55 protein-coding genes, 2 pseudogenes and 1 riboswitch (1 of these 58 running past the window's edge) are annotated in these 57,671 nt (G+C 42.0%); of the genes and pseudogenes, 49 read left to right on the forward strand and 8 right to left on the reverse strand.

Annotated features, from left to right (window positions below; translation table 11 throughout):
• Nucleotides 1-40: 40 nt before the first annotated feature.
• From DEF30_RS06250 to DEF30_RS06260, 3 genes are all read right to left on the reverse strand, one after another.
• Nucleotides 41-616 carry a hypothetical protein gene (locus DEF30_RS06250; RefSeq protein WP_294097458.1) on the reverse strand — a complete coding sequence of 192 codons (576 nt, stop codon included), beginning with the start codon at nucleotides 614-616 and terminating at the stop codon, nucleotides 41-43.
• On the reverse strand, nucleotides 576-968 hold the full coding sequence (locus DEF30_RS06255; RefSeq protein ID WP_074909707.1) for a DUF4430 domain-containing protein: 393 nt from the start codon (nucleotides 966-968) through the stop codon (nucleotides 576-578). Before DEF30_RS06255 ends, DEF30_RS06250 begins: the two co-directional genes overlap by 41 nt.
• 165 nt (nucleotides 969-1,133) lie before the next feature.
• Nucleotides 1,134-1,315: riboswitch (cobalamin riboswitch) on the reverse strand.
• Between the two features lie 135 nt (nucleotides 1,316-1,450).
• Nucleotides 1,451-1,954, reverse strand: a complete 504-nt coding sequence (locus DEF30_RS06260; RefSeq protein ID WP_294097459.1) for a GNAT family N-acetyltransferase — start codon at nucleotides 1,952-1,954, stop codon at nucleotides 1,451-1,453.
• A gap of 263 nt (nucleotides 1,955-2,217) precedes the next feature.
• Here DEF30_RS06260 and DEF30_RS06265 point away from each other — a divergent pair, with 263 nt between their 5' ends.
• From DEF30_RS06265 to DEF30_RS06290, 6 genes are all read left to right on the forward strand, one after another.
• Nucleotides 2,218-3,369 (forward strand): exonuclease SbcCD subunit D, encoded by a 1,152-nt coding sequence (locus tag DEF30_RS06265; protein ID WP_294097460.1) that lies wholly within the window; start codon nucleotides 2,218-2,220, stop codon nucleotides 3,367-3,369.
• Nucleotides 3,366-6,407: an SbcC/MukB-like Walker B domain-containing protein gene (locus DEF30_RS06270; protein ID WP_294097461.1), complete on the forward strand. Its 3,042-nt coding sequence runs from the start codon at nucleotides 3,366-3,368 to the stop codon at nucleotides 6,405-6,407. The genes DEF30_RS06265 and DEF30_RS06270 overlap by 4 nt, the downstream gene beginning before the upstream one ends.
• Complete coding sequence (locus tag DEF30_RS06275; protein WP_294097462.1) at nucleotides 6,398-6,754, forward strand: Spx/MgsR family RNA polymerase-binding regulatory protein; 357 nt, start codon at nucleotides 6,398-6,400, stop codon at nucleotides 6,752-6,754. The genes DEF30_RS06270 and DEF30_RS06275 overlap by 10 nt, the downstream gene beginning before the upstream one ends.
• 251 nt (nucleotides 6,755-7,005) lie before the next feature.
• Nucleotides 7,006-7,743 carry a DUF3784 domain-containing protein gene (locus DEF30_RS06280; RefSeq protein WP_294097463.1) on the forward strand — a complete coding sequence of 246 codons (738 nt, stop codon included), beginning with the start codon at nucleotides 7,006-7,008 and terminating at the stop codon, nucleotides 7,741-7,743.
• 15 nt (nucleotides 7,744-7,758) lie between these two features.
• Complete coding sequence (locus tag DEF30_RS06285; RefSeq protein ID WP_294097464.1) at nucleotides 7,759-8,859, forward strand: M42 family metallopeptidase; 1,101 nt, start codon at nucleotides 7,759-7,761, stop codon at nucleotides 8,857-8,859.
• Nucleotides 8,856-9,224 (forward strand): SdpI family protein, encoded by a 369-nt coding sequence (locus DEF30_RS06290; RefSeq protein ID WP_294097465.1) that lies wholly within the window; start codon nucleotides 8,856-8,858, stop codon nucleotides 9,222-9,224. Before DEF30_RS06285 ends, DEF30_RS06290 begins: the two co-directional genes overlap by 4 nt.
• A 37-nt stretch (nucleotides 9,225-9,261) precedes the next feature.
• Here the strand turns inward: DEF30_RS06290 and DEF30_RS06295 are convergent, their stop codons facing one another.
• Both DEF30_RS06295 and DEF30_RS06300 read right to left on the reverse strand, forming a co-directional pair.
• Nucleotides 9,262-10,305 carry a PTS sugar transporter subunit IIC gene (locus DEF30_RS06295; RefSeq protein ID WP_366409470.1) on the reverse strand — a complete coding sequence of 348 codons (1,044 nt, stop codon included), beginning with the start codon at nucleotides 10,303-10,305 and terminating at the stop codon, nucleotides 9,262-9,264.
• Nucleotides 10,306-10,312: 7 nt separating this feature from the next.
• A complete protein-coding gene (locus DEF30_RS06300; RefSeq protein WP_294097467.1) occupies nucleotides 10,313-11,986 on the reverse strand; it encodes an NFACT RNA binding domain-containing protein in 1,674 nt (557 codons plus the stop codon).
• 186 nt (nucleotides 11,987-12,172) lie between these two features.
• On the opposite strand from DEF30_RS06300, the gene DEF30_RS06305 reads away from it, so the two are divergent.
• From DEF30_RS06305 to scpB, 29 genes and pseudogenes are all read left to right on the forward strand, one after another.
• On the forward strand, nucleotides 12,173-13,048 hold the full coding sequence (locus DEF30_RS06305; protein ID WP_294097570.1) for an ATPase, T2SS/T4P/T4SS family: 876 nt from the start codon (nucleotides 12,173-12,175) through the stop codon (nucleotides 13,046-13,048).
• Nucleotides 12,987-13,961, forward strand: a complete 975-nt coding sequence (locus tag DEF30_RS06310; protein WP_294097468.1) for a type II secretion system F family protein — start codon at nucleotides 12,987-12,989, stop codon at nucleotides 13,959-13,961. Before DEF30_RS06305 ends, DEF30_RS06310 begins: the two co-directional genes overlap by 62 nt.
• Nucleotides 13,948-14,397, forward strand: coding sequence for a type II secretion system protein (locus DEF30_RS06315; protein ID WP_294097469.1), 450 nt, complete (start codon nucleotides 13,948-13,950; stop codon nucleotides 14,395-14,397). Before DEF30_RS06310 ends, DEF30_RS06315 begins: the two co-directional genes overlap by 14 nt.
• Before the next feature lie 162 nt (nucleotides 14,398-14,559).
• Nucleotides 14,560-14,732: pseudogene (locus DEF30_RS06320) on the forward strand (transposase); the annotation flags it as partial.
• A 148-nt stretch (nucleotides 14,733-14,880) separates the two neighbouring features.
• The gene (locus tag DEF30_RS06325) at nucleotides 14,881-15,216 is read left to right on the forward strand and encodes a hypothetical protein (RefSeq protein ID WP_294097470.1); all 336 of its coding nucleotides are present in this window, start codon (nucleotides 14,881-14,883) and stop codon (nucleotides 15,214-15,216) included.
• Nucleotides 15,217-15,260: 44 nt separating this feature from the next.
• On the forward strand, nucleotides 15,261-15,650 hold the full coding sequence (locus DEF30_RS06330) for a hypothetical protein (RefSeq protein ID WP_294097471.1): 390 nt from the start codon (nucleotides 15,261-15,263) through the stop codon (nucleotides 15,648-15,650).
• Nucleotides 15,625-16,053: a hypothetical protein gene (locus tag DEF30_RS06335; RefSeq protein ID WP_294097472.1), complete on the forward strand. Its 429-nt coding sequence runs from the start codon at nucleotides 15,625-15,627 to the stop codon at nucleotides 16,051-16,053. Before DEF30_RS06330 ends, DEF30_RS06335 begins: the two co-directional genes overlap by 26 nt.
• Nucleotides 16,043-16,432 carry a hypothetical protein gene (locus tag DEF30_RS06340; protein WP_294097473.1) on the forward strand — a complete coding sequence of 130 codons (390 nt, stop codon included), beginning with the start codon at nucleotides 16,043-16,045 and terminating at the stop codon, nucleotides 16,430-16,432. The genes DEF30_RS06335 and DEF30_RS06340 overlap by 11 nt, the downstream gene beginning before the upstream one ends.
• Before the next feature lies 1 nt (nucleotide 16,433).
• On the forward strand, nucleotides 16,434-16,943 hold the full coding sequence (locus DEF30_RS06345; protein ID WP_294097474.1) for a shikimate kinase: 510 nt from the start codon (nucleotides 16,434-16,436) through the stop codon (nucleotides 16,941-16,943).
• Nucleotides 16,944-17,208: 265 nt separating this feature from the next.
• The gene (gene efp / locus DEF30_RS06350; RefSeq protein ID WP_294097475.1) at nucleotides 17,209-17,766 is read left to right on the forward strand and encodes an elongation factor P; all 558 of its coding nucleotides are present in this window, start codon (nucleotides 17,209-17,211) and stop codon (nucleotides 17,764-17,766) included.
• A gap of 183 nt (nucleotides 17,767-17,949) precedes the next feature.
• A complete protein-coding gene (locus DEF30_RS06355) occupies nucleotides 17,950-18,336 on the forward strand; it encodes an Asp23/Gls24 family envelope stress response protein (RefSeq protein ID WP_074909660.1) in 387 nt (128 codons plus the stop codon).
• A gap of 80 nt (nucleotides 18,337-18,416) precedes the next feature.
• Nucleotides 18,417-18,833 carry a transcription antitermination factor NusB gene (nusB, locus tag DEF30_RS06360; RefSeq protein ID WP_294097476.1) on the forward strand — a complete coding sequence of 139 codons (417 nt, stop codon included), beginning with the start codon at nucleotides 18,417-18,419 and terminating at the stop codon, nucleotides 18,831-18,833.
• Between the two features lie 47 nt (nucleotides 18,834-18,880).
• Nucleotides 18,881-19,732, forward strand: a complete 852-nt coding sequence (locus DEF30_RS06365; protein WP_294097477.1) for a bifunctional 5,10-methylenetetrahydrofolate dehydrogenase/5,10-methenyltetrahydrofolate cyclohydrolase — start codon at nucleotides 18,881-18,883, stop codon at nucleotides 19,730-19,732.
• Between the two features lie 21 nt (nucleotides 19,733-19,753).
• On the forward strand, nucleotides 19,754-20,971 hold the full coding sequence (gene xseA / locus DEF30_RS06370; RefSeq protein WP_294097478.1) for an exodeoxyribonuclease VII large subunit: 1,218 nt from the start codon (nucleotides 19,754-19,756) through the stop codon (nucleotides 20,969-20,971).
• Nucleotides 20,946-21,152 (forward strand): exodeoxyribonuclease VII small subunit, encoded by a 207-nt coding sequence (gene xseB, locus DEF30_RS06375; protein ID WP_074909651.1) that lies wholly within the window; start codon nucleotides 20,946-20,948, stop codon nucleotides 21,150-21,152. Before xseA ends, xseB begins: the two co-directional genes overlap by 26 nt.
• 2 nt (nucleotides 21,153-21,154) lie before the next feature.
• A complete protein-coding gene (locus DEF30_RS06380) occupies nucleotides 21,155-22,012 on the forward strand; it encodes a polyprenyl synthetase family protein (RefSeq protein ID WP_294097479.1) in 858 nt (285 codons plus the stop codon).
• Between the two features lie 13 nt (nucleotides 22,013-22,025).
• A complete protein-coding gene (gene dxs, locus DEF30_RS06385; protein ID WP_294097480.1) occupies nucleotides 22,026-23,900 on the forward strand; it encodes a 1-deoxy-D-xylulose-5-phosphate synthase in 1,875 nt (624 codons plus the stop codon).
• On the forward strand, nucleotides 23,893-24,696 hold the full coding sequence (locus DEF30_RS06390; RefSeq protein WP_294097481.1) for a TlyA family RNA methyltransferase: 804 nt from the start codon (nucleotides 23,893-23,895) through the stop codon (nucleotides 24,694-24,696). Before dxs ends, DEF30_RS06390 begins: the two co-directional genes overlap by 8 nt.
• Nucleotides 24,697-24,718: 22 nt before the next feature.
• Complete coding sequence (locus tag DEF30_RS06395; protein WP_294097482.1) at nucleotides 24,719-25,570, forward strand: NAD(+)/NADH kinase; 852 nt, start codon at nucleotides 24,719-24,721, stop codon at nucleotides 25,568-25,570.
• Entirely contained in the window at nucleotides 25,560-26,012 is a 453-nt protein-coding gene (locus tag DEF30_RS06400; RefSeq protein ID WP_294097483.1) for an arginine repressor, read from the forward strand. The genes DEF30_RS06395 and DEF30_RS06400 overlap by 11 nt, the downstream gene beginning before the upstream one ends.
• Before the next feature lies 1 nt (nucleotide 26,013).
• On the forward strand, nucleotides 26,014-27,693 hold the full coding sequence (gene recN, locus DEF30_RS06405) for a DNA repair protein RecN (protein WP_294097484.1): 1,680 nt from the start codon (nucleotides 26,014-26,016) through the stop codon (nucleotides 27,691-27,693).
• A gap of 66 nt (nucleotides 27,694-27,759) precedes the next feature.
• The gene (gene spo0A / locus DEF30_RS06410) at nucleotides 27,760-28,560 is read left to right on the forward strand and encodes a sporulation transcription factor Spo0A (RefSeq protein ID WP_294097485.1); all 801 of its coding nucleotides are present in this window, start codon (nucleotides 27,760-27,762) and stop codon (nucleotides 28,558-28,560) included.
• Between the two features lie 185 nt (nucleotides 28,561-28,745).
• On the forward strand, nucleotides 28,746-29,291 hold the full coding sequence (locus DEF30_RS06415) for an NUDIX hydrolase (RefSeq protein WP_074909630.1): 546 nt from the start codon (nucleotides 28,746-28,748) through the stop codon (nucleotides 29,289-29,291).
• Nucleotides 29,269-30,147, forward strand: coding sequence for a tyrosine-type recombinase/integrase (locus DEF30_RS06420; RefSeq protein WP_294097486.1), 879 nt, complete (start codon nucleotides 29,269-29,271; stop codon nucleotides 30,145-30,147). Before DEF30_RS06415 ends, DEF30_RS06420 begins: the two co-directional genes overlap by 23 nt.
• Before the next feature lie 13 nt (nucleotides 30,148-30,160).
• The gene (locus tag DEF30_RS06425) at nucleotides 30,161-31,330 is read left to right on the forward strand and encodes a phosphopentomutase (RefSeq protein ID WP_294097487.1); all 1,170 of its coding nucleotides are present in this window, start codon (nucleotides 30,161-30,163) and stop codon (nucleotides 31,328-31,330) included.
• A gap of 28 nt (nucleotides 31,331-31,358) precedes the next feature.
• Nucleotides 31,359-32,174 carry a purine-nucleoside phosphorylase gene (locus DEF30_RS06430; RefSeq protein WP_294097488.1) on the forward strand — a complete coding sequence of 272 codons (816 nt, stop codon included), beginning with the start codon at nucleotides 31,359-31,361 and terminating at the stop codon, nucleotides 32,172-32,174.
• A 5-nt stretch (nucleotides 32,175-32,179) separates the two neighbouring features.
• The gene (locus tag DEF30_RS06435; protein WP_294097489.1) at nucleotides 32,180-33,487 is read left to right on the forward strand and encodes a pyrimidine-nucleoside phosphorylase; all 1,308 of its coding nucleotides are present in this window, start codon (nucleotides 32,180-32,182) and stop codon (nucleotides 33,485-33,487) included.
• 113 nt (nucleotides 33,488-33,600) lie between these two features.
• Nucleotides 33,601-34,350: a segregation/condensation protein A gene (locus DEF30_RS06440; protein WP_294097490.1), complete on the forward strand. Its 750-nt coding sequence runs from the start codon at nucleotides 33,601-33,603 to the stop codon at nucleotides 34,348-34,350.
• Nucleotides 34,331-34,960, forward strand: coding sequence for an SMC-Scp complex subunit ScpB (gene scpB, locus DEF30_RS06445; protein ID WP_294097491.1), 630 nt, complete (start codon nucleotides 34,331-34,333; stop codon nucleotides 34,958-34,960). The genes DEF30_RS06440 and scpB overlap by 20 nt, the downstream gene beginning before the upstream one ends.
• Before the next feature lie 54 nt (nucleotides 34,961-35,014).
• Here scpB and DEF30_RS06450 read toward each other — a convergent pair whose 3' ends face one another.
• Nucleotides 35,015-36,229: a hypothetical protein gene (locus DEF30_RS06450; RefSeq protein WP_294097492.1), complete on the reverse strand. Its 1,215-nt coding sequence runs from the start codon at nucleotides 36,227-36,229 to the stop codon at nucleotides 35,015-35,017.
• A 201-nt stretch (nucleotides 36,230-36,430) separates the two neighbouring features.
• Between DEF30_RS06450 and DEF30_RS06455 the strand changes: the two genes are divergently transcribed.
• The 8 genes and pseudogenes from DEF30_RS06455 to DEF30_RS06490 all read left to right on the forward strand — a co-directional run bounded on the left by DEF30_RS06455 (nucleotide 36,431) and on the right by DEF30_RS06490 (nucleotide 46,542).
• The gene (locus tag DEF30_RS06455) at nucleotides 36,431-38,242 is read left to right on the forward strand and encodes a heme NO-binding domain-containing protein (protein ID WP_294097493.1); all 1,812 of its coding nucleotides are present in this window, start codon (nucleotides 36,431-36,433) and stop codon (nucleotides 38,240-38,242) included.
• Between the two features lie 346 nt (nucleotides 38,243-38,588).
• Nucleotides 38,589-39,446: a MurR/RpiR family transcriptional regulator gene (locus DEF30_RS06460; protein ID WP_031576322.1), complete on the forward strand. Its 858-nt coding sequence runs from the start codon at nucleotides 38,589-38,591 to the stop codon at nucleotides 39,444-39,446.
• Nucleotides 39,447-39,695: 249 nt separating this feature from the next.
• Nucleotides 39,696-41,063: an NADP-specific glutamate dehydrogenase gene (gene gdhA, locus DEF30_RS06465; protein ID WP_294097494.1), complete on the forward strand. Its 1,368-nt coding sequence runs from the start codon at nucleotides 39,696-39,698 to the stop codon at nucleotides 41,061-41,063.
• Nucleotides 41,064-41,161: 98 nt separating this feature from the next.
• On the forward strand, nucleotides 41,162-42,370 hold the full coding sequence (locus tag DEF30_RS06470; protein WP_294097495.1) for an NAD(P)/FAD-dependent oxidoreductase: 1,209 nt from the start codon (nucleotides 41,162-41,164) through the stop codon (nucleotides 42,368-42,370).
• Nucleotides 42,367-42,738 (forward strand): chorismate mutase, encoded by a 372-nt coding sequence (aroH, locus tag DEF30_RS06475; protein WP_294097496.1) that lies wholly within the window; start codon nucleotides 42,367-42,369, stop codon nucleotides 42,736-42,738. The genes DEF30_RS06470 and aroH overlap by 4 nt, the downstream gene beginning before the upstream one ends.
• 210 nt (nucleotides 42,739-42,948) lie before the next feature.
• Nucleotides 42,949-44,879: pseudogene (locus DEF30_RS06480) on the forward strand (bifunctional 4-hydroxy-3-methylbut-2-enyl diphosphate reductase/30S ribosomal protein S1).
• A gap of 106 nt (nucleotides 44,880-44,985) precedes the next feature.
• The gene (locus DEF30_RS06485) at nucleotides 44,986-45,525 is read left to right on the forward strand and encodes an ECF transporter S component (RefSeq protein WP_294097497.1); all 540 of its coding nucleotides are present in this window, start codon (nucleotides 44,986-44,988) and stop codon (nucleotides 45,523-45,525) included.
• A 132-nt stretch (nucleotides 45,526-45,657) separates the two neighbouring features.
• Entirely contained in the window at nucleotides 45,658-46,542 is an 885-nt protein-coding gene (locus DEF30_RS06490; RefSeq protein WP_294097498.1) for a GNAT family N-acetyltransferase, read from the forward strand.
• Nucleotides 46,543-46,574: 32 nt separating this feature from the next.
• Here the strand turns inward: DEF30_RS06490 and DEF30_RS06495 are convergent, their stop codons facing one another.
• Nucleotides 46,575-47,765 carry a pyridoxal phosphate-dependent aminotransferase gene (locus tag DEF30_RS06495; protein WP_294097499.1) on the reverse strand — a complete coding sequence of 397 codons (1,191 nt, stop codon included), beginning with the start codon at nucleotides 47,763-47,765 and terminating at the stop codon, nucleotides 46,575-46,577.
• 40 nt (nucleotides 47,766-47,805) lie between these two features.
• Nucleotides 47,806-48,990, reverse strand: coding sequence for a PLP-dependent aminotransferase family protein (locus DEF30_RS06500; RefSeq protein ID WP_294097500.1), 1,185 nt, complete (start codon nucleotides 48,988-48,990; stop codon nucleotides 47,806-47,808).
• Between the two features lie 258 nt (nucleotides 48,991-49,248).
• Here DEF30_RS06500 and miaB point away from each other — a divergent pair, with 258 nt between their 5' ends.
• The 6 genes from miaB to DEF30_RS06530 form a co-directional block, all read left to right on the forward strand.
• Nucleotides 49,249-50,598, forward strand: a complete 1,350-nt coding sequence (miaB, locus tag DEF30_RS06505) for a tRNA (N6-isopentenyl adenosine(37)-C2)-methylthiotransferase MiaB (protein ID WP_294097501.1) — start codon at nucleotides 49,249-49,251, stop codon at nucleotides 50,596-50,598.
• Nucleotides 50,599-50,765: 167 nt separating this feature from the next.
• Nucleotides 50,766-53,336, forward strand: coding sequence for a DNA mismatch repair protein MutS (gene mutS / locus DEF30_RS06510; protein ID WP_294097502.1), 2,571 nt, complete (start codon nucleotides 50,766-50,768; stop codon nucleotides 53,334-53,336).
• On the forward strand, nucleotides 53,336-55,180 hold the full coding sequence (gene mutL, locus DEF30_RS06515; protein ID WP_294097503.1) for a DNA mismatch repair endonuclease MutL: 1,845 nt from the start codon (nucleotides 53,336-53,338) through the stop codon (nucleotides 55,178-55,180). The genes mutS and mutL overlap by 1 nt, the downstream gene beginning before the upstream one ends.
• Nucleotides 55,177-56,097, forward strand: a complete 921-nt coding sequence (miaA, locus tag DEF30_RS06520; protein ID WP_294097504.1) for a tRNA (adenosine(37)-N6)-dimethylallyltransferase MiaA — start codon at nucleotides 55,177-55,179, stop codon at nucleotides 56,095-56,097. The genes mutL and miaA overlap by 4 nt, the downstream gene beginning before the upstream one ends.
• A 77-nt stretch (nucleotides 56,098-56,174) precedes the next feature.
• Nucleotides 56,175-56,408: an RNA chaperone Hfq gene (gene hfq / locus DEF30_RS06525; RefSeq protein ID WP_074909588.1), complete on the forward strand. Its 234-nt coding sequence runs from the start codon at nucleotides 56,175-56,177 to the stop codon at nucleotides 56,406-56,408.
• 132 nt (nucleotides 56,409-56,540) lie between these two features.
• A protein-coding gene (locus DEF30_RS06530) for a methionine gamma-lyase family protein (RefSeq protein WP_294097505.1) crosses the window boundary here: on the forward strand, nucleotides 56,541-57,671 show its 5' portion. Its footprint extends 156 nt past the window's final position; the window shows 1,131 of its 1,287 coding nt (coding positions 1-1,131); its start codon is at nucleotides 56,541-56,543; its stop codon lies beyond the right edge, outside the window.

The following is a 57,671-nucleotide window of genomic DNA, read 5'->3' on the forward strand; positions in this document are numbered from 1 at the left end:
TCTACTATAAGGGGAGCATATCATAGGACTTGGCGTTTTTTTATTGTGTTTTGCAGCTGTTCTGGATGGCATGCTGAAAAGCATACTTGTCCCGAAGATGGGAAAGCAGCTGTTCTAGTGGCCTGTAGAGAAAAATGCCAAGAACGAAGTTAGAGGCACCATGGACCACATCAAAGGGAATACCTCTCAGCCAATAGACAATACCATAGGAGAATCCATAAAAGATTGATTCAATCATGGCGAAGAAAAGACCAAAACAAAGTCCGAAAGTCAGAGCTAGAAAAGCGAACGGCCATTCAGACTGTGTTTTTTTGTAGAGCATTGCACTGAGAAAGATCAGCAGCGGCCACAGGATATAATATCCAATGAGCCATGTCTGGAGTCCATATAAGAAAATTTCGATGGTTGAGAAGATAATGGAAACCAGAAATGTCTTTTTAAAGCCGAAAACTGAAGCATAGACCATAAACAGCAGCGTCACGATCTCGACATTGGGGATAAAGGAAAGAGCCATCTTTCCTGCGGTCAGCGAAGCGCTGAGCAGGGGGATGAGAACAATGTCATGAACACTGAGATTAGAAACCTTGAACTTCAAAGGTGTATTCATCTCCATCATTTACTGGTATTTCCTTTATGCCAACCATGGCATCTTCCCCATTGATTTTAATGCTGTAGAACTCTTTCGTGGCATCCGCTTTGTAGTCAAGAAGTCCTACAAGCATTGGACCGTACTGTGTATCTTCTGTTTCAACTTTCAGTTCCTCTGTATTCTCGTTAAGAAGCTCTTCTACATAAAGGGCGTCAGTTTTGAAAGACTTTGTATAGTCAATATTTTCATTGGCAACAATAATGTTTATGGTGACTTCTTTTGTGCCTTCCTCTCCTTTAGGAAAGAGAAGCTTTGAAAGACCAAAACCACCAACTGCTAGAAGAATGATGACGAGAACGGCTACGAGTTTTTTGTTCATGTTTTCCTCCTTGTGTACGAAACCGTACATTATAATCTAAGAATCACTTTAAGAAAAACCTTAAAAGGTGTACAAGGGGAAAATAAAAAGCACCCTTGAAGGTGCGTAAAAGCATTTGCTGGAGATCAGCCAGCAAAGCAAAATGACACCTCATGACCCGTGAGGGGAGTCTAAAACAATATAGGCAGGTCTTCCGGCTTGACTATGTAAAAGAATTCACCTTCCCAGATCATCTCCAGTGGTGTAGGAATTCTTAAGAGTCTTACGGCGGCGGGACCGCACAGGCTTTTCCTGTTTCCCTCTTCGTGCAAAGCGCATACTTTGCAACCTATATCATTAAAATATTAAATTTTCTTAAAATGGATTCTTATAAGCTCATTATATCACATAACGTGAAAAGTTCTAGATGAAGAGGTGATTTCTTTTTCTACGGTGAACCTGTTGAAAAACCACGCTGAAAGGAGTCAATAAACGATAAAGTTTCAGTCGATATTGATCTCAGAAAGAGTGGTTAGAGGAACCTCTTGGAAGCCAAGGGATTCATAGAGTCGTAATGCATCCAGGTTTTCTGTGGTGACATACAGAAACAGAGAGTGATATCCAAGTTCATAGAGTCTTTGACAAGCAAAACCAATCAGCTGTGTAGCATAGCCCAGCCTCTGTCTGGACTTTCGCGTGAAGGTGTAGGTGATTGTAGGCTCTCCACGGTAAAGACAGGTCAGAAGTCCTGCATAGACCGTTTCATCCTCCAAGTATATAAAGGAGGCTTCCTTCATAAATGGCCCGTAGAATCCCTCATAAACACGCTGTACTTCTTCGATTGTTTGGTCCAGGTCTTCACCTTCGTAATCAATGGTGTCTTTGTAAGCATCCAGCGCGCAAGAAGCAATCTCTTTAAGATACTTCTGTTCTGCGGATAGGATCTCTTGAGGGAAATCATAATCTGTCTTTGAAAGCCGTAAACTCATACGAATTCGTTTTGGCATAGATAACACCTCCTAAGGTTATTTTACACCAAAACAAAGGAATGAACAGACTTATCAGATAATTTAAAGCTGTATTTTCATGAAAAACCGAATCAAATGTCTGAGACAGGAAGAACGTAGAAAAGTTCTGAAATCTTTAATAGAAGCCAGAAATTATGTTAAAATATTTCTAATAGAATCTGGCTAGTAAAAAAACATCTTTATATCAAAGTTGAGTTTTGAGAACCAGGAGAGTTCTGTAACGATGGAAGGAGTTGTATTTTATGAAAATACTTCACATAGCGGATTTACATATTGGCCGCTATTTCAATGGAGTATCTCTTCTTGAAGACCAGCGGGTAATGCTTCAGGATATTCTGAGAATCATCAAGGAACAAAATCCAGATGTTGTGATTATTGCTGGGGATTTATACGACAGGTCGATCCCAAGAGAAGACGCTGTGAAACTGAATGATTATTTTCTTACCGAACTAGTCAGGCTGGGGAAGAAAAATCTGGTGATCACAGGGAATCATGACTCTCATGAGCGGGTTGGGTTTTTAAGCAGCCTGTTGGAGGATAAAGGACTCATTGTCGAAAACACCGTCAGAAGACCTTTGCGATGCATCACACTGAAGGATGAGTTTGGCCCAGTAGAGTTTTACCTCTTTCCATACCGTGATACATCCATTCTGAAAAACATATACGAGCTGGAAAGCTTTAAAGATGACTCCATGGTATATGAGCGGATTTTCAAAGAGAGCAGAAAGGTGAACTCCAATAGAAAGGTCCTTGTCTATCACGGATTTGTGGCTGGAAGTGCTAAGGATGAGATGGAAGAGTCTGACTCGGAGAGGTTACTGTCTGTGGGTGGACATGACTACATAAAATCCAGTGTCTTTGAAGGGTTTCACTATGTTGCTCTTGGACATCTGCATAAAGCGCAATGGGTGGAAAGAGGGAGGATCCGTTATTCGGGATCTCCGATGAAATACTCTTTTTCTGAAGAAAATCATAATAAGAGTGTGAGTCTCATTACTCTTTCTGCGGAGGGAACCGTAGAAGTATCGGAAATTCCAATCTACACCCAAAGAGATGTCGTGACCTTGGAAGGTCATTTCACAGAACTTATGAACCTCCAGTATGAGGGGAATCCGGAGGATTACATCAGAGTATTTTTGAAAGATCAGGAAGAGATTCTTGATCCAATGATGCGTCTACGATCTAAATTCCCGAATATACTGGAACTGAGGAAAAAGAGAGAAGAAGAGAATTTATTTAATGAGCAGGCTGAATTTTCAATGATTCAGCAAAATGATGTGACAGCGTTGTTCCGGGATTTCTACAAACTCAAGAATGAACGGGAAATGGATGAAAACGCAGCAGCTCTCTTTAAGGAGATTCTCATTTCGCTGGAAAGAGGTGAGAAGGGATGAAACCACTGGAACTGAAAATGAAGAATTTCCTTGGTTTTAAAGAGGAGACCACGGTGAATTTCAAGCTTCTTTATGAAGATAAGATTTTCCTTATTACAGGGCCAACAGGGGCTGGGAAAACCTCTATTTTTGATGCGGTCTGTTACGCGCTATATGGAGAAGGCAGCGGAGAAGTTAGAACCAAAGCCAAGTGTTTCAGAAGTCAGCTCGCAGATGAGAAGGATGAAATGGAAGTTTCACTGCTTTTTGAAGTACGAGGAAGACAGTATTTTGTGAAGAGGATTGAGAATGCACGAAGTCTTAATAAGGCTTACTTTACGAAGATGGATGATGACACCGAAGCTTTGGTGAAAATCAAAGAAGTCAATCAGGAGATTGAAAGCATCATCGGGTTAAACCTGGATCAGTTCAAGAAAATTGTGATGATCCCTCAGGGGGAGTTTCGGGAGTTTCTAACAGCAGGAACAAAAGACAAGTCAGAAATACTAAAAAAGCTCTTTGCCACGGAAGAGTACGAAAAGATCCAGCTTCTCATCAAAGAGCGGTTTGATGAGAAAAAAGGGGTTGAAAAAGAACTGGTGATGAGATTTTCTGAGATTTTACGAGAAGCTCAAGTTGAAAATAGAGATATTGAGCTGGGAAAAGATGTCTTAAACGAGACGCTGGAAAAAGAACAGAAGGAACTGAACACCTTAAAAACAGAGAAAGCCAGTAAAGATCAGGAAGTGAAACTCATAGAACAGGAGCTTCTTTTAGGCCAAAAAGAGAACGAAGAGCTTGAGCATTATCTGGATGCAAAGAAGCACCATGCGGAGCTACGATCCCAGAAGAGAATCTATGAGAAAAAGGAGCAGGAACTGAAGCTGCTTCGGAAAATTTCAGGAATCACCCACATCGAAATTCAGATGGAGAGTTTGAGCAGAGAGATTCAAGGGAAGGAAGTGGAAAACCAAAGGCTTCTTCTGGAACTGAGAAAAATTTCAGAGCAGCTGGTTCGTCAGGAAAGGAACCTCCATGATGCCAATAGAAATGCAGAAGAAATTGATAACCTGAAGGAGACTCGTACCAGGATTTTAGATCTTGTGGATAAATCAAAAAGACTGAAAGAGATATCTCAGAAAATTTCAGCCTTTAATGCTGAATTGAATAAGCTTCAAGAGCAGATGAATCATCACAGCAAAAAAGAACAACAGCTGAAACAGTTGCTGGAAGAGGAAGAGCAAGTCAGAAAAGGACTTGCCGAGTCAAATCTCGAAGCTGAAAAACTGAAGAGCAGTCAAAAAGAACAGCAGAATTATCTGAAGGAACTGGGGAACCTTTTTAAGAAGATGGAGAAAATGGAGCAGCTTCAAAACAATCTCACCCAAGTAGACCGGGAGCTAAGTCTGGCTGAAAAAGAGCTGCAGCAAAAAGAATCAAAACTTGCGGAGGAAAGCAGGAAGAAAAGCGGACATTATGCACTGGTCCTCCGGCAGAGTTTACAAGACAATGTACCTTGTCCAGTCTGTGGTTCCTTGGAACATCCGCTGGGCTTAAAAGAAATCCAGGGTTTTGATGAAGAGAGATTTTTAAAAGCAGAAGAAGAGAAAAAACTGGTGGAGAGAAGACTATCAGAGCTTCATGCCACCATTAAAAATCTGAAAGCGAATATCAGTGATATTCATGAAGAGGTGGAGGAGCTTCGTCAAGAACTTAGGATTGAAGCAGAGAATGCTTCATTGACCTTTAAAATCGGACAGGAAGAGAAGCAGAAGTTTATGCTGGGAGAGAAAAAACTGGCAGAATGTCTAAACAAGGTGAAAGGGTTTTCGACAAAGGACTTAATGCTGAAAGATCTCATTAAGTCCCTTCAGCAGGAGCTTCAGGAAAAAGAGAAAGTAACAGAGCTGTTTGAAAAAAGCAGAAGTGTTCTTCTGGAACTTTCTGGTGAGCAAAGAGGTCTTCTGGAGAGTGGGGTGCCAAAGGAACCCTTGGGACTCATAAGTAAAGCAGAAGAGATAGAAAAGAGAGTTCAGACACTTTATAATATTGCACTTGAAGCAAAGAATGCGTACGATAAATCAAGGCAATATGAAGAAAACCTAAAAGGCAAGGAGAGCACACTTCGTGATACGCTTGAACAAAGCAGAGTCAAATACGCTGAACTGAAACAGCATCTTCTGGAAAGACTTCAACAGGAGGAGCTTTCCGTTGAGGTCTATAATGCTTATCGGGACAATGTATCTCAGATAGACACCATAGAACAGGAGATTCAGGATTTCTTTCAGGCGTACAATAAATCAAAAGGGGTATTTGATGTGCTGAAGGACCGGGGAGAAACCCTTCAGTTCAAGAGTCTTGAACCAATACAAAAGATCCTTCAGAATCTGCTGCAGGAACAGAAAGCTCTGCAGGAACAGGTGGAGGCGAAGTCCATTCTGCTTCATGGACTGAAGAGAGCCCATGAGCGATTGGGAAGGCTCTATGATGAGTATCAGGAGAATAAAAAGGTGTTGGCGCTGTATCAGGATCTTTATGATACAGCATACTTAGGAATGAATTTCGAGACCTTTGTTCAAAGCTACTACTTTGAAGGAATTCTGCTTAGAGCAAATGCACGTCTGAGAAAAATGTCTGAAGGAAGATATCAGCTGAAAAGACGAAATGAGACAGAAAGCAGACGGGAAAAAATTGGTCTTGGTCTGAATGTGTTTGATGAGTACACTGGAAGGGAAAGAGATGTGCAGTCCCTGTCTGGCGGTGAAAGTTTCAAGGCATCCTTATCTCTAGCGCTTGGACTTTCAGATTTCATTGAAAGCCACAAAGGATCTGTAAATCTAGAGACCATCTTTATCGATGAAGGATTTGGATCCTTAGACCAAGATTCTCTGGAGAATGCATTAAGCTGCCTGATGGAACTCAACGTCAGTGGAAGAATTGTGGGAATCATCTCCCATGTAACGGAACTGAAAGACAGAATACCTGGCAAGATTGAAGTGAAAACCACGCCAGGAAACGGAAGTACAATTAAAATAACTGGAGGCACCAAATGGAATTAGTATGTTATGCAAAATGCGGAACCTGTATGAAAGCAAAAAAGTTTCTCATGGCAAATAATCTGGACTACGAGTATCGGGAGATTGTCTCCATGCCTTTGAGCGTGGAAGAACTCCGTGATGTGTACCGAAAGTGTGGTCTGCCCATCAAAAAGCTGCTCAATACCAGTGGACTTGTCTACCGGGAACTGGAGATGAAGGAAAAAGTAAAAACCTATTCTGATGAAGAAATTCTAAAGATTCTCTCAGAACATCCTATGCTCGTGAAGAGGCCGGTGCTTCGTAAAGAGGATGTAGTGCTTATTGGTTTTGAAGAGCAGGAGTGGACGGAAAAGCTTCTGAAGGAATAAAAATTTATCTTGAAATGAAATGAATTAGGATCAAAGAAAGAACCTTTTTTAACCTAAAAATCGAAAAGTCTCCTTCTTCTTAGCCTTCCTCACTCACGTAGTGAGAGCGTAGGTGGGGGATTCATACCTCATCACGTTAAAGTGTATTTGAAGCAGAAAATCTGTGTAGAGTACACTTTTCTACTTGTGGAGATAAAGTGGTACAATGGACATAAACAAAAAGAAAATCAGGAGTACTGGGAGGAATTGAAATGTGGTTCTATTTTTTGCTGGGCACCATCATCATCGGTATGGGGCTTCTTGTCCATAAGGGCAAGGCTTATTTCTTAATATCAGGGTACAATACATACTCCAAGGAGAAAAAGAAGAATGTGAATGTGGAAGCCATTGCAAGATATATGGGATTATACAGTTATCTTAATGGTTTCATCGCTTATTTAGCAGGAATTCTTACTGCACTGGATGTTAAGAACCTTATGGCTCCCGTCATTGTTTTTTTCGTCGTCTCTACAGTCGTACTGCTTGTGAAGATTCAGAAATATGATGGCAATATGTTTGATGAAGATGGGAGATTGAAGAAAGATGGGAAAAAACAGCTGGTTATTGTAGGAATCATCACAGGGATTACTGTGATTTTTGTAGGAGCTGTGATGTTTTTTTCTACAAGACCCACCACTGTGGTTCTATATGAAGATTCGTTTGAGATCAAGGGAATGTATGGAGAAGAGGTTCCATACGAAGAAATAGTGACTGTGGAGCTCTTGGAGCATCTGCCCGCAATCACCATGAGAACCAATGGTTCTGCGGTGGGACCAAAACTGAGAGGGCATTTCAATACAAGAGAGTATGGCGCTGTGAAGCTTTTTCTAGACAAGTCCAGACCACCTTATATTTATATTGAAACTACCAAAAGAAGAATTGTGATGAATCTTCAGGATAAGGGTAAAACATCAGATTTTTATGAATTTTTAAAGAGTAAAGTAGAGTAAAAGGTGGGGATGAAAATGAAAAATATGGAAGTGCTTGAAAAGTTATCCAATGCGTTCGGTCCTGGTGGATTTGAGGAGGATGTGATTGTATCTGTACATGAAGAACTCTCTCAGTTCCAAGTGGAAGTTGATGCGATGAACAATGTATATATCAGAAGGTCAGCTCATGACGGAAATAAACCGGTGCTGATGCTGGACGCCCATCTGGATGAAGTTGGGTTTATGGTTCAGTTTGTCGATTCGAAAGGTCTTATCTCCATTGTTCCTTTAGGGGGATGGGTACCCAATAACTTGCCCGCCCACAGCATGGTCATCAAGAACAGCCGTGGAGAATACATCAAGGGAATTGTTGTATCCAAACCGCCTCATTTTATGTCCACAAAGGAGAAAGCGTCATCTGAACTGACCCTTGAGGGACTGCGCATTGATGTGGGCTGTACCAGCCGAGAGGAAGTGACGGAGCTGTTTGGGATTTCTGCGGGGGATCCGGTGGTCCCTGATGTACAGTTCCGCCGAGAAGAAAGAACAGGGATTCTCTTAGGGAAAGCTTTTGATAATCGAATCGGTTGCTATGCGGTCCTCGAGACGCTGCGCAGACTGGAAGGGCTGGATCTGCCAGTGGATGTGGTAGGTGCTTTGGCTTCACAGGAAGAAATCGGGACCCGGGGAGCCCAGGTCACATCTCAAGTGGTGAAACCTGATATGGCTTTTGTTTTTGAAGGTTCTCCTGCAGATGATATGTATTATGACGCTTTCGAAGCCCAGGGAGTCTTGAAGAAAGGTGTACAGATCAGGCATCTGGATCAGAGCTATATCAGTCATCGCGGATTCATTAACCTTGCCATAGAAAAGGCCGAAGAGAAAGACATTCCTTTTCAGAGCGCAGTAAGAAGAGGTGGAGGAACCAATGCAGGAAAGATTCATCTCTCCGAAAAGGCAGTTCCAGTTCTAGTGCTTGGGATACCTTCAAGATATGTGCATACACATTATTCATTTGCAGCGGAAGATGACATAGACGCAGCAGTAAATTTGGCTGTGGAAGTCATCAAGTCCTTACATCCGGAGAGGGTAAGAGAACTTTACAAATCTGACTTTCTAAAGAGAGAAAAATTATGATGGCATTCAGTTTGGGGATGACGGGTCTCCTCATGGGCACTATGCTGATTTTTGGGTGGATTTTCATCAAGCATCCACCTAAAAACATAAACTCTATATATGGGTATCGAACACCACGATCCATGAAAAATCAAGAAGTCTGGATGTTCGCTCATAAGACTGCAGGCGAGATTTGGCTGAAACTAGGTGCGGTAGGCACAGCAGCTTCTATTCTACTGATTTTTCTGTTTGAACGTTTTGGAGTTCTTGAACGATTTTCACTGTATCTTATTTATGCACAGCTGATACTTCTTTTAGGTGTGATTCCTTTGACAGAAAGGAGAATTGGCAGGAATTTCAATCAGGACGGATCGAGAAAAGAATAAAGACCATTAAAAAAGCTGGCCAATGGCCAGCTTTTTATCATACATTCAGTTTCATATCTCCAGGCTTGATATAGCCCTTTTTTCTCATAATCTCTGAAATAAGAAGGGTCAGAAGAGCGGGCAGGATGATGTGCATCAGGAGGATCAAAAAGAGTGTTCTCGAGTTAGAACCCATAACACTGATTGCATCAAACTGACCGACAAGTCCCGATGTTCCCATTCCTGCTCCTAGCTTAGAGCCCTCCATTTTAAAGACTGCACTGGCTATCGGACCCAATATGGCAGAAGCCAGTGTTGGAGGAATCCAAATTCTGGGGTTTCTGATGATATTGGGAATTTGAAGCATGGATGTGCCAAGCCCCTGGGATAGAAGCCCGCCAAATCCATTTTCCCGGAAAGATGCTACAGCGAATCCTACCATTTGGGTTGCGCATCCGACAGTAGATGCCCCTGCAGCGATGCCGGATAGGCCCAGTGAAACTGAGAGTGCAGCAGAGCTGATGGGGAGAGTAAGCACGACACCCATGACTGTGGAGACGATGATGCCCATGGGAACAGGCTGAAGTTCTGTGGCCTTATTGATGAAGTCGCCAACTAAGGTCATAAAGGCAGTAATGAAAGGAGCAATATAAGCTCCCGTAAGACCACCGACCACAATTGCTGCCAGAGGCAGGATGACGATATCCACTTTTGTTTTGCCTTTCAATAGCTTTGTGAGCTCAGCTGCAATGAGAGAAGCAACAAGAGCTCCAACCGGTTCACCGATCCGTGCGACGGTTTGTCCATCCACTAGGGTGAATGTGCCTGCTCCTATGGCGCCTACGGCAACTGAGGCAAAAATGCCAAGGGGCGGAGCACCAACGCTATAGGCTACAGCCGCACCTATGGCAGGTCCCATAAGAACCTGGGCGGCACTTCCGAAAGTCACCAGTATATCCAAACCAGTTAACGTGCCAATCTGCTTGATGATCAGTCCGATGAGCAAGGAAGCAAATAGTCCTTGTGCCATGCCATTCAATACTTTAATGGCATAGGCTGATATTTTGTTTTTTTCTTTACCTTTTTGTTTCAAATTAAACACCTCAAAGTTATTCTTGTCTCAGAATTCTTGGTGCCTCCGGATCCACATACAAGGTTTTGTTCGTTGCGTATATGACCATCCCTGGTTTTGCGCCAGACGGTTTTTTGATGTTTTTCACCAGGGTATAATCTACGGGCACCTTGGTGGATTTGGAGGCTTTACTGTAATAAGCTGCTAGATTTGCTGCCTCCAGCAATGTTTCTTCGTTAAAATGATCACTCCGGATGATGACATGGGAACCGGGAATATTTTTGGTGTGTAACCATGTATCATGCCTGCTTGCGAATTTTATGGTGAGATAGTCATTTTGTGCGTTGTTTTTCCCCACAAAGATATCAATACCTTCACTGGATTTGAAGTGAAGAGGCTTGGACTGCTTTTCTTTCTTGGATGAATTCTTTTTGAACCTGAGATAACCTGCAGCCATTAACTCCTTCCGGATGTCCTGGACTTCGTCTTCTGTTTCCAGATTTTCCAGAGACAAAAGGATAGACATTAAGTAGTCTTCTTCTTCCAGAGCGAGTATCTTCTGACCCTTTGCCATAACTTCTGCACGTTTTTTCTTGTTGTACTTGTTGTAATACTGCTCAATGTTCTGGCTGATGGTTTTTGAGGGATTCAGTTTGATGCTGATCTTTTCTCCTGTATAGTAATTATCCAGAACAGCTTCATCCATACCATCTTTCAATGCGTAAACATTGGCTGAAAGAATCTCACCTTTAATCTTGAAGTCCTCTTTGTCCAAGGAATCTTCCATGGATTTATCGAGTACTTCAATTTTTTTTCGTACGCGTGCGAGATTGTTCACAAGGATTTTTTGAAGATCGGATGTTTTTGAACGCATCCTGTCTTTCGTGTCTTTCTCTTGGACGAAGGTTTCCAAAGCCAGGGATGGAGAGCTGTATTCCAGATATGTTTCCTTAAAGGGATAGCTGGTTACATCTTCAAAACCTTTTTCCGATTTCAGGATATAGAACCGGTCACTAGAGAGGATCCTCTCTAAGATTTCCATAATAAAAGTGAGAGGTTCACCTTCCCGATAGAGATGGTAAAGATCATGAGAGGTCTTTTTGGACACTCCTGCAAACACAGTGCTGAAGAAGTTTTCTCCAAATGATACAAGTGATAGCTTCTCCCGAAGGTCCTCAATTTCATAACTTGAAGGATTCAGTTTTCCAGAGGAAGGCGGTGCCACGTATTTTTTTCCTGGCAGCAGAGTTCGATAGGAGTTTTTCATTGAGGATACATGCTTGATGCAGTCCACAATGGTTCCTTCCTGGTCTCTGATAAGGAGAATGTTGGAGTGTTTTCCCATCATTTCGATGGACAAGGTGAATGCCTGGTCTTCGCCAAACTCATCATACCCTAGAAAATGCAGGTTGATCAGTCTGTCTCCATCCACTTGTTCCACTTTTGTGAGCTTTGAGCCCACGAGATGTTTTCTCAGAACCATGAGAAAAAGCGGAGCTTGCATCGGATTTTCTCTTTGTATATCTGTAAAGTGTATTCTTGCATAGGAGCTGTTGGAAGTCAAAAGAAGCTTCTTTGTGCCTTCTTTCCCCCGCATCTGAAGAATTACTGTGTCCTGCTCAGGCTGGGATATTTTATTTACTTTCGCATCCTGAAGAGTATCTTGCAGTTCCTTTACAACTGATGAGAAATATAAACCGTCTAAAGCCATAGTACCATTCTCACGGAAGTGAGCTTCCGTGTTTCCTCCTTTTGCCTTTCCTAAGGCAGAGTGTTTGCAATCAACCTATATTATAACTTATTTTCAGACAGACACCAAATATGAATAATTTCTGTTTCGATGCTTATAATATAGTCTGATGAGAAGAAGAGGTTAGGGCTACTTGGAGGTGGTTTGATGAATCTGGAGGAGATTCTAGATAGCAGCAAAGACAGACAGATCAGTGATATTCATTTTCTGCCAAAGAAAGATCATGTTCTTTTGTGTTTCCGGGAAGAAGGAGGAATCGAAGTAATCCATAGGTACTCTTTGGAGATGTATGCACTGCTCATACAAAAAATAAAAGTCCTGGGACGTCTGAACATTTCAGAAAAAAGACTGCCACAGGATGGTGCTTTTGAGTATCAGGATCAAAGCTTTAGAGTCAGCTTTTTGAAGTCAGTCTATGGAGAATCCCTGGTTATCCGTAAATTTGACAGAAGCTTCAGAAGTTTGTTTGCCACTGGATTGTCTATACCTCTTTGTGAGAGACTGCTGAAGCGAATAGAGTGCGTCAGGGGAATCCATCTGATTGCAGGGGAAACGGGCATGGGGAAAACCACAACATTCTATGGGCTCTTGAAGGAACTCACAGATCTGAAGTACAAGGTGCTCACCATTGAAGACCCTGTAGAGAATTATGTGGAGGATCTTGTTCAATGCCAGATCAACTCCTTTTCTGGATTCACCTATGAACGGGCAGTTTTTGCTGCTCTCAGGCAGGATCCGGACTATATTGCCATCGGTGAGATCAGAAATGAGGAGACAGCGAGGATGGCTCTACGAGCAGCGCTCACAGGGCACCCGGTAATCTCTACCATTCATGCATTCAGTTATAAAAGTGCTTATGAGAAGTTGAAGGAGTTTGGTCTCCAGAAGGATGAGCTCACCATGCTCCTATCCACCGTATTTTATCAAAAACTTGTATTTGAGAGAGGAGGGAAAAAAGCTTATGGAAAACTGGAGACCAATCCGGAAGAAACCAAACTTCAACAAGGAGCTGTTTTTCTATGAGAAAAGTCATTATTTAAAGAACGGAATCAGTCTGACAGAGGTTCTGAAGCTCTCTGAAAATCCACAAGAAGCAGCACTTTCTGAGCAGCTTCTTGTGGGGTGGTCTCTTTCCGAGGCCATGGGGACATTGAATCTTTTTAAAACAAGAGAAATCCATCTTGTGAAATTGGCGGAAGAAACAGGAGACTTGGCAGGTGCTTTTGAACGGATAGCACAGTCCTTGAAAGAAGAACGGATGTTTAAAGAAAAAATCATTGGCATTCTGATCTATCCGGCACTGCTTCTTGTCGCAACAGTTGTATTTTTTATTGGTGCGCTCTATTATATTCTGCCTCCTCTGAAGGAAATGCTGAGTACCCTTGAAGTTGAAAATATGCTCCTATCGAGCCTCTATATGTTTCATTTAAGTGTTCCAATGCCGGTGCTTAGTGCTGCCTCCTTAATTCTCATCTATGTTGCTGTCAAAGTGCTTCAGAGAAAAAAGGTTCTTCGCTACCTTGTGTTTGGGAAGAAGTGGGTGGAACATGAAGAAATGACATTCATCAATGAGCTGTACCTGCTTCTTAAGGGAGGTATAGATCTCATGGAAGCGCTTCACCTTCTTGATGAGGGCGGGAGGTCTTGCCTGAAAATTAGAGAAGCCATCAAAGAAGGCAAGTCCCTTACTGAAAGTCTGCAGGAAGGAGGGTATTCGAAATTGCTGGTAAGATATGTTCAGATTTCTGAGGAAACTGGAAACTTGGAAGAGTCACTTCAAGCGTATCTTCTTGTAAGAAAAACTTTCTTTGAAGAATACTTAAGGAGAAGAACCGCATTATTGGAGCCTTTGTCTATCTTTGTTCTGGGGGCTTTGCTCTTTCTGTTGTCTATGGCTGTCATGATGCCCATGATGGATGCTTATGAGAATCTGTAGAGGCAGTACGCTATTTGAAATGCTCATTGTATTGGGACTTTTCTCCTCTATTTTACTCATTGGTGGTGCTCAAGTGCCAAAAGGAGTTACCGGAAGCCGGGAAGAATCCGCGGTGATATATATGGGGGCACTGAATGAAGAACTGAGAACTGCTCAAGAGACTATGAAATCCAGAAAGCTGGGAGCACGAAAAGGGTATCTGCTTCATATCAACCATTTGCAGCAGATCGAGAAGAGAACCTATATGGCACCAGGAAGTGAAGTGTTTTTTCACGGGTACTCCTATCCGGATGCCATGGCCAATACAAGCTTTACTTTCAAGTATTATGGAATTTCGGCCATCAGCGGAAAAGTGTCGTTCTATGAAAATGGGAAACAGCAGCAGTCTCTGATGATTCATCTTGGCACCATGACGCTAGATGTCAGAAATCCTTAGGAAATCAACAGTGCAAAAGAAAGACCATACATGATCATAAGAACTCGCTCAAAAGATTTCACATAGAATAGAGATTTTGAAGGCAGCAACAGTGAAGCGGATTTTACTAGAGGATAAAGAATCTTAAAAAAGGCTGCGCAGATGACAGTAATTGCGCCAGAAAGCCCATCAGACATAATAGCAAAATTGAAAGGAGTGACATCAAGAAGATTGGGACAGGAGTTTTTACACCTGAAGCATTTGCCAAGTCTATGGACACGGAGCTATTTATATCTGCCGCAGGAAATGTAACAAGTGAGATCGTAAAGCGGTATGGCGAAGAACAAAAAACAAGGCAAGGGATCGAAATTAAAAATGCTCCTGTGGCTTCAAAACACATCGTGATCGAGCCGGTGCAATGAATATCATGAAAGCACCTGTGGTAGATGGTAACAGTCTGCCAACCTAAGGTACTACATGTACTGTCTTAGGAGGAGCAATGGCATGCCCTTAGCTTGGGGTCATACTCGTCTGCTAGAAACAGACTGGCGTTTAATCACCCAAGAATCCCATTTATTTACCTGTGGGAGTGTTATAGCGCAGGGTATCTTGCAAATACCTAAAAATAAAGAAAGGAGTATGTTTGTCAAGACAGGTAATTTTATAAAACTCAAATATCAGATCCAATGGCCTCATAGAAAATCAGCCAATGGAAGAAGCAATCCTATTCGCCAGGCAACGAAAAGGACAGTGAAAAGAAATCCGTATAGAGCTGTATCGGAAGAGTTAGCCCTGGGAGTGTCACATCAAAAGAAAGCAGTATATTCTTTCGAATTATAAAATCAGACATGTTGAACAGGGAGTGTTATAGAGTTTTATAAGTTTTGGCAACGGTGAGGCGGATCAATACGAGTAAACATGGAAGAATCCATTTGGTGATGTTGGGTGGTGTATTTCTTTTGCTGCTGGTAGGACTGACATTCGCGGAAGAGCGCGCCCTTCTGAAGGTAAAGCAGATTGAAATGAAGGCTCTTCTTGATTTTGACTATAAACTGGAAGGGTATTATCTGCTTCTATTGAGTGGTGGACTGATGGTTGACGAGGGGGTTTCCTATGGGAGTCTTGAAGAATATGAAGTATCAGAAAAGCCGCAGGGAGAGTTTGTTATTGAATTTCAGAAAGACACTGAGAGAGTGGAGATTGTGGGCTACTATGCGGGGAAGGAAAGACAAAGGTATGTATTCAGGAATGAAACGGGGTACAGCGCTGAGTGACTTTTTAGCCTATATGATGTTCAGCCTCATGGCTGTAATTCTTGCTATGAGGGTGTACATTTTTTCAGTGGAAGACTATAAAGAGCTGCTTCAGTTTTTAAAGTATACAGATTATGCATACCATGCCTTTGAAGTTCTGAAAACTGGATTATACAACAATGTGGAAGCGACTGCATTGTCTGGCAATACTCTTCAGATTGAAAAAAGTGTCTATGTGCCTGGGAATAAAATAGTGCTGACAAAGCGGGATTCAAGGCTCCTTTTTGTGTTTGAAGGGGGGCAGGTTCAAGAAATATGTCATGGTGTCGTCGATGTCAGGATGAGAAAAATAGGGGATATCGTGTTTATCAGGCTTTATTTTCCAGGCGTTTCTTACGAACGGGGGTTTTATCTTGCAAAGTAAACGAGGGAGCATCATTTCTGCAGTACTTCTGCTGATCCTTGCTGGAGGGTTCTCCATCAGAAATCATAGACTGCTTCGAAGTCATATGTATATCGAAAAAGGCCTCTACAGTGTTGATGTCCGTGTCCAGAAGTTTCTTCAGGAACTGGAACTCATTGAGACCGCTCTTAATGAGAAATATGTGGGAAGTGAATTCCTCATTCATATGAAAAAAGGGAGGAAAGAAAAGGTTGGTATCTATTCTATTTATTATGAAGAAGGATATAATGAAGGTACGGTGCATGTGCTGATTGTAGAAGACACGGTACTGAGATATCTGAGAAGGGTAGAGTTGAGGGTGCAGGATGAAGAGATTCAGCTGATCAACAAGGGAGTGTAATATGAAACCAATATACTTGGTAGGTATGCCCGGGTGCGGTAAATCCACAATAGGGAAAGAACTTGCAAAAAAAATGGAATTGGACTTTCTTGATACTGACGAAGAAATTAAAAAAATTTACGGAAGAACTCCAGAGCAGATCATTGAAGAGGATGGGGAGAAAAGGCTGAGAGTTCTTGAACTGGAACTTCTGAACACAATGATGAATATAAAGAATGTTGTGGTCTCTACAGGCGGTGGACTACCGATATTTAATGAAAATATGTCAAAACTGAACACATCTGGCATCACAGTTTACTTGTCATGTTCAGCAGACACTCTCTGGAAGAGACTCAGAGATGATCGTACAAGACCTCTATCCAGAACTTATGAGGAAGTGAAGTCCATGCTGGAAAAACGAGAATCTGAATATTTGAAGGCATCCTATCACGTTCATACTGATGGGAAAACTCAGATTGGACCTTTGATCCAGGATCTTTATGAGATCTTGAGAATGGAGTGGACGAAGTAGAGTCCATTGTGGTTCACCTTCAATAATCTGACTTTCTGCTTGTTCTGAAAAATTTACTCTAGAACCTAAAACCTCTAAAATGTGTCAAAACCGATATTTATTGCATAACTTCAGTCAATCTGATAAAATATCATTGGTAATTTCCAGAAGAGTAATTGATATTTTGTCAGAAGGCGGAGACTTTATTTTTGCCCTTCTGTGTGAAATAAAACCAGGCTCTGCCTGGCAGTTCCTAGGTTTAGGATAGAATTTGGAGGTAAAAGAAATGATTTCAGCAAGTGATTTAAGAAAAGGTACAACATTCGAACATGAAGGCAATGTGTTTGTCGTAATCGACTTTCTACATGTAAAGCCTGGCAAAGGTGCAGCATTTGTTCGTACAAAGCTGAGAAACGTAATACTAGGTGGTATGACAGAAACCACATTCAACCCTTCCACTAAACTGCAGGAAGCAGTGATTGAAAGAAAGGAAATGCAGTATCTTTACAACGACGGAGAACTGTACTATTTCATGGATCAGGAGACCTTTGAGCAGATTCCGCTGAACTATGAAAAGGTTGAAGAAGCCATTAAGTTCCTGAAAGAAAACAACTTCGCTGTAATCAAGTTCTACAAGGGAGAAGCATTCTCTGTCGAAGCGCCAAACTTCGTGGAGCTGCAGATTACAGAGACAGAGCCAGGAGTCAAAGGCAATACAGCAACGAATGCTCTTAAGCCAGCAACGGTAGAAACAGGAGCAATGGTTATGGTTCCTTTCTTCATCAATGAAGGAGACTCCATCCGGGTAGATACTCGTACAGGCGAGTACATGGAGAGAGTTTAAGCCTAAGAACAATATGGAGCTGGGATTTTGGATCTGGTTTATACCAGGTCCTTTTTTTAGGCAGCAGCAGAGACGCAAATGGAGCATGTTTACCACGCTTGGATTTAGCGATTCAATTGCTTATAAAAGTTCAATTTGATATAATTAATCCAAATAGACCTACAGGACCGAGGAGGAAAATATATGAGCGAAAACACAAAGAAGAACCAAGGCTATGGGGTAGTAAAGATTTCCGAAGATGTAGTTGGGGTCATTGCAGGGATTGCTGCCAGTGAAATAGAAGGAATTCAGGGGCTTCATCCAACCCTAACTGGTGGGATTACTCAAGTGGTGACAGGAAAAAGAAATGTGACCAAAGGAGTTAAAGTCACTGTAGGTGAGCAGGATGCCATCATCGATATGGTTGTGAGCATTGAGTATGGGTTCAGAATTCCTGAGGTTGTAAAGAAGGCACAGTCCAACGTGAAAGAAACTGTTGAAACCATCACAGGGTTAAAGGTTTCTGCAGTGAATGTTTATGTGAACAACATATTTGTGAAAGAAAACGATCAGAAGACAAAGGAAAAATAAAAGAAAACCCTCTGAAATCCAGAGGGTTTTTTGAAGTACTATGAGAAAATGAGGAGGGGGCTTTAGCCCTATAAAAGCGTATGAGAAAGAGAACACGTGAAATCGCTATGGAACTGTTGTATCAAAGCACGATGAATGAGAAGAACATTGAGGAGCTTGTGGATGATTATTTTGAAGACAACCATGAGGACCTGCGCGAAGATACAGATCTGAAGTATTTGGAAGAAGTACTAAACGGAGTAAATAACAAAAAAGAACAGCTGGATTCCATCATAGAAAAGTATCTGGTGAACTGGAAGATTCAGAGAGTTTCTAAAATCAACTTAAGCATACTGAGATTAAGCACTTATGAAATTCTCTTTATGCAGGGTATCCCAGAAAATGTTTCGATATTTGAAGCAGTAGAAATTGCTAAAAAGTATTCAGATGAAACCTCTGGAGCCTTTATCAATGGAGTACTGGACAAAATCGCACATCAGGAGAAAGGTCTAGAATAGTATCTTCCTGATCTGGTGCAGAAGGTTTTTCAATACAGGAGGGACAGATGGCAGAGATTATTAATGTTTCAGCGATAGCAAAAACAGAAAAAGAAAAACTGAAGAATCGTATCTTGACATATAAAGCAGATGGCAAACCAGTGCCAACTCTTGCAACGGTCCTTGTGGGAGAAGATCCTGGTTCAGTCTATTATCTGGAAATGCAGAAAAAAAATCTGGAAGCATTAGGCGGAACAATGCTAAAGATCACATTGGCTGAGGATACATCAGAGGAAGATCTTCTTTCGATGATTGGGGAGCTCAATGGTGATGACAAAGTACATGGGATTATGGTTCTTTTTCCGTTGCCGAAGCACATTAATGAAGAACGCGTGGCTGAAAGCATCAGTAAAGACAAGGATGTGGACGGCGTGAATCCTATCAACATCGGATTATTGGCCTCTACATCAGGAGGGGTAGCACCGTGCACGCCGTCCAGTGTAGTAGAAATACTGAAGCATATCCATGGAGAGCTCAAAGGTAAGCATGCAGTAATCATCGGACGCAGCAATATTGTGGGGAAGCCGTTGATACAGCTATTGCTTCGGGAACATATGACCGTTACGGTATGTCACAGCAGGACCAGCAATCTGCCAATGATGGCAAGGTCTGGTGAAATACTCATCAGTGCCATAGGAAGACCTCTGATGATTGATGAGAAGTATGTGTCTGAAGGTGCCACCGTGATTGACGTGGGTACTTCAGAACTTGATGGGAAGATTGTAGGGGACTGCGATCTGGAGAGTGTTCTACAGAAGGCGGCATATGCTACAAAAGTTCCTGGAGGCGTAGGTACACTTACTACAACCATTCTGATGAGAACTCTTTTGGATCTTTATGATGAGAGTTTCCGGAAATAAGATGTCTCCATGGAGGATTCGATGAAACTGAAAACCATGAGTGTGACAGATCTCAACGCCTATATCAAAAGAAATTTTGATCATGATTTTATCTTAAACAATCTCACCGTCCTCGGTGAGATATCCAATTTTAAAGCACATAGTTCCGGACATCTGTATTTTTCGCTCAAAGATGAGCATGCGAAGGTGAACTGTGTGATGTTCCGTCAGGATGCTTCTTCACTGAAGAAACATCCAAAAGACGGTATGAAAGCGCTTCTCAGCGGACGTGTCAGCGTTTATGCGAAGGAAGGGACATATCAGCTCTACGTGAGTAAACTGGAAGAGATAGGCCTTGGTGAAATCTATCAGGAATTTGAGGAAAACAAAGAAAAGCTCCAGAAAGAGGGGCTTTTTCGTGCTGAAATTAAAAAAATGCTTCCTGCGTATCCCGAGAAGGTTGCGGTGATTACATCTGGCACTGGTGCTGCTGTGCAGGACATCATCAATGTATCAAGAAGAAGAAACAACACTGTGGAGCTTCTGATATTCCCGACACTGGTGCAAGGGGATGCTGCAAGAGGAGCACTGCTGGAAACGCTTCAAGCAGTGAATAGGAGAAAAGATGTGGATGTGATCATTCTGGCAAGAGGAGGAGGTTCTTTTGAAGACCTTTCTTGCTTTAATGATTTAACTCTTGCCTATGCAATTGCCGCTTCCAAGATTCCAGTTGTTACAGGCATTGGCCATGAAGTAGATTTTACCATTGCAGATTTTGTTGCGGATTATCGTGGAGCTACACCATCTCAGGCTGCAGAAATTGTCATTCCCTCTCTTTCAGAAGCATTACGTTCGTTGAAAGAAAAAAGCGCAAGACTCGAGATGGCATATATGTCCAGGATCCGTCATGAGAAAACTGTTTTCAGTTCATATCAGGGAAGGCTTCAGAAAAGTCATCCAAACACAATTCTTGCGAACAGTTATTTGGATATAGAACAGAAAAGAAACCGTTTAGATGGTATAATTATGCAGAGGATGGGACGAGAGCGGGAAAGACTGGAGTCCTACTACAGTCTGCTTCAAGCACATAATCCCCTCAATATCCTGGATAAAGGGTATGCATTGATATTTAGTGAGAAGAACCATCTCATACGAAGCGTAGCAGAGCTGAAAACATCGAAGGCACTTACGGTGAAGATGAAAGATGGGGAAGTCAAGATGGAGGTTCGTGTATATGGCGAAGAAAGTGAAAAATTATAAGGAGCTGACTGAACAGCTGGAAGAAGTACTCAATGAACTGGAAAGCGGGGAGCTTTCCGTTGAGGAATCGATGAAGAAATACGAAGAAGGTGTTTCACTGACCAAGGAACTGCTGCAGATTCTTGAAAAGGCAGAAGCCAAAGTCAAGATGATACAAAGTGATGAGGAAACGGAGTTTTGAAGATGATAGAACTGAAGAATCTGATGGATAAAGAGATTCTGAATTATTTCAGGCGGTTGCCGGATAATACAATAACAGAGGCCATGACATACAGTATGTCCATAGGAGGGAAAAGACTCCGTCCTGTTCTTTGCCTTCTCACCGGAGAAATGTTTGGAAAGAGCAAAGAGGATCTGATTCCTATGGCACTAGCCATGGAAATGATCCATACCTATTCTCTGATTCATGATGATTTACCTGCCATGGACAATGATGACTACCGAAGAGGCAAACTCACCAGTCATAAAGTGTTTGGAGAAGCGAATGCGATTCTCGCAGGAGATGCGCTTCTTAATGAAGCCTTTACGGTGCTTTTGGAGAGTTATGCAGTACACGGAGAGCCAGGCGCTAGGGCTGCCTTATATATTTCCAGGTGTTCAGGAAGAAATGGCATGATCTTAGGGCAAGTAATGGATCTTCATCACGAAGCGTATTCCGCCACCTTCGAAGAATTGAGGCTTTGTCACCATAAAAAGACAGGTGCACTGATTACAGCAGCGGTTTGCGCCCCGGCTGTCTATGCAGGTGCTATGGAAGAAGAGATAAAGCTTCTGGAAGAGTATGCGGGAAACCTAGGTCTTGCTTTCCAGATTCAGGATGACATTCTTGATGTGACTTCGACCAGAGAAGTGCTCGGGAAATCAGTCGGAAAAGATGAACAGTCCAACAAAACTACATATGTGGGACTGTTTGGCGTGGATAAAAGTAGAGATATGGCGAAGGAAGCCACTGAGGCATGCCTTGCGGCACTTTCAAAACTTCGCCGTGACACGACTAAACTGGAGGAACTCACAAAGAGCCTCATGGAGAGAACCTATTAGGAGGGGTAAGTATATGGGTATACTGGATGATAGGTATACTGGACCGGAAGACATCAAAAAATTAACTCTGGAAGAACTACGTGACCTTTCCCATGAAATCAGAACATTTTTGGTGGAGTCCGTTTCCAAGACCGGTGGGCATCTTGCGCCCAATCTAGGGGTTGTTGAACTCACAATCAGTCTGTTCAATGTGTTTGATCTGGAGAAAGATAAAATCATCTATGATGTTGGACATCAGAGTTATGTTCATAAAATCCTCACTGGAAGAAAAGGTGAGTTTCATAGTCTTAGACAGTTTGGAGGCCTCAGCGGATTTCCTAAAAGGGAAGAAAGCAAATACGATGTCTTTGATACAGGACATTCCTCCACATCCGTCAGTGCGGCCTTGGGTATCGCAAGAGCCAGAGACCTGATGCAAGAGGATTTCCAAGTGGTAGCTGTCATCGGTGATGGAGCGCTAACTGGTGGAATGGCCTTGGAAGCGCTGAATGATGTGGGAGACAAGAAGACAGATCTCATCGTTGTGCTCAATGACAATCAGATGAGTATATCTCCCAATGTAGGTGGTATCAGCACGTATCTTAGCCAGCTCAGGGCTTTTCCAAACTACGAACGAGCAAAAAAAGAGGTGCAGGTCATTGTTGAAAAAATGCCTCTTGGAAAGAGCATCAACCGTTCTATGGATAAAGTGAAGGAGGGCATTAAATCGATGCTTCTCCCCGATATGCTATTTGAGAATATGGGACTCACTTATCTCGGGCCTGTGGACGGACATAATATCAGAGAAGTGTCGAAACTTCTAAAGATTGCAAAGGAGATTAAAGGTCCTAAACTGGTTCATGTGCTGACGAAAAAGGGAAAAGGGTATCATTCCAGTGAGCAAAGACCAGATAAGTTCCATGGCACACCACCATTCAACAAAGAAAACGGAAAAGCAAAGGATTCGGCAAGTCTCAATTACTCTAAAATGTTCGGAAATACATTGGTCGAAATGGCCAAAAATAACAAGAAAATTGTTGCTGTGGTGGCGGCGATGCCTGACGGAACAGGCCTTGGAGGATTCAGGGATCTCTATCCCAGCAGGTTATTTGATGTGGGCATTGCAGAGCAGCATGCAGTCACTTTGTCAGCAGGTCTTGCGGTTGGTGGGATGAAGCCGTATGTCGCGCTTTACTCTACTTTTCTTCAGAGAGCCTACGATCAGGTGATTCACGATGTGTGCCTTCAGAAGCTTCCGGTGACGCTCTGTATAGACCGTGCTGGATTGGTAGGAGATGATGGGGAGACCCATCAGGGGATCCTTGATCTGTCCTTCTTAACCCCAGTGCCAAATCTGACGATTATGGCACCTAAATCCATGGAAGAACTGCGGCAGATCCTCTACTTCTCGGAAACATTTGATGGCCCTTTGGCCATTCGTTATCCAAGGGGAGGCGATGAGAAAGGGATAGATCTTCCACCTCTGAAACACTTTGAGCCGGGAAAGTTTGAGGTGCTCAAAGAAGGCAGAGACGGGTTCATTTACGCTACAGGAAAGATGGTTGCAAGAGCAATGATCCTTTCTGAAAAACTGGAAGAACAAGGAGTCCTGTATGGGGTTGTGAATGGTGTGTTTATTAAACCTGTAGATCATGAACTCATCAGGAACCATCTGGATAAAGGATATAAAATCATCACGCTAGAGGACAACATGGTTCATGGTGGATTTGGTTCCATGATCCTTGAAAGTGCCATGGGACATTTTATGGCTGGAAATGTTCTTACTTTTGGATTCAGAGATCAGTTTGTGGTACAGGGCAGCGTAGAGAAGCTTTATGAGGTACATGGATTAGGGTATGAAGAGCTGTCAAATAGAATTCTAGCATTTACAGGAGAAAAAAATGAGTGATAAAGAGAGACTGGATGTGCTCCTTGTTGAGCTGGGCTTTTATGAAAGCCGGGAAAAAGCAAGAGCACAGATCATGTCAGGCAAAATATATGTGGACGACCAGAAGTCAGATAAGCCAGGCACCAAAGTATCCAGAACTGCAAATATTGAAGACCGGGGCACGAAGATGCCCTATGTTTCAAGGGGCGGGTATAAACTGGCAAAGGCTCTGGAAGTCTTCAGCATTGATGTAAATGAAAAGATCTGCCTTGATATTGGCGCTTCTACAGGAGGATTCACAGATGTGATGCTTCAGCATGGAGCGAAAAAAGTATACTCCGTTGATGTAGGCTACGGGCAATTTGCCTGGAAGCTTAGAACGGATGAACGAGTGGTATGTCTTGAGAGACTTAATTTCAGATACGCCACCAGGGAAGAGATTGAGGACTGGATTGATTTTTCAGCAACAGATGTGTCCTTCATCTCCATTACAAAAATCATTCCGAAAGCAATGGAGCTTATGACTGAATCAGGAGAAATGGTAGCGCTGATTAAGCCTCAGTTTGAAGCTGGAAGAGATAAAGTGGAGAAAAAAGGCGTCATCAAGAAAAAATCAACGCATATGGAAGTACTCACAGCCATTCTTGATTTTGTGAAAGAACAGGGGCTTTATGTATACGGTCTTGATTTTTCACCCATTAGAGGTCCGGAAGGCAATATTGAGTTTCTCATCTATTTTGGTAAGAAGGATCGAGGCGGAGAAGGAATCTCACCTTCATACGTAGAAAGTCTGGTAGAAAGAGCACATACTCTGTAAATTCTAGGGTAGGGGGACTTACATGCAAAAGATTGGTATCTACAGCAATGAGGAAAAAGATCCTGAGGGGAAGTACCTTGAGGAAACAAAAAATATCATACGGGACACACTGCCTCAAGTAGAGGTGTTTTCTGTGACAGAAAACCACCTTCCTCTGGGGTTGGATCTTCTTCTGGTTCTTGGTGGTGACGGTACGTTTCTGTCTGCTGCAAGACTGGCCTATGGAAAGGATATTCCTCTATTTGGGGTAAACATTGGGAACCTTGGGTTTTTAACCGGAACAGAGCTGAATGAACTGAAATCCAGTCTGCTCCAGATTGAAGAAAGCAAGTATACTATCGAAGACCGAATGATGCTGGAGGCTACACTGCGAATGGAAAGTGGAGAGCGCAGGAGTTTTGTGGCACTCAATGATGCTGTGGTGCATAAAGGTGCATTAGGAAATATCATTCACTTTGAGCTTCATGTGGATGAGGACTTCTCCAACAGTTACAGAGGGGACGGTATCATTCTTACAACGCCAACAGGTTCCACTGCATATAATCTTTCTGCAGGCGGATCCATCATGTATCCAACGGTAGAAGCGATAGGGGTCACTGCAATCTGTCCGCATAGTTTTGGTATTCGGGATTTGGTTCTTTCAAGTAAACAAGTTGTGACACTCAAGATTGGCAAAAGCAATGAGGAATACTTCCTGTCCATGGATGGACAAGTGAATCTCAGGATTACTGGGGATTCTGTCATTCGAATCCAAAAAGCTGCTTCCTCCTGCAAAATACTCAGGCTGGATGGCTATGATTACTTTCATGTTTTAAGACAAAAATTATTATATAAAGCCATAAATACACAAGGGGGGAACGATTTTGAAAATTGACAGACGAAGCAAAATCTTGGAGATCATCTCCAGAAAAGAGATTGAAACCCAGGAGGAGCTGGCAAAGGAACTTAGGGGGGAAGGGTTTCATGTGACCCAAGCCACGGTATCAAGAGACATCAAGAATCTTCAGCTGATCAAGGTGCTGAGCGCTACGGGAAGATATAAATATGTAGCAAATAAAGAAGAAAGCAAAGACGCCATCTCGAAACTTGTGACACTGTTGTCCCACACAATCATTTCTGTAGAGAGTATCGACAAGATTGTCGTGGTGAGAACTATAACTGCAGCGGCATCTACAGCAGCAGAAGCTATAGATCAGCTGGATCTTGCGGAGATTGCGGGTACAATTGCGGGAGACAATACTATTTTCATGTTGGTCAGATCCAATGAGATGGCTGTTGAAATAGTAAAGAAAATCTCCGAACTGGTGGGAAGATAACATGCTCTTACGAATAACAGTGGAGAATTTTGCGCTCATTGATCGTTTGGAGTTGAATTTTGAGGATGGATTCACCATTCTTACGGGAGAGACCGGAGCAGGAAAGTCCATTCTGATTGATTCAATCAACTTTGTGCTTGGCGAAAAATTCAGCAAGGAATTTATTAGGACGGGTTCCGACAGGACTTTTGTCGAGGCTGTATTTACCCTTGAAGATAGTATGAAAGACCTTCTCGAAGCTCAGGACATACCTTTTGATGATTTGGTGGTGTTTTCCAGAGAGACATTCATGCAAGGCAGAAATCTTGCGAAAATCAATGGGAAAACGGTGCTTCTAAACGTTCTAAAAGAGGTTGGAAAAGAACTTTTGGACATTCATGGTCAGCATAACAATCAGAATCTGCTCGATGTGTCAAAACATCTGTCCTATCTGGATAGTTTTATTGATCTGGAAAAAGAGCCTGTGTATAGAAGGTATTTGGACGAGTTTCATAAATTCCAAGGGCTAAAGGATAGGCTTTCAAAGCTCATGGGAAGCAGAGACAGAGAAAAACTCATGGATTATTTGAAGTTTCAGATTGAAGACCTGGAAAAGGGAAAGCTCAATCTTCATGAAGAGAAAGAGCTGATGGAAAAATTCTCCATGCTCAGCCATGCAGAAAAGATTTCAACGGGTCTTACCAAAGCCTATGAACTTATGGATAATGAGAATGGCGTGCTGGAATCCCTGACCGCAGCAATACAGAGCCTGAAAAGCATAGCGAAGCATTTTGAAAAAGCTGAAGCTCCTTTGGACAATCTGGAAAATGCCTATTATTTATTACAAGAAGCTTACCGTGATATCGCTGGATTCCGTGACATCGTTTATTATGATCAGGATGAACTCAATACAATCAATGAAAGATTATTTGTATACAGCACTTATAAAAAGAAGTATGGGGAAACCATAGAAGAGGTTCTCCGGCATTATGAGAAAATCAGACAGGAATATGAGGACCTGAAAGATGCGGATGAGATTATTCTCAAAACCCGTAAAGAGATTGATGCACAGAAAAAAATACTTTTTATGGCTGGAAAAGAACTGCATGATAAAAGGGTCTCAGGAGGAAAAGCTCTCTCAAAAAAGATCAATGAGGAACTTAAGTTCATTGGGCTGGAGAAGGCTGAGTTCGCTGTTTCTGTTGTGGAGACAGAGGAAATCCATGAGTATGGAACCGACGATGTGAGTTTTCTGATTTCCACCAATATTGGTGAGCCTAAGAAAGCACTGGAAAAGATTGTTTCCGGAGGAGAACTCTCAAGAATTATGCTGGCCATGAAAGTTGCATTTATGGAGAAGGATAAGACTCCATCTGTTATTTTTGATGAAATTGACACAGGAATCAGCGGTCGAATCGCAGAGGCCGTTGGAGAAAAAATGTATTCATTATCTAAGAGATTCCAGGTCTTCTGTGTAACACATCTTCCACAGATTGCAGCGTTTTCGGATCATCATCTGGTGGTGTCCAAACATGAAGAAAAGAAGAGAACATTCACCAGAGTGGAAAAACTGAATCTTCAGGGAAAAACCATGGAGCTTGCAAAAATGATTGGTGGTTCAAAAATATCAGATCCACAGCTCAAGAATGCGGAAGACACCATCGATAAAACAGAAATACTGAAGAAAAAGTATTTTCTTTGAAAACGATGCGATGTGAAGTATAATTTGTTTAGTATAAACGAATCTCAAGGATTAAAGAGGTGAACTATGAAAAAATTGATAAAAATACTCATAGCAGATGACAATGCGGATATGAGTGCTCTACTGAATGAGTTCTTAAGTAATGACCCGGAACTTCTTGTGGTAGGGGTTGCAAAAAATGGTATAGAGACATTGGAAATCATGCAGCAGAAAAAACCAGATGTGCTTCTTTTGGATATCATCATGCCTGAACTTGACGGGCTTGGTGTTTTGGAATCCTTGAAGAATATGGAAGACAGACCTGTCATCATCGTCTATTCCGCCATCTCCCATGATAAAGTCACAAATACCGCCATTACACTTGGCGCGGATTATTACATGGTGAAAGGAATTGACCTGAAGCAAATCAAAAAAAGAATCAAAAGTTATTTTCATGAATCCCAGGAGGAAATCATGAAATCACAGGATATGAAGTCCGGCGATTTTCAAGAAGATGGCATGGAGAAAAAGGATCTTGCGACGGAGCTTTCTTCCATTTTGCAGGAAGCTGGCATACTGCCTCATATCAAGGGGTACAGCTATCTAAGAGAAGCCATCATTGAAGTGATAGACAACGTAGAACTGTTGTCTGCAGTGACCAAAGAACTTTATCCGAATATCGCTGCAAAGTTCAACACCACTTCATCCCGTGTGGAACGTGCCATCAGACATTCCATCGAGGTATCCTGGAATAAAGGACAGCTTGAAAACCTGAACAAGATTCAGGGATTTACGGTGAATTTCGAAAAAGGGAAACCAACAAATTCAGAATTTATTGCGCTGATCAGCGACAAGTTTCGACTGGAGAAAGGCCAGGGAGATGAATAAAGGCTCCAGCAATTGTGAATAATATTATAACTTTACATAATATTTCTGTTGTGATCCCTGGAGATACTTATCATTATGAGCGTTTTGTAGTAGAATAGAGATGCAGCAGACACTGCTGACAACCGTTTTGAGACCCCGGATAACTCCCAGGGTCTTTTTCTATCACTGAAGATAAGGAGTTACAAATGTTGTTTCGAGAAGACACAATTTCAAAAGAGGAATTATACAGCGGAAAAATTATTTCCCTTGAAACCCACCAGGTAGAACTAATTGATGGGAAGAGCGCTTTCAGGGAAATCGTCAGACATCCTGGAGGAGTCTGCATATTGGCTAGAGATGAGGAAGGGAGAATTCTGTTAGTGAAGCAGTTTAGAAAACCTATGGAAGAAGCCTATTTGGAACTTCCTGCAGGCAAACTGGAGAAGGATCTGACCCCTTATGAGAATGCCTTGAAAGAGCTAGAGGAAGAGACAGGATATAAATGCAGCACACTAAAAAGTCTGGGGGCTTTTGCCACCTCACCAGGATACAGCGACGAACTCATACATCTGTTCGTAGCAGAAGGTCTTACCTTGGGTAAAATCGGTGGAGACGATGATGAGTTTATTGACCTTGTGAGACTCACAGATGAGGAGTTTCAAGATGGAATTGAGACGGGAAAAATCAAGGATCTTAAAACCGTAGCTTGTTATACATTGGGAAAACAGTATGAAGCAAAACTATCTGAGTGAATATATTGACGAACTGAGAACAAAAGAAAAGTCTGAAAATACAGTAGATGCCTATAGGCGGGATTTGATCCATCTTCTTTCTTTTCTGGAAGAAGAAGAACTAAGTTTTGAAGACTTCAATGAGATTGAAGTATCAAATTTCATTGGTTATCTGCTGGATTTAAACATGTCCAGAGCCACCATCGCCCGTCATTTGGTCTCTATCCGTAATTTTTATAAGTATCTGAGAAAAAAGAACAAAGTAAGGGAAGCGCCCATTCTTTACTTTGAACTGCCTGAAATCAAAAGAAATCTTCCGGAACCGCTCAGTGTGGAGGAAGTGGAAGTGATTCTTTCAGCGCCTGATATCAGTACTATGAAGGGAAAGAGGGATAAGGCGATACTGGAAGTGCTTTACGCCACAGGAATCAAAGCATCAGAACTTATAGAGCTCCGGTATCGGGACTTGGATATGGCCCGGGGAAACCTCTCTGTAAAAGGAAAAAAGAACAAGGACCGACTGGTTCCGTTAGGGTCCTTTGCCATGGACAGCATTGAACTGTATTTATCATCGAGGGTGGATCCGGTGGTCGGGGCATCTGTTTTATTCCCCTCCCATCGAGGAGACCAGATGACAAGACAAGGACTTTGGAAAATCCTGAAAGAGTATGCGAGGATTTCTGGATTGTCAGAAAGCATCAACTTGAATACCTTACGTCATTCTTATGCCGTACATATGCTGAGTGGTGGTGCGGACATCACAACACTTTCTCTGCTTCTAGGGCATAATGATATAAAAGCAACTACTATTTACCTGAAGCTTGTGAAGAATAAAAAATTTAAAGAAGTTTATGAGGATGCCCATCCAAGGGCATAGCAAGGAGGAAAAAATGAAAAGAGCAATACTTGTAGTACTGGATTCTGTTGGTATCGGTGAGATGCCAGATGCGGATCAATATGGAGATGTAGGTTCCAACACCCTTGGCAATATCGCAGATCAGGTCGGTGGAATGGAGATTCCTCATCTGGAGAAACTCGGGCTTGGAAACATCGCACCTTTGAAGGGTGTAGCTGTTATGGATACACCAGAAGGCGCTTTCGGGAAGTCCGCAGAACTATCTGTAGGAAAGGATACCGTAACGGGTCACTGGGAAATGTCCGGAGTCATCTTAGAAAAACCCCTGAATACTTATCCAGAAGGATTCTCAAAAGAGATTATGGATGCCTTTGAGTCCAAAATAGGCAGAAAAACCTTGGGAAATGTAGTTGCTTCTGGTACAGAAATCATTGAAAGACTGGGAGATGAACATGTAAAAACCGGATTTCCGATCATTTACACATCTGCAGACTCCGTGTTCCAGATTGCAGCCCACGAAGGGGTCATTCCATTAGATGAACTGTACCGTTACTGTGAGGTTGCCCGTGAAATGCTTGTAGGAGACTGGCAAGTTGGACGCGTCATTGCGAGACCTTTTGTTGGAGAAGATGGTGTTTATACCAGAACTGAAAACAGAAAGGATTTTGCATTGGATCCATTCAATAAGACCATTCTGGAGTACGTTAAGGAAGCTGGACAGAACGTTATGTGCGTTGGTAAAATATCTGATGTTTTCAATAATATCGGGGTGACCCATTCAGTTCATACCAAGAACAACATGCAAGGTGTGGATGAAACACTGAAGTTCATGAAAGAAGATCTTGGAGGCCTACTTTGGACAAACCTGGTAGACTTTGACATGAAGTACGGACATAGAAATGACTATGTTGGCTATTATAATGCCATCAAAGAGTTTGATGAGAGGCTGCCAGAGATTCTGGAAACCATGACAGAGGATGATATTCTGATTCTCACCGCAGACCATGGATGCGACCCAACCACACCTTCCACAGACCATTCAAGAGAGTATATTCCAATCCTTGTATATGGCAAGAATGTAAAGCCTGGGGCAAACCTTGGCGTGAGAAGAACTTTCTCAGACATTGGAAAGACAGTTCTTGAGTATCTCGGGGTTCAGAATGACCTCTATGGAGAGAGTTTCTGGTCAGATATCAAAGCGTAGAACATTTAAAGAATAGGAGTAAAGTTAGATGGATATTAAAAGAATTGATACGATAGTGAATTACCTTAAGGGGAAAATAAGCTATACACCTGATGTACTGGTTATTCTGGGTTCAGGACTGGGATCCATGGCGGAGCATGTTGAAAATCCTACAGTTGTAAAATACGAGGATATTCCGGATTTTCTGGTATCTACCGTTGAAGGCCATGCTGGTCAGTTTGTCTTTGGAGACTACAAGGGTAAAAAGGTTGCCATGATGCAAGGCCGCTTCCATTATTATGAAGGATACACGATGAAAGAGGTGACGCTTCCTGTGTTCGTTATGAGACGCCTTGGAGTAAAACATCTGATTGTTACCAATGCGTGTGGTGGAGTCAACCTAGGGTTTACACCTGGAGATCTGATGCTCATCGAGGATCATCTGAATTTCACGGGAAACAATCCACTCATGGGTAGAAATATGGAAGAGTTCGGTCCAAGATTTGCTGATATGTCTAAAGTATATAATAGAGATCTCATGGCCTTGGCGGAGAAAATCGGAAAAGAAGAGCATATTGAGCTGAAACGTGGAGTCTATGCCATGTATACAGGTCCCAGCTACGAGACTCCTGCAGAAATCAGAGCTTATAGAACACTGGGAGCAGATGCCATTGGTATGTCTACCGTGCCAGAAGCCATCGTGGCCAACTATTCAGGAATGAAAGTGCTCGGTGTCAGTTGCATTACAAACATGGCAGCAGGCGTTCTGGATCAGCCGCTCAATCATGAAGAGGTCATTGAGGTTTCCGCTAAAGTGAGAGGAAGCTTCACCACCCTGATTTCCAGAGTTATAGAGGAGATGTAGAATATATGCATATGCTGGATTTGATTGACAAGAAGAAAAAAGGAAAGAGATTAAGCAAAGAAGAAATTTATTACATAGTTCAGGGATATACCGAAGGCGAGATTCCGGACTATCAGATTTCAGCACTTCTTATGGCTATTTATTTCCAGGGGATGGATGCAGAAGAGACCAGGATGCTGACCATGGCCATGGTGGAGTCAGGGGATCAGATTGATCTGTCTGCTATTGAAGGCGTAAAGGTTGACAAGCACTCCACAGGCGGAGTTGGAGATAAAGTAAGTCTTGTAGTGATTCCGCTGGTTGCATCATTAGGCATTCCAGTGGCAAAGATGTCCGGAAGAGGTCTCGGCCATACTGGAGGAACCATCGATAAACTGGAGAGCATCGAAGGTTTTGACATCAGTCTTTCCATGGAGAAGTTCATGGAGAACGTCAATACCTATAAAATGGCGATTGTTGGACAGACTGGAGATCTTACTCCAGCAGACAAGAAGCTGTATGCGCTTCGTGACGTGACTGCTACAGTGGACAGCATTCCGCTCATCGCCAGCTCCATCATGAGCAAAAAGATCGCATCGGGTTCTGATGCCATTGTTCTTGATGTAAAAGTCGGAAATGGCGCATTTATGAAAACCCTTGATGATGCAAGAGCTCTGGCGAAAGCGATGGTTTCTATTGGTAGAGGCCTCGGAAGAGAAACTGTGGCTGTGCTCACCAATATGAATGAGCCACTGGGTAAAGAAGTGGGCAATGCCAATGAAGTCAGGGAAGCCATAAAAACACTGAAAGGTGAAGGCATGCAGGATCTTGTGAATGTCAGTGTGACCATTGCAGGACATATGGCTGTGTTAGGCGGAGCATTTGACGCCATTGAAGATGCCGAGAAAGCCATCCGTGAGAACATGAAGAACGGAAAAGCCTTGGAAATGCTGAAGACGCTAGTAAAGATACAGGGAGGAAATGTTTCTCAGATTGAGAATCCGGACTTGCTTCCCACAGCAAAGATCAGTGTGCCTGTCATTGCAAAGAAGAAGGGGTTTGTGCATGAAATTAAGGCAGAAGAGATCGGCACTTCGGCAATGCTTCTAGGCGCAGGAAGAGAAACCAAGGAAGATGTCATCGATTATGCAGCCGGAATCACATTGCAGAAGAAAGTAGGAGATGAGGTAAATGAAGGAGATGTGCTCTGCACCCTTCTGACCAATCGAGAGAACTATCAGGATGCCTACGACAAGGCTCAGGAGGCCTATGACATAGCAGATGAGAGGCCGGAACACATTCCATTTATTTTGGATGTCATTACGGAAGCGTAATTATGACATAAAAGGATAATCGGGGAGACTTTCATGAAGGAAGTCTCCCGTTTCCTTTCAAGGAAAATTTCTGTATAATAGAAGAGGTTTATTTCAACTGTCTGGGGGATTTTATGGAAAGTTTACAGCTGCAGATTTCAAATTTTGAAGGTCCTTTTGATTTGCTCCTTCATCTTCTGAAAATCAACAAAATGAAAATACAGGAAATCCGTATTTCGGAAATCACCAGCCAATATCTTGCTTATCTCCAAGGTATGAAAGAGCTGGATCTGGAAATTGCCTCAGAGTTTTTACTCATTGCATCGACACTTCTTGAAATCAAGAGCCGTGAGATGCTCCCCAAATATGTGGAAGAAGTGGATGAAGAGGAACTGAAGGAGAAGCTGGTACTTCGTATCGAAGAGTATGAAGCCTTCAAGCTCATGGCGGAGGGTCTTGGTGAGCGCTATGATGAGGATCTTCTTATCTTCACCAAACGCGCCGAAACCATTGTTGGTGATGAGGTGTCTTTGGAAGAGCTGCTTCGGGGAGTCACCATTGATCATTTGTATATCACGTATAAGAGCCTGATGAACAGACAGAAAGAGAAGGTGAACCGAAGCGCTCTAAGAACAAAAATCATGGAGCGAGAAGAATACAAGATCGAGGATAAGATGGAAGAGCTGGAACGGTTGCTCTATGAAAACAGAAGAGTGAATTTTTCCACACTCCTATTTCAGACAAAATCAAAATCGGAATGTATTGTCTTCTTTTTGGCGATTCTTGAACTGTCCAGAAACCATCGGATTCGAGTATCTCAATCAGAAGTTTTCTCGGAAATCATCATAGAGAAAGGAGCAGAACATGGAATCGAATCTCTTTAATAGTACTGGAACGGAAGATCCTATGGATATCAGCTACTTTATCAGTGTCCTGGAGAGTATATTATTTGCTGCAGGTGATGCTGTGAAGAAAAAGGATCTGGTACGGATCATGAAAATACGCATGGAGGATTTGGAGAAGGTCATAACCGCTTATGAAAAGGAGCTGAAGGAAAACCATAGAGGAATCCGACTGCTTGCACTGGAAAACAAACTGCAGCTTGGCACAAAAGAAGCCCATGCTCCTTATCTCAAGGAACTGCTTGGAGTAAATGAGAGACAGAGTTTGTCGAAAGGATCGCTTGAATGCCTATCCATCATAGCTTTCAAGCAACCAGTAACTCGAGTGGATGTGGATGAAATCAGAGGAGTCAACAGTGATTATGTGCTCCAGAAGCTGCAGGAAAAAGGTCTCATTAAAGTGGTGGGCAGAAAAGATGCGCCAGGCAGACCAAAGCTTTATGGAACCACCGATGAGTTCCTGATTCAGTTTGGATTCACATCTCTTAAGGATCTCAAAGAGGAGCATCCATTGCCAGAGAAGTTTGTTGCACTGGATGAGAAAAAGAAAGAACTGGAGAAAGAAGATATAGAACTTTTTGAAGAAGAATAGTTAAACCCCTGAAGATGTATCGTAGTGATTTTCTTCAGGGGTTTTTGTCTCGGTTTATGAGCCTGTGTTTCGGCTTTCTTTATTTCTAAGAGCCTCTTCCATAATCTTTTCCATCTCAGGATAAAAGGAAAGCCTTACAGATGAATAGGATTCAAGAGTTTTGTAATAGTTTTTCGATACATAAGTTGGATGTTTACCTACAACACTTTCCACCATCATACGCATACAGCTCCTGATGACGTCGTTCATTGGAACAGGGGAGTTTATTTCTGTTTCATAGGATGCCAGAACGCAGTCAATATACCGGAGAAGTTTTTCTATATATTCATCCAGGTGTGATTCAAGCGGAATACCGCTGTATAGAGTCTGGTGTTTCATTGAGGCATCTTCCATTCTGTCCTGCAAGTCGTCCAGCAGCTGTAGAAAAGTTCCATAACCAAATGCAAAAGTGGATTCATTGGGGGTGAGTTCGCCTTTGACAAGGCACGCATCGGCTAGAACAGAGGCGCCTCCTTTATAAAAGCTTAATTGGAGTATTTCCTGTGGGGGCACTTCTTTTTTGCTCTGGAGGATGCTTTTTGACTGAGCGTCCTGAATATACCAAAGGCTTTCATAGACGGATGGATACGTATCTCTAGGAAATTCTCTCTCAATATTGTCCAGAAGGGCGCATACTTTAGCTTCGTATGGAGTGGGAGCAGAAACAGGATTCCCCAGTATTTTATCGTATATCATATGATTGAAGGAGGACTTCTCCTTACTGGAAGTATTTGGATCGTCCAGATAATTATCTGTATAGGGATAAAGAAGGCTGTAAGAGAATATGGAGGATGTAAGACAGACTGGCTTATGAAAAAGCAGCTGAAGACAGTTCATAATCCATACATTACGAACAGCCTGAAAAAGATCCTCTGGTTTGAACTCTGGTTCAAATAATTGTGATTTCTCAAAAAAAGCTTCAGTACTTTCCAAAAAGCCAAGATTCATAAACTCCATCAGGAAAGGAGTGGAATAGAGCAGCTTTTCCTGATCCAGCATCTTTGCGGTTTCTTTCAGTTTTACTCTCAACTCATCTTTCTCTTCCTTACTCATTTGTCTGAGTAATTCCTCATTCAAATCCGGAAGTTCTTTTAGAGTCTTTTCCAAAAGCTTTCGAAGCTTACGTTCATGAAGAATCTTCTGTAGAATGGATACTTTCGGAAGTGTCCATTCATCCCAAGGATCACAACTGTGATACGACTCTATTGCATCATGGAGCAGTTTCTCCATGGGTAAATTCCTTGTTTTGGCGCTCATCATCATTCTCCTTCTACTGTTTTTCTTCTTCGTACTGATCTTATGATTACACTTATACCCCATAGAGATGAAAAAATGATTAAAATGATAATCTGATGGTATATATTAATAAATTGAATAAAGTGCCGATAGAAGCAGTATCAGTATTATAACTTAAGGAAGAGGAGACAGGAAATGAAAGGGACATTGGTAAGCATCTGGCTGACAACTTTAACGAGACTGTATGGAGAGAGTCAGAAGAATGAAATTCTGAAAGCCGCAGGGTGGAATCCTCAGAGAATCATTACACCGCTGGAGGAAATTGACGATGCGGAAATAAAAGGGATCATGGAAAATTTTGCAAAAAAGCAAGGGATGAAGATTGAAGACCTCTATCGGACTTTGGGGGTAAATAATGTTCAGTCTTTTAGGGAGTGGTTTCCTTCCTATTTTGAAACAAATTCAGCCATGGGATTCCTGATGATGATGGACACGGTACATGCACAGCTGACGAAAATGATTGCTGGTGCGAAACCACCAAGACTGATACCAGAGCCCATTGACGAGAAGAATTTTTTGATGGTTTATAAATCCACAAGAGGGCTGCACCATTACCTTATGGGACTCATTGAGGGAGTTGGAAATCACTTTGGGGAGAAGATTAGCGCAGAGATTTTAGAAGAGACCAAGGAAGGCGCGGTTCATGTAGTCAAAATTCATCTCTCTTTTGAGAAAACACCAAAAAAAGTGAAGAAATATCCCTTTTCTAGAGTGCTTTCGTTTGGGATGATAAAATCCTTGCCCCTGAAATCAGCCATACTTCCTGCGTTGGTAAGTGCTGCAGCAATATTTGCTGTTCAGGGAACACAAGATCTGGTCCTTCTTGCAGGAATTCCAGTTATGGTTCTTATTTCATCGGCGATGGGGAATCATCTTCTTCTGAAGCCTATGAAGGATATTAAAGAAGAGATTGAAGCCATTAAAGTGCTGGATTTGTCAAAAGAGCTTAAAGTCATCACGGCGGATCAGTTTGAAGGAATCCTAGGGAATCTTTCACAAGCAAAGGAACATCTGAAAGAGGAGTTCACCTACTATAGAGGGGGAATGGATGATCTTTATTCCTTCATCGGTAAGTTCTCAAAGGTTGCTAAAAACCTAGGAGATGTTTCTGAGCTCATCGCAAGCTCTGTGGAAGAAGTGGCAGAAGGAGCACAGCATCAGGCCTCGGAAACAGAAGCATCAGTTAGTATATTGGCAGAGAATATTAAAATCCTCAATGAAATCAGCACACAGGAACTGAATGGGAAAAAATCTCTGGAAGATGCAGTAGAGCAGATTGAAGTGTCTTTTAAAGATCTGGAGAAAGTTTCTGGAAAAATGAACCTGGTAAAGGAGAACTTCTCGAGGGTCAATGAAACAGGGAAAGATCTTGGAACAAAGGTGAAAGACATCATAAGCATTGTTGGAACTGTAGAAAGCATTGCGGAACAGACGAATCTTCTGGCCTTAAATGCATCCATAGAAGCTGCCCGAGCAGGAGAAATGGGACGTGGATTCAGTGTAGTTGCGGAAGAGATCCGAAAGCTCGCTGAAGACTCAAAAGAAGCGGTCAGCACCATCAATACAAATCTGAATGAGTTTATACTTGGTGTGAATGACATGGTATCCAAGGTCAATGATCAATATGGAGAATTGGATGCAGGAACAAAAACCATGGAAAATGTCACAGCGGAAAGCAAGACTGCAACAAAGAGAATTCATGCAGTTTCGGGATCCATCGCAGAAATCTCCAACAAACTGTCTATGGAAACAGAAAAAATCAACCAAGTTTTTGATAATGTACATAAATTAGCGGCGATTGCAGAAGAAAATTCAGCTTCATCTCAGGAAATGAGCGCCAACGTCACAAGTTTTGCGGGGGAAATATCCAAACTCACTGAAAACATAGATGAGCTGGAGAAGGTAGTACTGTTCTTGAAAAATGAACTGAAAAGATATAAGCTATAGAATCCATGAAAACATAAAGTTAAGAAAGCTCAGTGTGATGCACTGGGCTTTCTTCATTACAGCAGAAAGAAGTAGCAATCATATTGTTGAACTTGTTAACATAATATTTATTATGGTTAATGAGTTATTGTCAACTAAAATCGCACTTCATGTTAATATCAAAAATACTGCTTCCTTTCCGGTTAAAGTAATTCTATTTATCAGCAGGAGAAAGAATACAGAAAGAGCTGTAACTGTTATGGATATCCTTTACTGCTATAGAGAAACAGAATATAATGAAAATAATTGAAATAAAACCATGAACATTGATGATCCAATAATGGATGTTTGAAAGAGAGGATAAGTTATGGAAGGCAACCGTGATGATCTGATGAGAGTTATCCAGAGCAAATATGCAAAACTGAGTAAGGGGCAGAAACTGATTGCTGAGTTTATACTGAAGCAGTACGATAAGGCAGCATTTATGACGGCATCCAAGCTTGGTGCAAGTGTAGGGGTTTCTGAATCCACTGTGGTACGATTTGCAAATGAGCTCGGTTATGAAGGATATCCAGAACTTCAGAAATCACTGCAGGATATCGTGAAAGTAAAGCTGACCACTGTTCAGAGACTGGAGCTGACGAACAGTCTAGTCAATACAGAGAATGCGCTGAAAGGTGTTCTGAAGGCGGACATGGAGAATATCCGTGCTACATTGGAGAAGATTAATGAGCAGACTTTTGAGCAGATCATTGATGCGATTTTTGAAGCAAGAAATATTTATATCATAGGCCTTAGAAGTTCAAACACGCTGGCAAATTTCCTTGCCTTTTATCTGAACTTGTTTTTGGATAATGTCCGTTCTATCCATCAAGGGTATAGCGATATTTTTGAACAGATGATCAAACTGAACAAAGACGATCTTGTCATCGGAATTGGTTTTCCGAGATATTCCCAGAAAACCATCGAAGCACTGGATTTTGCGAAAAGCAGAGGTGCAAAGGTTAGCGTCATCACCGACAGCCTGCTGTCACCTTTAGCAGCGCGCGCTGATTATAGTCTCATTGCACAAAGTAATATGGCATCCTTTGTAGACTCTCTTGTAGCTCCTCTCAGCGTCATAAATGCTGTGATTGTTTCTGTTGGTATGAGGAAAAAAGATCAAGTGGGTGAGATTTTCAATACCTTGGAAGAGATCTGGAAGAAGCATGATATCTTCAATTAATCATAGCAAATTTGAAATCCATACTCGTTACCCAAATAACGAAGTATGGATTTTTATATTTTATCCCTTCCTTTCATCTTTTTCTTAATGAAATTTATGAAAATATAATTGGTTCTACAAGGATGTAAAGGTTTTAATAAGAACTTAATAAACTTTTTGTAAGCGGGTGAAAAACAGCGGATTTCATTGTAGAATAGACATGTAAGACTAATCACCACTATTACGGAAAACAAATTTGGGGGTAAAAAAATGGCAAGTACAATGCTTAGCTCAACAGAGTACATTGAGAAGATCATTAATGATGTAAAGGCAAAAAATGGTCATGAACCAGAGTTTATTCAGACTGTAGAAGAAGTTCTTCCTACACTGAAGCCAGTTCTTGATAAGTTCCCAGAATATATGAAGATGAATCTTCTTGGTAGGTTCGTTGAACCTGAAAGAATGATTATGTTCAAAGTCTCATGGGAAGATGACAATGGTCATGTTCAGGTCAACAGAGGGTATAGAGTACAGTTTAATGGTGTGATTGGGCCATACAAAGGCGGACTCAGATTCCATCCATCTGTAACACTCTCCATTATGAAATTCCTTGCTTTTGAGCAAACATTAAAGAACTCTCTGACAGGACTTCCGATTGGTGGAGGTAAGGGTGGTTCTGACTTTGATCCAAGAGGAAAATCAGACAGTGAAATTTTAAGATTCTGCCAGAGCTTCATGACAGAACTTTATAGACATATTGGACCAGATGTGGACGTTCCAGCTGGAGATATCGGAGTAGGTGCTAGAGAAATCGGTTATCTTTTCGGTATGTACAGAAGAATCCGTGGCGCATTTGAAAATGGAGTCTTCACAGGAAAAGGAATTCCATATGGTGGATCACTTATCCGTCCAGAAGCTACTGGCTTCGGTATTGTATATTTCTGTAACGAGATTCTCGAACACCTGGGCGATAAGATGGTTGGCAAAACCATCGCTGCATCCGGTTTCGGAAATGTTACCTGGGGCGTTTGTATGAAAGCAACAGAACTCGGGGCTAAGGTTGTTACTCTATCCGGTCCGGATGGATATATTTACGATCCAGATGGTGTAAGCACACCTGAAAAAATCAACTATCTTGTTGAAATGAGAAACTCAGGAAGAGACAAGGTGAAAGACTATGCAGACAAGTTCGGTGTGGAGTTCTTTGCAGGTGAAAAGCCATGGGGCAGAAAAGTAGACATCATAATGCCTTGTGCAACTCAGAATGACATTCACATTGAACATGCAAAGATGATTACAGACAATGCAATCAAGTATGTTTGTGAAGGCGCAAATATGCCATGCACCAACGAAGCTGTAACGCACTTCTTGAACAGCGGAGTTGTAGTTGGGCCATCCAAGGCTGCCAACGCTGGTGGTGTATCTGTATCCGCTCTTGAAATGTCACAGAACAGCATGAGACTTTCCTGGACAGAAGAAGAAGTGGATGCAAAGCTTCATCAGATTATGAAAAATATTCATAAGAACGCGAAAGAAGCTGCTGAGTTCTACGGTTTCGGATATAATCTGGTTGCTGGTGCCAACATCGCAGGATTTGACAAGGTTGCAAAAGCAATGGTTGCTCAGGGACAGTATTAAAATAGAAGAGTACAGAAGGCTTGCATTATTGCAAGCCTTTCTTTATCATAATGGATGAGGATATTCCGGATTGCGGAATGAATGTGTGAGGATAATATATGAGAGTAATAGTTGTTGGTGGTGGCCCTGCAGGCATAATGGCATCCATACGTGCTGCCGAAAAAGGGCATCAGGTGGTTTTGCTGGAAAGAAATGAGAAAATCGGAAAAAAACTTTTTATCACTGGAAAAGGAAGATGTAATATCACCAATGAAAAGGATATTTCTGAGTTCTTTGAAAATATTCCAAGAAACCCTGAGTTTCTTTATAGCGCATTGTATTCCTACACCAACGAACAGCTGATGGAGTTTTTTAGAAAACGGGGGCTTGTTCTGAAAGTAGAGCGTGGTCACCGTGTGTTTCCAGAATCGGATAAATCCTCTGATGTGATTGACGTGCTTCGGAGAGAACTTTTGAAAAAACATGTGGAAGTGCAGTACCACACCTTGGTAAAAGATGTCATTCTGGAAAGGAACAGAATTCTGAAGCTTGTCACAAACAAAGGCAGTATATCTGGAGATTGGTATATTTTCGCTGGAGGTGGGTGTTCTTATTTTGGCACTGGATCAGACGGAACTCTTCAGAATATTTCCGAACGCATCGGACATTCCGTATACCCAATGGCACCATCACTGATTCCATTAGTTACCAAGGAAACTTTCGTGAAAGATCTTCAAGGGCTAAGTCTTAAGAATGTAAGATTTACGCTGAAGGTGCAGAATAAAGAGGTGTTTACGGATATTGGAGAAATGCTGTTCACTCATTTTGGAGTCAGTGGACCTTTGGTGCTTTCTGCATCTGCTTTTTATAAGCCTGGTCATGTGGAAGGTCTGATTGATCTGAAACCAGGACTTCATGAGAATGCCTTGGATCAGAGGCTTCAAAGAGATTTTCTGAAGTATCAGAATAAAGATTTCAGAAACGCACTGACGGATTTACTTCCATCAAAACTGATTCCTTTTATTATCGAACAGTCTGGTATTGATCCAGAGAAGAAATGCAACAGCATTACAAAAGGGGAACGTCTGAAACTTGTCAGGGTTCTGAAAAACATTCCACTCACAGTGGTAGGAACAAAATCTATAAATGAAGCAATTATCACCAGGGGCGGTGTGGTGACAAAGGAAATCGATCCAAGCTCCATGAAATCGAAAATTATCGATAATCTCTCTTTCGCTGGAGAAATGATTGATGTGGATGCTGTGACAGGTGGATTCAACCTTCAGATTGCTTTCTCAACAGGTTTTCTGGCAGGTGATTCCATATGATTGCAATCAGAGGTGCTACAACAATTGATACGGATACACCGGTAAAAATAAAGGAAGCGACAGTTGAACTCATGCGTGAACTCATAGCTCAAAATGGCCTGAAACCAGAAAAAATGATTTCGGTTCTTTTTACGGCAACTAAGGATATTTGTTCAGCATATCCTGGAAAATACTTGAGAGAAGAGCTTGGCATCACAGATGTGCCTATCCTTCACTTTCAGGAAATGGATGTTCAGGGGGCTTTAGGATTGTGCATTCGAGTCATGATACATTATGACGCTTCAGTCCCAGGGACTTCTGTATATCTTCGGAAAGCGAAGTCTTTGAGGCCGGATCTAGCGGGGGCCGCAGAGGATAGTCAACGATAGAAATGAAAGAGAATCTCATTGTACTCTATAGAATTTGTAGCTAATTTTCATGAAATAGAGTATAATATGGAAGGTAATGTTTAGATACGTTGAAATTTATTCGCAAGTTTCGAATAAAATTATGAATATATGTTGAAAGACTTTTTATCACTTGTCTATTTATGATATAATTCATAATGTCAAGAGTACGGTGATTATAAAAGGAGCAAAATGAGAGAAATTATTAGAGCCAATAACTCTGGATTTTGTTTTGGCGTAGAACGTGCAGTAAATCAGTCCTTTGATTTTGTGAGTCCTCAAGGTAGAGTAGTCACACTGGGGCCATTGATTCATAACAAGGATGTGACGCAAAAACTTGCAAATAAAGGAATTCATGAGATTTCAATGGAAGATATTCCAAGTCTGATGAAGGAAGATACGGTCATAATTAGAACACATGGCGTTGCCATGGCGGTCTATGATGAGCTTAAGGAGCAAGGGGTTTCCATTGTGGATTTGACTTGCCCTTATGTGATAAATATTCAGAAGAAGGTCAAATTGCACCATGATAAAGGGTATAAGATTGTAATTCTTGGCGATGCACACCATCCAGAAGTCGTCGGGATCAACGGATACTGTAATAACAGTGCTTATATCACTAGAAGTGGAGAAATTGATTTTCCGATGAAAGGTAAAATCTGCGTAGTTGCTCAAACTACGGAAAAACAATCGAACTGGGTGAAGCTGATTACAAATATAGCTGAAACTGCCAAAGAGTTTGTTGCTTTCAATACCATTTGCAAAGCAACGGAGGACAGACAAAAGTCTGCTGAAGAGATTTCCAAGGAAGTGGATGCTATGATTGTCATCGGAGGATATACCAGTTCTAATACCACAAAACTCTACGAGATATGCAAAAAAAACTGTCCAATGACTTTTCATATTGAAAATGCAGGAGAATTGGACGGAATCAAAGAAAAAATTAAAAATGCAGTGAGAGTAGGGATCACTGCGGGTGCATCCACACCAGAATGGATAATTAAGGAGGCAATGGAAAACTTATGATGGATAATCAAAACATCGAAAACAACGAAAATGAAATGTCAATGCAGGATCTGATGGATCTTTATGACAAGCCAGTAAGAATTGGCCAGATCATCAAAGGAAAAATCATCCAGCTAGACGATAAAGAAGCTATAGTAGCACTTGTAGGAGCCAGCCATGATGGTAAGCTTGTCATCGAAGAAGCTACCGTAGATTCTGAAGGAAATCTGACAGAAGTTCTTGAACTTGGTCAGGAAATTGAAGCTAAGGTTATCAGAAGACCACAGGAAAATGATTCCTTCTTTATCCTTTCTATGGTAGAAATGCACAGAGAAGAAGCGATAAGAGACCTTAGAGCAGCCCACGAAAACAATGAGACTGTCAAAGTCAAGGTGAAGGATGCTGTTAAGGGTGGTGTAGTGGCTACGTACCTTGGACAGAGAGTCTTTATCCCTGCTTCACATCTTGAACTGCACTCAGTGAATGATCTTTCTGTTTACAAGGATCAGGATCTGGATGTTAATGTCATTGAGATTGAAGAAAAGAGAGGCACAACTAGAGTGGTTGCTTCCAGAAGAAAGAAGCTTCAGGAAGACAGAGTCGCACAGGAGGCAAGTGCTTGGGAGAACTTTGAAGTAGGACAGGTACTGGAAGGACATGTGGAGAGGCTTACCGATTTCGGTGCATTTGTCAACGTAAATGGTGTTGATGGACTTCTTCATGTTTCTGAAATTTCCTATGGTAAAGTTGGAAAGCCAAGTGATGTTCTGAAGGTTGGAGATGAGCTGAAGGTGAAGATCATCGCTCTAGACAACGAGAAGAAGAGACTTTCACTCAGCTTGAAGGCTCTTCAGGAAAATCCATGGACAAGAATTGAAGAGAAGTACCCAGAAGGAAGCGTTGTATTAGGCAAGGTTGTCAGATTTACAGACTTTGGTGCATTCATTGAGCTGGAACCTGGCGTGGATGGACTTGCGCATATTTCACAGCTTTCTCATCAGAGAGTAGAATCACCTTCAGAAGTGCTGACCATTGGTGAAACCATCAAGGTAAAGATTCTTGATTCTTCAGAAGAAAACAAGAAGGTATCTTTAAGCATCAAAGCAATAGAGTCTTAAGATTTCTAACTCAAAACCCCGGTTTATCCGGGGTTTTTTTAGTTTTACAGGATTTTCTTCCTGAATCATGTTAAAATGTTGTCATTAGGGTATGGGAGGAAAGAAAATGAACATTAAAAAAGAAACCAGAAACATGATTTTCAGTGCTTTATTTTTAACTTTAGCAGTGCTTATTCAGATTTTGGGTAAGAATATTCCGCAGATCAATCAATTTTTTGTTGGACCCATGGTGAATGCTATTTTGCTTCTTACTGTATATTTTGCGGGATTAAAATGGGCAATTCTCATTGGTGTTTTGACACCTGTACTAGCATTTTTCTCTGGTGTTCTTGCGGTACCCATGGCACCATTTATTCCGTTTATTGCAGCAGGCAATCTTCTTTACAGCAGTATTTTTGCTCTTCTGAAGGACCGAAAATCTGGAGAATTCATTGGATTTATGCTGGCGAGTGTACTGAAGTTCATTTTCCTTTTTGTCAGTGCAACCCGGCTGATTGATCTCTTTGCCATTGGAATCCCAGAGCCAGTAAAAGCAAAACTTGCAGTTGCCATGGGGGTGCCTCAGCTTCTCACGGCCATGGCTGGAGGATTCATTGCGGTGGCTCTTTATAAAATGCTCAAGACAAGACTCCGTGCAGCGTTTTAATCTTCAAGCTGAGAGATGGCCTCAATTCGATTCACATGACATTAAGTGTGTCGAATGATAGCATATGTTTTGCAAGCTATGATATAATTATCATACTTCAGTAAAGAATTCTTACAAGCAAGGAGTTGAAGTATGTATAAAGCGTTGCCACTTCGTGCCAAGGATCTACAATATTACAAAAAAGAACTGCTGAAATACAGAGAGTTCAATGACCTGAATGAGAATCTTTATGATAGATATATGAAGAGTTCTTTATTCAATAAAATACAGTACCGCTCTGGAACAAGAATCATCTGCTATCATGAGGATCCAGTATTGATCCTCTGGTCAGAAACAAGAAATTATAATGTGAAAATGAGAAGTATTGTTCCATTAAAGTCGTTTGCTGAGTTAAAGACACAACCGCTGGCTCAGGTAATGGATGCTTTTTTGGAATCTCTTCCCATTCATTTGGACATCCATCAATTTGAGTACACCACCATAGACAATGAAGAAAACCATATACTTTTGACGGAGATGGGATTCACTTACAGAAAAGGACTTCTGAGGATGAAAAGAAAACTGGATCTTCCGCCGAAAGTTTCACGGGAGGTCGAAATAAAGAGGTTTCAGATAGAAGATGTGAAAGCCAGGGTGGAACTGCAGAATCAGATATTCGATAACAAATATCGGGTGCCATTGTCCGTTACGGATGTTCTTCTTGAAATCTCCAAAAGAACCTATATCCCTGAACTCAGTTTTTTTCTGGTAGAAGAAGGTCAGTATGTGGGCTATGGTCAGATCAATCGGCAGGAGGACTGCTACTTTCTTGTAAACTTTGGTATTGCACCGGACTTTAGAGGAAAAGGAAGATCCAGAGATTTTCTCTATGCAATCCTGTCTAGGGCAAAGGAGCTTGATATTCAGGAGATTTATCTGGATGTCAATGAAGACAACTTCAGAGCCAAGGAGCTTTATCTTTCTTCAGGTTTTCAGGAAGAAAAGAGTACATGTACATGGTTATATTACATAAAATAACAGACGGTCTATTTGTTAGACCGTCTGTTGTTTTATTTCGTATTATATTCTTCAATAGCTAGTTTTAAGATTTCTACGGCAAGTGAGAGATCTTCCTGATTGATACAGTAGGAAAGCCGCACTTCTTTTACACCGAGTCCTTTTGTGAGATAGAAACCTTCGGCAGGGGCCATCATAATGGTGGTGTTCTTATAGCTGAAATTTTCCAGTATCCACATACAGAAGTCTTCCGCATTATCAATGGGAAGCTCAATCATCATGTAGAAGGCGCCAGTTGGCTTCTTTACTTTTACATGAGGAATCTTAGAAATGCCTTCGAAAAGAATGTCTCTTCGTTCCTGATATTCTTTTTTCACGGCCTCGAAATACGACTTTGGAGTTTCGTAAAGTGCAGCCGCTGCTACCTGTTCCAGTGTGGGGGCACAGAGCCTTGACTGAGCAAGTTTCATCATCGCTTGGATAATGGTTTTGTTTCTGGAAGCCACAAGCCCAATTCTCGCACCACATGCGCTGTAGCGCTTGCTGATAGAGTCAATGAGCACCACACGGTCCTCAATTTCGGGAATATCCATTGGGGAATGGACTTCAAGGCCATCATAGACAAACTCTCTATAGACTTCATCTGAAATGAGATATAAATCATATTTTAGACAAAGATCTGCAAGCATACGGATTTCTTCCTTGCTGTATATGGTACCAGTTGGATTGGATGGGCTTGAGATAAGGATGGCTCTTGTTTTCTCTGTAATAAGACTTTCCATCGTTTCCATCTTTGGCAAATGAAATCCATCATCACCGTAGGTTGTAATTGGTCGAACTTTACAGCCTACGATATCTGTAAAAGAAGAGTAGTTGGTGTAAAAAGGTTCTGGAATGAGCACTTCCTCATCAGGGTTCAGCAAAGAGAAAAGCGCAAACTGAAGAGCTTCTGATCCTCCATTGGTGATGATGAGGTTCTCTTCTGTAAACTCAATACCATAATCCTTATAGTACCGTATAAATGATTCGAGTAAGACGGCTTCACCTCTAGATTCTGAGTATTTTAGCACCTTCTCATCAAATTTCTTTATGGTCTCCATAAACTGAGGAGGGGTTTCAATATCAGGCTGTCCAATATTAAGACCCAGAACCTTCAGCCCCTTTTTGCGGGCTGCCTGAGCGTAGGGGGATAGCTTACGGATGGGAGAAAACTTCATCTCGTTGATTCTATTTGATAAGTTCATGTTTTGATCTCCATTCTTTTTTTTATTTATTATACAGGAATCAGTAGTATTTATTAAGTACTTCTGCCAGCCTTCTGATGCCAATTTCGATCATTTCCTCTGGCATGCAAGAATAATTGAGGCGCATATAATTTTTCTTGTCTCCGCTGGCAAAAAAAGATGCACCGGGCACAAAAGCGACATTTCTCGCCAATGCCTCTTCCATGATGAGTTTCGTATCCATGGTCTCTTTTACTTTCACCCAAGTGAACAATCCGCCTTTTGAATCTGTAAAGGTGATGTCTTTATGAAAAGAAGATCTCATAGCATGGATCATCACATCTCTTCTTTTTTTATACACCTTCTTGATCAGCTCAATATGTTCATCCAGATTATACTGCAGCATATAACGGGCAGCAATTCTTTGGTCCAATGACGAAGTCTGAAGATCTGACCCTTGCTTGATCTGTATAAATTTGTGAATAATTTTTGGATGTCCCACAACCCAGCCGATTCTAATTCCTGGTGTAAATGTCTTGGAAAAGGTGCCAAGATAAATAACGCGTCCCTCAGTATCCATAGATTTTAGTGGAGGAAGCTGATTTCCTTCAAGGACCAGCTCCGCGTATGGCGCATCTTCAATGACAATGAGATCATACTGGTTTGCAAGGCTCAGAAGCCGTTTCCTCTTTTCCAGAGACATCGTAATTCCAGACGGATTCTGGAAATCTGGTATGGTATACAGGAATTTCGCTTTTAATCCACCTTTCAGATGTTCTTCTAACAAATCCAGATCCATGCCATCCTCTTCTAATGGAATCTCAACATAGGAAGGAGCATAAGCCAGGAAAGCATTGAGTGCACCCAGATAGGTAGGAGACTCTACAATTATCTGATCGCCTTCATTGATAAGAAGTTTTCCAGTGAAATCCAGTGCCTGCTGTGAACCGGATGTGATGAAAATTTCATCTAAAGTTGCATGGATGCCCACCTTTTCAAGTCTTTGCTTTAGAATAACTTCCCTTAAATCATTGAACCCTTCGGTGGTACTATACTGCAATGCTGTTTTTCCCTCCTGAAGAATCACTTCTTTACTGATTTCTGCAAGTGATTCCAATGGAAAAAGCTCTGCAGCAGGAAGTCCTCCTGCAAATGATATGATTTCTGGTCGTGCGGTCAATTTCAGCAGCTCTCTGATTTCGGAAGCTTTGATCCGGTTTGCTCTTTCTGAAAATTCCACGTTCATCACAACACCCCCCAATTTTGTTACAGAACTAGTATAAACGTTTTCATTAATTCAATCAATAATGACAATATATTAACAAAAAGTCATATCGTGCTACAATTTAATGAAATTTAGCGAATTATTATTGGATTTGTTGACCATTTATGAATTCATGGGATATGTCCAGACTACTTTTATTTAATTGCTATTTTAGCTATAATAGAACTGTTGTGTAAAGCAGAGAACGATTCTTATGAAAGAAAATGTTCTTTTTGATGTATGAAAATAGAAAAGGGGAATATAGATTTGAGCAAGAAATACCTGATTGAAACCTGGGGATGCCAGATGAATGAGGAAGATTCCGAGAAACTTGCAGGAATGCTCCGAAGCATGGGGTATGAGTCCACCATGTTTAGAAATAAAGCGGATGTGATCATCTTCAATACCTGCGCAGTGCGTGAGAATGCAGAGCTGAAAGTGTATGGGAATATTGGTGCTTTAAAAGCGCTGAAGCGTGAGAATCCAGATATGATACTCGCGGTCTGCGGATGTATGATGCAGCAAAAAGGAATGCCAGAAGAGATTTTAAGAAAGTATAAACATGTGGATATTGTCTTCGGTACCCATAATGCCCATAAGTTTCCTGAGTATCTGGAAAGAGCCAAAACGGAGAATGCTCAGATTTGTGAAATCTACGAAAAGGAAACAGAAATTGTTGAAGGTATTCCAATTGTTAGAGATTCAAGTGTAAAAGCATTTGTGACCATCACTTATGGCTGCGATAATTTCTGCACCTTCTGTGTGGTTCCCTATGTGCGAGGAAGAGAACGTTCCAGAAAACCAGAGGATATTCTTTCTGAAGTCAGAGATCTTGTATCCAAGGGATATAAAGAAGTGACCCTGCTGGGCCAAAATGTGAACTCCTATGGATACAATCTGGAAGAGAAAGTCACCTTTTCCGAACTGCTCAGAATGGTGAATGACGTGGAGGGCTTAGAAAGAATCCGGTTCATGTCTCCACACCCCAAGGATTTAAAAGAGGACGTTATTCTAGCGGTGAGAGACTGTGAAAAAGTGGTGGAGCAGATTCATCTGCCGGTGCAGAGCGGATCCACTGCGCTCCTGAAGCGAATGAACAGAAACTACACAAGAGAAAATTATCTGGATATCGTGAAGAAAATCAAAGAGGCTATTCCTGGAGTTGCGTTGACTACGGATATCATCATTGGATTCCCAGGAGAGACTGAAGAAGATTTTATGGAAACATTGAGACTTGTGGAAGAAGTGAAATATGACTCAGCCTTTACCTTTATTTATTCCAGAAGAAAATATACACCTGCAGACAGAATGAAAGACCAGGTGCCTGAAGATGTGAAACATGAAAGATTCAATCGCCTTGTGGAGGCGGTGAACAAGAATTCCATAGAAATCAACAAGAGTTACCAGGATCAGGTGGTTGAGATTCTCGTGGAGGGAAAGAGCAAGAACAACGATGAATACCTTCAGGGCAGAACTCGGACAGGAAAAACGGTAAACTTCCCGGGAGACGAGGTCCTTGTGGGAAAACTGGTTCAAGTGAAAATTACCAAAGCCAGATCCTTCAGTTTGATGGGAGAACTGGTTCAGTAAGGCGTAAGAATCTGGAGAAGGTACGGATATGTCAATTCTCCAGATTCTTATTATATTTTTCAAAGGCTTTTTAGTATAATGGAGTGTACAGACTGGTAAACACAGATCAGGTTCAATGATAGATAAAGAAAAAACACCTGACTTTTTTCTTAACGGAGGATTAGAAAATGGCTTTGACCCCAATGATGCAGCAGTATTTTACAATCAAAGAGCAGTATAAGGACTGTATTCTTTTTTATCGACTGGGAGACTTCTATGAGATGTTTTTTGAGGATGCAGAGACTGCATCCAAGGAACTGGAGCTTGTCCTGACAGGTAGAGACTGCGGTTTGGAAGAGAGGGCACCCATGTGTGGAATTCCTTACCACGCAGCAGCGGGCTATATCGGTAAACTCATTCAGAAAGGATATAAAGTTGGAATTTGTGAGCAGGTGGAAGATCCGAAAGAGGCCAAGGGAATCGTCAAAAGGGACGTGATCCGAATTATTACTCCAGGAACACTTCTTGATGAAAATTTCGTGGACAATAAAAGGAATAATTATGTGATGGCAGTCACTTCTCATGAGGAGTGGTATGGGGTAGCGTTCTGCGATCTCTCCACAGGAGAGTTTCTAGGGACCTATGTACCACAAAAACTTTCGTCGCTTCACAATGAGATGAGCAAGTTCACCCCAAAGGAAGTCATCGTTACAGAAGATTCTCTGGGGGATGAGCTACAGAAAAAATGGAATGTTCTGGTGAATCTGAGAGAACTTGATGATTCCTTGGAAAAAGGCAGTGTGCAGAACTATTTCAAGAGTTTATCAGGAGGATACAATCGTGTGGTAGCTTCCGCATCTGCTCTTTTGCTTCAATATCTGGAGGAAACACAAAAAACCGCATTAACCAATATCACGCATTTAGAGATCTATAACACAGATGATTCTATGGCCCTTGATGTCAATACGAAAAGGAACCTGGAACTTACAGAGAATATCGTGGATAAGAGTAAGAAGGGAAGCCTTCTATGGGTTCTAGATGAAACAGAAACCGCCATGGGTTCGAGAAATCTGAGAAGATGGATTGAAGCTCCTCTTTTGAATAAAGAGCTTGTGGTGAAGCGTCTGGATGCTGTAGAGGCGTTTTATCAGAATCTGAATCTGTTGGAGGATATGAGAGAGGCACTGAAAGGTGTTTTTGATATTGAACGGATTGTTTCCAAGATTGCGCTCAAGTCCGTGAATCCCAAAGAAATGGTGACTTTAAAGAAGTCCCTAGGGAAGCTTCCGACTGTGGAAAGCCTCCTGAAGCAGGTGGATTACGGTGAACTTTCCCGGCTTTCCAGAAAGTTTGACGTGCTTTCAGATGTTCATGCACTTTTAGAAGACAGTATTGAAGAAGATGCTCCACTTGCCTTAAAAGATGGCGGTGTTATCAAGAGCAGTTTTCATAAGGAGATTGAGGAACTGCGGAATCTCAAGCAAAATGGAAAAAGATACATTGCTGAAATGGAGCAGAAAGAACGTGATTTCACAGGCATCAAAAGTCTGAAGGTTGGATACAACAAGGTGTTTGGGTATTACATCGAAATTTCAAAATCCAACTACAGCAGTATTCCGGAAGGCCGCTATATCAGAAAACAGACCTTGGCCAATGCAGAGAGATTCATCACGCAGGAGCTGAAAGACATTGAAGATAAGATTTTAGGGGCTGAAGAAAAGCTCGCAGATCTCGAGTACAAGGTATTTCAGGACATCAGAGAACAAGTGGCAGGTGAGATTGAGCGTCTCAAGCAGACTGCAAGAATCATTGCGGATCTGGACTGTTATCAGTGCCTGGCCAAAGTGGCGCGAAATAATGGCTATGTGAAACCTCAAATCAATGAAGATGGGAAAATTAGAATTCTTGAAGGACGCCATCCAGTAGTGGAGCAGATGATGAAAAAAGGGGAGTTTGTATCCAACGACCTGTATATGGATGGGGACAAAGAACGATTTCTCATCATCACTGGTCCCAATATGGCTGGTAAGTCCACCTATATGAGACAGACAGCGCTGATGAGTCTCATGGCACAGATTGGATCTTTTGTGCCTGCAAAAGAAGCAAGTTTACCCATATGTGACCGGATCTTCACGCGAATCGGCGCTTCGGACGATTTAGCTGGTGGTAAGTCCACATTCATGGTGGAGATGAGTGAAGTGTCAGATATTCTTCTGCATGCTACTGAAAGCTCCCTTATTATTCTGGACGAAGTGGGGAGAGGCACCAGCACGTATGATGGGCTTTCCATCGCCTGGGCGGTCATTGAGCATATTCTCAGTGAGATTCAGGGAGCAAAAACACTTTTTGCCACGCATTATCATGAACTGACTGCTTTGGAAGAGGAACTCTATGGCATCAGGAACTACTCCGTACTCGTGAAAGAGGTTGGGAAAAACATCGCGTTTCTTCGAAAAATCGTGCCTGGAGGCGCGGATGAATCTTATGGTATAGAAGTGGCAAGGCTTGCGGGACTTCCAAAGAACCTTCTTGCAAGAGCGAAAGAGATCCTGGCAAAACTGGAGAAAAAAGAGAAAAAGACAACAAAGGCTACACAGAAGGTGAAAGAAGATCCAGGAATTCTTCAGATGGGGATATTTGATTTCGAGAAAGATCAGGTGCTGGAAAAGCTGAGAAGTCTGGATGTTTTATCCATGAGTCCCTTGGATGCACAGCGCATTCTTTATGAACTGAACCAGGAAGCAAAGGACGTGAACTGATGGGGAAGATCAATCTTCTAACAAAAGATACTTTTAATAAAATCGCAGCAGGAGAAGTGGTGGAACGGCCGGCTTCTGTAGTGAAAGAGCTGGTGGAAAACTCCATTGATGCCGGAGCTACGGAGATTTATGTGGAGATTCAGTCTGGTGGAGAAGAACTGATTAAGATTGTAGATAACGGGGAAGGCATATTGGAGGAGGATCTTAGAAATGCCTTTCTTCCTCATGCTACCAGTAAAATCAGCACAGCCGATGATCTGTTTTCCATCCACACCATGGGATTTCGTGGAGAAGCACTCTCGAGCATAGCTTCCGTCTCGAAAATCCTCACCAGGTCCAAGACTAAAGAACAGGATGGCAGGGAAATCCTCATCGAAGGCGGAGAGATTCGATATGAGAAGTATTCCTCCATGGATCAGGGAACACTCATGGAAATTCGGGATCTATTTTACAATGTGCCCGCAAGAAAGAAATTTCTGAAAACCCCATCTAGAGAGGGGGCTATCATATCCGAGATTGTTTCAAAGATTTCCATGGCTCATCCCTCCATTTCCTTTCGATTGGTTGTAGATGGAAAGGAAATGCTGAGAACTTACGGTACAGGGAATCAGAAAGATGTGATCCGGCAAGTATACAGCAAGAAAGTTCATGACCATGTTTTTTATTTTGAGAATCATTTTGATTCCTTCAGCATCTTTGGTTTCATTGGACATGAAGAAATTTCCAGAGGTTCAAGGGCTCATGAGACAATTTTTGTCAATAAAAGGCTGGTTCAGTCAAAAGTCATCACTACCGCAGCAGAAAAAGCATTCAAATCATTTGCCACTGTGAGCCGGTTTCCCTTTTTTGTCATTAACATTGAAATCTTCCCTGAGCTCATCGATGTGAACATTCACCCGCAGAAGGCAGAAATAAAGTTTGAAGATGATGCTCATATATTCAAAAGTGTTTTCGGTACCATACATCAGTCTCTTCGCGAAGGGCTTCAAGAGACCTTCAGAATTCAGGAGGAAGAAGAACCAGACAGGTATGAGCAGCTGAGACAGCCAGAGACGGAGCCTGTGCGCATAGACATACCCCTCGATCTCACAAAGGATCCAAGGGTGCTGAAGATCGAAGAGGATCGGAAAGCGCTGGATGCCATGAAGAGAGAAGGGACAATACGGCAGCAGGAATCTGTAATCAGGGAGCCCTATGAGGAGTTGAAGCCGGATGCAGTTTCCCCTTTGAGAAGTGAAGAATATACAGTGAAACCCACTGCAAAATTCCCGATGCCAAGGATCATCGGACAGTTCAGAGCCACCTATATTCTGACTGAAATTCAGGATGAGCTGTACATCTTTGATCAGCATGCTGCCCATGAAAAAATAAATTTTGAGAAATATATGGAAGAAATCAGAAAGGGTCATGTGGCTGCGCAAGGTCTTCTAATTCCTGAGATTCTTGATCTTTCCATGGATGATTATCAGCTGTATCTTGAAAACAAAGAAGTTCTGAAGGAAGCTGGTTTCCTGCTGGAGGAGTTTGGTGACCGGAGTGTTGCCATCCGGGAAGTGCCTATTTTTCTGGGGAAAACAGAAGCAGCACCCTATTTCCATGAGATTCTGGATAACATCAGAAATCTGGGAAAAGGGAGCAAAGAGGAAGTGAAGTATTTAAGAATTGCGACCGCAGCCTGCAAAGCCTCGATTAAAGCGTATGAGGAGCTTACCATGGAAGAAATGAGACATCTTATTGAAACACTGCGTTTCATCGAGGAGCCTTTCTCTTGTCCTCATGGAAGACCGACCCTTGTAAAACTTACGGAAAAAGACATGCAAAAGATGTTCAGGAGAATAGTATGAGAAAAATTGTAATCATCGCTGGTCCCACTGGTGTTGGAAAAACTGAAATATCCCTTCAGGCGGCAGAGAGGCTGCAGGGAGAGATCATATCCTGTGATTCCATGCAGATCTATAAAGGGATGGACATTGGCTCTGCAAAGGTCACCAAGGAGGAAATGGAAAGAGTGCCCCATCACCTCATTGATGTGGTATCACCTTTTGATGCGTTCACGGTGTCCGATTATAAAGATCTCGCCGAGGAAGCCATCCATGACATCCATAAACGAGGCAAACCTGCCATTCTTGTGGGTGGCACAGGACTCTATATCGATGCTGTCATCAAGAACCTTTCTTTTACAGAAGGCGGCAGTGATGCTGCGCTCAGGAAGGAACTGGAAGAGGAAGCGAGGGAAAATGGTCCTCTCTTTCTCCACGAGAAGCTGAAAAAAGTAGACTTTGCGGCTGCCACCGCCATCCATCCCAATAACGTGAAACGTGTTGTGCGGGCTCTTGAGGTATATCACCTTACGGGAAAGCCTTTTTCCAGCTTCAAAGATGAACACGGATTGAGAAAGGAATATGAGATTCATTACTTCTATCTCAATAAAGACAGACAGAAGCTTTATGAGGCCATTGGTGAGAGAGTAGAGGTGATGATGAGAAAGGGCCTTTTGGAAGAAGTGACGCGTTTGCAAAAGAGCGGGTTGACTTCTTCCCATGTTTCGATGCAAGGGATTGGATACAAGGAAATCCTGTCTTATCTGGATGGTGTTCTTTCGTTGGAGGGCGCAGTGGATCTTGTGAAAATGAGATCCAGAAATTATGCCAAAAGGCAGCTGACATGGTTCAGAAATGAGAAGTATGCGGAAGAACTGTCGAAAGACCAATATTCTGATGAAGAAATCATAGAGATTCTAGAAAAATCCGGAAGAGAGTAGTACATTTTCTAAAACTGTATTATAATGAAAGAATCATATACAATAACTATGAAAAAGATAAATTGGGGGGAGTATCAGTGAGTAAAGCCATCAATAATTTTCAGGATGTTTTCTTAAATGGGGCAAGAAAAACAAAAATGACAGTGACCATCCATTTGGTGAATGGATTTCAGCTGAAAGGCGTGGTACGAGGATTTGACAATTATGTGATTGTACTGGAGACCGAAGACAAACAGATGCTTGTCTATAAACATGCGGTTACCACCATCACACCACTGAAACCCATCCTGATTCTGGATGAGGAAGAATAGAGCGTGAAAAGACCTGTCTTTAGGGACAGGTGCTTTTTTTTTGCAGAAATCGGATCATTTGAAAGCCAGAGACTTTGTGCTATAATGATAAATTGATTGTATAAATAGTAGGACATTGAAAGGAAGTAAACCATGTATTATAAATCAAAAGAGTATCTCATGAAAGAATACAACATCAGTGAAAAGGCTCTTGACCTTCATGAGAAGGCCATGGAAGCTGTGACGCCTCTCTTCAAAGAGTATGAGGATATTCGGGAATATAACCAGTTTAAGGTGCTCAAAGCATTTCAGGATGAGAAAATCAGCGATTATCATTTCACAAACACCACAGGGTATGGATATGGGGATATCGGCAGAGATACGATGGATCTGGTGTATGCAAGGATTTTCAAAGCAGAGAAAGCTTTGGTGAGACCTCAGTTTGTCAGTGGCACCCATGCCATATCCTGCGTGCTCTATGGCATATTGAGACCTGGAGACACCCTTCTTGCGATCACCGGCAGACCCTATGACACCATTCATGGAGTCATAGGCATCGGACAGACAGAAGAAGATGAAAATACAGGTTCACTTCATGATTTTGGCGTCCAGTATGCGGAGATTGAACTGAAGGACAATGCCATTCAAGTGGATCAAGTCCTGGAGTATCTGAGAAAAGATACATCGGTGAAAATGCTTCATATCCAGAGAAGTAAAGGATATGCAGACAGAAACAGTTTTACCATCGAAGAGATTGGAAAAGCCATAGGAGAGATCAGAACGGAATTTCCTGAAGTAATTATCTTTGTGGACAACTGTTATGGAGAGTTCATTGAAGAACGTGAACCCATTGAAGTAGGTGCAGATATCGTTGCTGGATCTCTCATCAAGAATGCAGGAGGCGGTATATCTCCTACAGGTGGATATGTTGCAGGTAAAACAGATCTTGTGGACCTGGCTTCTTACAGACTGACTGTACCGGGACTGGGAGGGGAATGCGGATCAACATTCGGTGTAATGCGTACATTTTTCCAAGGCCTTTTCCTTGCACCTCAGATTTCCATGGAAGCGCTCAAAACTGCAGTGTATACTGCAAAGCTTTTAGAACTGGCAGGATTTGAAGTGCATCCGAAAGCAGAAGCGAAGCGTACGGATATCGTGCAGGCCATCACCTTCAGGAACAAGGAGAAACTCATTGATTTTGTCAAGGGAATCCAATATGGAGCCCCCATTGACTCCAATGCAAGCTGCGAGCCTTGGGACATGCCCGGCTATAAAGATCAG

Origin of the sequence: Proteiniclasticum sp., assembly GCF_003514505.1 — a bacterium.
Taxonomy (GTDB): Bacteria; Bacillota; Clostridia; order Clostridiales; family Clostridiaceae; genus Proteiniclasticum.

Excerpts from the sequence above, each read along its gene's own strand:
- DEF30_RS06250 (WP_294097458.1), bottom strand. The coding sequence starts at position 616 with ATGATGGAGATGAATACACCTTTGAAGTTCAAGGTTTCTAATCTCAGT.
- DEF30_RS06255 (WP_074909707.1), bottom strand. The coding sequence starts at position 968 with ATGAACAAAAAACTCGTAGCCGTTCTCGTCATCATTCTTCTAGCAGTT.
- DEF30_RS06260 (WP_294097459.1), bottom strand. The coding sequence starts at position 1,954 with ATGCCAAAACGAATTCGTATGAGTTTACGGCTTTCAAAGACAGATTAT.
- DEF30_RS06265 (WP_294097460.1), top strand. The coding sequence starts at position 2,218 with ATGAAAATACTTCACATAGCGGATTTACATATTGGCCGCTATTTCAAT.
- DEF30_RS06270 (WP_294097461.1), top strand. The coding sequence starts at position 3,366 with ATGAAACCACTGGAACTGAAAATGAAGAATTTCCTTGGTTTTAAAGAG.
- DEF30_RS06275 (WP_294097462.1), top strand. The coding sequence starts at position 6,398 with ATGGAATTAGTATGTTATGCAAAATGCGGAACCTGTATGAAAGCAAAA.
- DEF30_RS06280 (WP_294097463.1), top strand. The coding sequence starts at position 7,006 with ATGTGGTTCTATTTTTTGCTGGGCACCATCATCATCGGTATGGGGCTT.
- DEF30_RS06285 (WP_294097464.1), top strand. The coding sequence starts at position 7,759 with ATGAAAAATATGGAAGTGCTTGAAAAGTTATCCAATGCGTTCGGTCCT.
- DEF30_RS06290 (WP_294097465.1), top strand. The coding sequence starts at position 8,856 with ATGATGGCATTCAGTTTGGGGATGACGGGTCTCCTCATGGGCACTATG.
- DEF30_RS06300 (WP_294097467.1), bottom strand. The coding sequence starts at position 11,986 with ATGGCTTTAGACGGTTTATATTTCTCATCAGTTGTAAAGGAACTGCAA.
- DEF30_RS06305 (WP_294097570.1), top strand. The coding sequence starts at position 12,173 with ATGAATCTGGAGGAGATTCTAGATAGCAGCAAAGACAGACAGATCAGT.
- DEF30_RS06310 (WP_294097468.1), top strand. The coding sequence starts at position 12,987 with ATGGAAAACTGGAGACCAATCCGGAAGAAACCAAACTTCAACAAGGAG.
- DEF30_RS06315 (WP_294097469.1), top strand. The coding sequence starts at position 13,948 with ATGAGAATCTGTAGAGGCAGTACGCTATTTGAAATGCTCATTGTATTG.
- DEF30_RS06325 (WP_294097470.1), top strand. The coding sequence starts at position 14,881 with ATGCCCTTAGCTTGGGGTCATACTCGTCTGCTAGAAACAGACTGGCGT.
- DEF30_RS06335 (WP_294097472.1), top strand. The coding sequence starts at position 15,625 with ATGAAACGGGGTACAGCGCTGAGTGACTTTTTAGCCTATATGATGTTC.
- DEF30_RS06345 (WP_294097474.1), top strand. The coding sequence starts at position 16,434 with ATGAAACCAATATACTTGGTAGGTATGCCCGGGTGCGGTAAATCCACA.
- efp (WP_294097475.1), top strand. The coding sequence starts at position 17,209 with ATGATTTCAGCAAGTGATTTAAGAAAAGGTACAACATTCGAACATGAA.
- DEF30_RS06355 (WP_074909660.1), top strand. The coding sequence starts at position 17,950 with ATGAGCGAAAACACAAAGAAGAACCAAGGCTATGGGGTAGTAAAGATT.
- nusB (WP_294097476.1), top strand. The coding sequence starts at position 18,417 with ATGAGAAAGAGAACACGTGAAATCGCTATGGAACTGTTGTATCAAAGC.
- DEF30_RS06365 (WP_294097477.1), top strand. The coding sequence starts at position 18,881 with ATGGCAGAGATTATTAATGTTTCAGCGATAGCAAAAACAGAAAAAGAA.
- xseA (WP_294097478.1), top strand. The coding sequence starts at position 19,754 with ATGAAACTGAAAACCATGAGTGTGACAGATCTCAACGCCTATATCAAA.
- xseB (WP_074909651.1), top strand. The coding sequence starts at position 20,946 with ATGGCGAAGAAAGTGAAAAATTATAAGGAGCTGACTGAACAGCTGGAA.
- DEF30_RS06380 (WP_294097479.1), top strand. The coding sequence starts at position 21,155 with ATGATAGAACTGAAGAATCTGATGGATAAAGAGATTCTGAATTATTTC.
- dxs (WP_294097480.1), top strand. The coding sequence starts at position 22,026 with ATGGGTATACTGGATGATAGGTATACTGGACCGGAAGACATCAAAAAA.
- DEF30_RS06390 (WP_294097481.1), top strand. The coding sequence starts at position 23,893 with ATGAGTGATAAAGAGAGACTGGATGTGCTCCTTGTTGAGCTGGGCTTT.
- DEF30_RS06395 (WP_294097482.1), top strand. The coding sequence starts at position 24,719 with ATGCAAAAGATTGGTATCTACAGCAATGAGGAAAAAGATCCTGAGGGG.
- recN (WP_294097484.1), top strand. The coding sequence starts at position 26,014 with ATGCTCTTACGAATAACAGTGGAGAATTTTGCGCTCATTGATCGTTTG.
- spo0A (WP_294097485.1), top strand. The coding sequence starts at position 27,760 with ATGAAAAAATTGATAAAAATACTCATAGCAGATGACAATGCGGATATG.
- DEF30_RS06415 (WP_074909630.1), top strand. The coding sequence starts at position 28,746 with ATGTTGTTTCGAGAAGACACAATTTCAAAAGAGGAATTATACAGCGGA.
- DEF30_RS06420 (WP_294097486.1), top strand. The coding sequence starts at position 29,269 with ATGAAGCAAAACTATCTGAGTGAATATATTGACGAACTGAGAACAAAA.
- DEF30_RS06425 (WP_294097487.1), top strand. The coding sequence starts at position 30,161 with ATGAAAAGAGCAATACTTGTAGTACTGGATTCTGTTGGTATCGGTGAG.
- DEF30_RS06430 (WP_294097488.1), top strand. The coding sequence starts at position 31,359 with ATGGATATTAAAAGAATTGATACGATAGTGAATTACCTTAAGGGGAAA.
- DEF30_RS06435 (WP_294097489.1), top strand. The coding sequence starts at position 32,180 with ATGCATATGCTGGATTTGATTGACAAGAAGAAAAAAGGAAAGAGATTA.
- DEF30_RS06440 (WP_294097490.1), top strand. The coding sequence starts at position 33,601 with ATGGAAAGTTTACAGCTGCAGATTTCAAATTTTGAAGGTCCTTTTGAT.
- scpB (WP_294097491.1), top strand. The coding sequence starts at position 34,331 with ATGGAATCGAATCTCTTTAATAGTACTGGAACGGAAGATCCTATGGAT.
- DEF30_RS06450 (WP_294097492.1), bottom strand. The coding sequence starts at position 36,229 with ATGGAGAAACTGCTCCATGATGCAATAGAGTCGTATCACAGTTGTGAT.
- DEF30_RS06455 (WP_294097493.1), top strand. The coding sequence starts at position 36,431 with ATGAAAGGGACATTGGTAAGCATCTGGCTGACAACTTTAACGAGACTG.
- DEF30_RS06460 (WP_031576322.1), top strand. The coding sequence starts at position 38,589 with ATGGAAGGCAACCGTGATGATCTGATGAGAGTTATCCAGAGCAAATAT.
- gdhA (WP_294097494.1), top strand. The coding sequence starts at position 39,696 with ATGGCAAGTACAATGCTTAGCTCAACAGAGTACATTGAGAAGATCATT.
- DEF30_RS06470 (WP_294097495.1), top strand. The coding sequence starts at position 41,162 with ATGAGAGTAATAGTTGTTGGTGGTGGCCCTGCAGGCATAATGGCATCC.
- aroH (WP_294097496.1), top strand. The coding sequence starts at position 42,367 with ATGATTGCAATCAGAGGTGCTACAACAATTGATACGGATACACCGGTA.
- DEF30_RS06485 (WP_294097497.1), top strand. The coding sequence starts at position 44,986 with ATGAACATTAAAAAAGAAACCAGAAACATGATTTTCAGTGCTTTATTT.
- DEF30_RS06490 (WP_294097498.1), top strand. The coding sequence starts at position 45,658 with ATGTATAAAGCGTTGCCACTTCGTGCCAAGGATCTACAATATTACAAA.
- DEF30_RS06495 (WP_294097499.1), bottom strand. The coding sequence starts at position 47,765 with ATGAACTTATCAAATAGAATCAACGAGATGAAGTTTTCTCCCATCCGT.
- DEF30_RS06500 (WP_294097500.1), bottom strand. The coding sequence starts at position 48,990 with ATGAACGTGGAATTTTCAGAAAGAGCAAACCGGATCAAAGCTTCCGAA.
- miaB (WP_294097501.1), top strand. The coding sequence starts at position 49,249 with ATGAAAATAGAAAAGGGGAATATAGATTTGAGCAAGAAATACCTGATT.
- mutS (WP_294097502.1), top strand. The coding sequence starts at position 50,766 with ATGGCTTTGACCCCAATGATGCAGCAGTATTTTACAATCAAAGAGCAG.
- mutL (WP_294097503.1), top strand. The coding sequence starts at position 53,336 with ATGGGGAAGATCAATCTTCTAACAAAAGATACTTTTAATAAAATCGCA.
- miaA (WP_294097504.1), top strand. The coding sequence starts at position 55,177 with ATGAGAAAAATTGTAATCATCGCTGGTCCCACTGGTGTTGGAAAAACT.